Annotated in this window: 44 protein-coding genes (1 of these 44 running past the window's edge); 21 read left to right on the top strand and 23 right to left on the bottom strand. The window is 71.2% G+C overall.

The features are described 5' to 3' along the window. From pulA to A3Q37_RS30010, 7 genes are all read right to left on the bottom strand, one after another. A protein-coding gene (gene pulA / locus A3Q37_RS30040) for a pullulanase-type alpha-1,6-glucosidase (RefSeq protein ID WP_065489325.1) crosses the window boundary here: on the bottom strand, window positions 1-5,149 show its 5' portion. 170 nt of this gene lie to the left of the window's left edge; the window shows 5,149 of its 5,319 coding nt (coding positions 1-5,149); the start codon lies at window positions 5,147-5,149; its stop codon lies off the left edge, out of view. Window positions 5,150-5,235: 86 nt separating this feature from the next. Beyond that, window positions 5,236-6,969: a carbohydrate-binding module family 20 domain-containing protein gene (locus A3Q37_RS30035; protein WP_065489323.1), complete on the bottom strand. Its 1,734-nt coding sequence runs from the start codon at window positions 6,967-6,969 to the stop codon at window positions 5,236-5,238. Between the two features lie 428 nt (window positions 6,970-7,397). Next, window positions 7,398-8,453, bottom strand: coding sequence for a LacI family DNA-binding transcriptional regulator (locus A3Q37_RS30030; protein WP_065489321.1), 1,056 nt, complete (start codon window positions 8,451-8,453; stop codon window positions 7,398-7,400). Further along, window positions 8,438-10,114 carry a glycoside hydrolase family 13 protein gene (locus A3Q37_RS30025; protein ID WP_065489319.1) on the bottom strand — a complete coding sequence of 559 codons (1,677 nt, stop codon included), beginning with the start codon at window positions 10,112-10,114 and terminating at the stop codon, window positions 8,438-8,440. Before A3Q37_RS30025 ends, A3Q37_RS30030 begins: the two co-directional genes overlap by 16 nt. A gap of 112 nt (window positions 10,115-10,226) precedes the next feature. Next, window positions 10,227-11,105 carry a sugar ABC transporter permease gene (locus tag A3Q37_RS30020; protein ID WP_065489316.1) on the bottom strand — a complete coding sequence of 293 codons (879 nt, stop codon included), beginning with the start codon at window positions 11,103-11,105 and terminating at the stop codon, window positions 10,227-10,229. Next, window positions 11,102-12,121 carry a carbohydrate ABC transporter permease gene (locus A3Q37_RS30015; protein WP_065489314.1) on the bottom strand — a complete coding sequence of 340 codons (1,020 nt, stop codon included), beginning with the start codon at window positions 12,119-12,121 and terminating at the stop codon, window positions 11,102-11,104. The genes A3Q37_RS30020 and A3Q37_RS30015 overlap by 4 nt, the downstream gene beginning before the upstream one ends. A gap of 19 nt (window positions 12,122-12,140) precedes the next feature. After that, window positions 12,141-13,409, bottom strand: coding sequence for an extracellular solute-binding protein (locus A3Q37_RS30010; RefSeq protein WP_065489312.1), 1,269 nt, complete (start codon window positions 13,407-13,409; stop codon window positions 12,141-12,143). Between the two features lie 357 nt (window positions 13,410-13,766). Between A3Q37_RS30010 and A3Q37_RS30005 the strand changes: the two genes are divergently transcribed. Next, window positions 13,767-14,810 carry a LacI family DNA-binding transcriptional regulator gene (locus A3Q37_RS30005; protein ID WP_065489311.1) on the top strand — a complete coding sequence of 348 codons (1,044 nt, stop codon included), beginning with the start codon at window positions 13,767-13,769 and terminating at the stop codon, window positions 14,808-14,810. Window positions 14,811-14,886: 76 nt separating this feature from the next. Then, window positions 14,887-15,873 (top strand): phosphatase PAP2 family protein, encoded by a 987-nt coding sequence (locus tag A3Q37_RS30000; protein ID WP_065489309.1) that lies wholly within the window; start codon window positions 14,887-14,889, stop codon window positions 15,871-15,873. Between the two features lie 170 nt (window positions 15,874-16,043). On the opposite strand, the gene A3Q37_RS29995 is transcribed toward A3Q37_RS30000, so the two are convergent. From A3Q37_RS29995 to A3Q37_RS29985, 3 genes are all read right to left on the bottom strand, one after another. Then, entirely contained in the window at window positions 16,044-19,040 is a 2,997-nt protein-coding gene (locus A3Q37_RS29995) for a bifunctional [glutamine synthetase] adenylyltransferase/[glutamine synthetase]-adenylyl-L-tyrosine phosphorylase (RefSeq protein ID WP_065489307.1), read from the bottom strand. 77 nt (window positions 19,041-19,117) lie between these two features. Further along, window positions 19,118-20,056: a putative protein N(5)-glutamine methyltransferase gene (locus A3Q37_RS29990; RefSeq protein ID WP_255311985.1), complete on the bottom strand. Its 939-nt coding sequence runs from the start codon at window positions 20,054-20,056 to the stop codon at window positions 19,118-19,120. Between the two features lie 268 nt (window positions 20,057-20,324). Next, window positions 20,325-21,824, bottom strand: a complete 1,500-nt coding sequence (locus A3Q37_RS29985) for an MFS transporter (protein ID WP_065489350.1) — start codon at window positions 21,822-21,824, stop codon at window positions 20,325-20,327. Between the two features lie 236 nt (window positions 21,825-22,060). Between A3Q37_RS29985 and A3Q37_RS29980 the strand changes: the two genes are divergently transcribed. Further along, a complete protein-coding gene (locus A3Q37_RS29980; RefSeq protein WP_065489305.1) occupies window positions 22,061-22,660 on the top strand; it encodes a TetR family transcriptional regulator in 600 nt (199 codons plus the stop codon). A gap of 97 nt (window positions 22,661-22,757) precedes the next feature. Here the strand turns inward: A3Q37_RS29980 and A3Q37_RS29975 are convergent, their stop codons facing one another. Beyond that, window positions 22,758-23,525, bottom strand: coding sequence for a GntR family transcriptional regulator (locus A3Q37_RS29975; protein ID WP_065489303.1), 768 nt, complete (start codon window positions 23,523-23,525; stop codon window positions 22,758-22,760). Between the two features lie 160 nt (window positions 23,526-23,685). On the opposite strand from A3Q37_RS29975, the gene A3Q37_RS29970 reads away from it, so the two are divergent. The 3 genes from A3Q37_RS29970 to A3Q37_RS29960 all read left to right on the top strand — a co-directional run bounded on the left by A3Q37_RS29970 (window position 23,686) and on the right by A3Q37_RS29960 (window position 24,951). After that, complete coding sequence (locus A3Q37_RS29970; RefSeq protein WP_065489349.1) at window positions 23,686-24,024, top strand: hypothetical protein; 339 nt, start codon at window positions 23,686-23,688, stop codon at window positions 24,022-24,024. Between the two features lie 98 nt (window positions 24,025-24,122). Further along, entirely contained in the window at window positions 24,123-24,419 is a 297-nt protein-coding gene (locus tag A3Q37_RS29965; RefSeq protein ID WP_065489301.1) for a hypothetical protein, read from the top strand. A gap of 238 nt (window positions 24,420-24,657) precedes the next feature. Further along, window positions 24,658-24,951, top strand: a complete 294-nt coding sequence (locus tag A3Q37_RS29960) for a hypothetical protein (protein ID WP_065489299.1) — start codon at window positions 24,658-24,660, stop codon at window positions 24,949-24,951. A gap of 139 nt (window positions 24,952-25,090) precedes the next feature. Here the strand turns inward: A3Q37_RS29960 and A3Q37_RS29955 are convergent, their stop codons facing one another. Then, window positions 25,091-25,990, bottom strand: coding sequence for a MerR family transcriptional regulator (locus A3Q37_RS29955; protein WP_065489297.1), 900 nt, complete (start codon window positions 25,988-25,990; stop codon window positions 25,091-25,093). 252 nt (window positions 25,991-26,242) lie between these two features. Between A3Q37_RS29955 and A3Q37_RS29950 the strand changes: the two genes are divergently transcribed. Beyond that, entirely contained in the window at window positions 26,243-27,517 is a 1,275-nt protein-coding gene (locus tag A3Q37_RS29950) for a GTP pyrophosphokinase family protein (RefSeq protein ID WP_065489295.1), read from the top strand. Between the two features lie 132 nt (window positions 27,518-27,649). On the opposite strand, the gene glnA is transcribed toward A3Q37_RS29950, so the two are convergent. Continuing rightward, window positions 27,650-29,011, bottom strand: a complete 1,362-nt coding sequence (gene glnA, locus A3Q37_RS29945) for a type I glutamate--ammonia ligase (protein WP_065489293.1) — start codon at window positions 29,009-29,011, stop codon at window positions 27,650-27,652. A gap of 361 nt (window positions 29,012-29,372) precedes the next feature. On the opposite strand from glnA, the gene A3Q37_RS29940 reads away from it, so the two are divergent. From A3Q37_RS29940 to A3Q37_RS29915, 6 genes are all read left to right on the top strand, one after another. Then, window positions 29,373-29,954, top strand: a complete 582-nt coding sequence (locus A3Q37_RS29940; protein ID WP_255311983.1) for a DUF3105 domain-containing protein — start codon at window positions 29,373-29,375, stop codon at window positions 29,952-29,954. Window positions 29,955-29,968: 14 nt separating this feature from the next. Then, entirely contained in the window at window positions 29,969-30,697 is a 729-nt protein-coding gene (locus A3Q37_RS29935; RefSeq protein WP_065489346.1) for a DUF305 domain-containing protein, read from the top strand. Window positions 30,698-30,856: 159 nt separating this feature from the next. Continuing rightward, entirely contained in the window at window positions 30,857-31,282 is a 426-nt protein-coding gene (locus A3Q37_RS29930; RefSeq protein WP_065489289.1) for a CBS domain-containing protein, read from the top strand. 110 nt (window positions 31,283-31,392) lie between these two features. Beyond that, on the top strand, window positions 31,393-31,812 hold the full coding sequence (locus A3Q37_RS29925; protein WP_065489287.1) for a DUF6153 family protein: 420 nt from the start codon (window positions 31,393-31,395) through the stop codon (window positions 31,810-31,812). A gap of 62 nt (window positions 31,813-31,874) precedes the next feature. Next, window positions 31,875-33,464, top strand: coding sequence for a multicopper oxidase family protein (locus tag A3Q37_RS29920; RefSeq protein ID WP_065489285.1), 1,590 nt, complete (start codon window positions 31,875-31,877; stop codon window positions 33,462-33,464). A 121-nt stretch (window positions 33,465-33,585) separates the two neighbouring features. Beyond that, on the top strand, window positions 33,586-35,340 hold the full coding sequence (locus tag A3Q37_RS29915; protein WP_065489279.1) for an NAD+ synthase: 1,755 nt from the start codon (window positions 33,586-33,588) through the stop codon (window positions 35,338-35,340). A gap of 190 nt (window positions 35,341-35,530) precedes the next feature. Here A3Q37_RS29915 and A3Q37_RS29910 read toward each other — a convergent pair whose 3' ends face one another. From A3Q37_RS29910 to A3Q37_RS29895, 4 genes are all read right to left on the bottom strand, one after another. Continuing rightward, window positions 35,531-36,832, bottom strand: coding sequence for an MFS transporter (locus A3Q37_RS29910; RefSeq protein WP_065489277.1), 1,302 nt, complete (start codon window positions 36,830-36,832; stop codon window positions 35,531-35,533). A 217-nt stretch (window positions 36,833-37,049) separates the two neighbouring features. After that, entirely contained in the window at window positions 37,050-38,075 is a 1,026-nt protein-coding gene (locus tag A3Q37_RS29905) for an endonuclease/exonuclease/phosphatase family protein (RefSeq protein ID WP_065489275.1), read from the bottom strand. A 230-nt stretch (window positions 38,076-38,305) separates the two neighbouring features. Further along, window positions 38,306-39,205 (bottom strand): TetR/AcrR family transcriptional regulator, encoded by a 900-nt coding sequence (locus tag A3Q37_RS29900; protein ID WP_079138046.1) that lies wholly within the window; start codon window positions 39,203-39,205, stop codon window positions 38,306-38,308. A gap of 131 nt (window positions 39,206-39,336) precedes the next feature. Next, window positions 39,337-40,959, bottom strand: coding sequence for an MFS transporter (locus A3Q37_RS29895; RefSeq protein WP_065489270.1), 1,623 nt, complete (start codon window positions 40,957-40,959; stop codon window positions 39,337-39,339). Between the two features lie 198 nt (window positions 40,960-41,157). On the opposite strand from A3Q37_RS29895, the gene panB reads away from it, so the two are divergent. The 3 genes from panB (at window position 41,158) to A3Q37_RS29880 (ending at window position 44,109) form a co-directional block, all read left to right on the top strand. Next, window positions 41,158-42,045 carry a 3-methyl-2-oxobutanoate hydroxymethyltransferase gene (gene panB, locus A3Q37_RS29890; RefSeq protein WP_065489268.1) on the top strand — a complete coding sequence of 296 codons (888 nt, stop codon included), beginning with the start codon at window positions 41,158-41,160 and terminating at the stop codon, window positions 42,043-42,045. A gap of 187 nt (window positions 42,046-42,232) precedes the next feature. Then, window positions 42,233-43,246: an ATP-binding cassette domain-containing protein gene (locus tag A3Q37_RS29885; RefSeq protein ID WP_065489345.1), complete on the top strand. Its 1,014-nt coding sequence runs from the start codon at window positions 42,233-42,235 to the stop codon at window positions 43,244-43,246. Then, entirely contained in the window at window positions 43,243-44,109 is an 867-nt protein-coding gene (locus tag A3Q37_RS29880) for an ABC transporter permease (RefSeq protein ID WP_065489264.1), read from the top strand. The genes A3Q37_RS29885 and A3Q37_RS29880 overlap by 4 nt, the downstream gene beginning before the upstream one ends. Window positions 44,110-44,133: 24 nt before the next feature. On the opposite strand, the gene A3Q37_RS36075 is transcribed toward A3Q37_RS29880, so the two are convergent. Beyond that, window positions 44,134-48,297 (bottom strand): BTAD domain-containing putative transcriptional regulator, encoded by a 4,164-nt coding sequence (locus tag A3Q37_RS36075; protein ID WP_107471614.1) that lies wholly within the window; start codon window positions 48,295-48,297, stop codon window positions 44,134-44,136. 129 nt (window positions 48,298-48,426) lie between these two features. Between A3Q37_RS36075 and A3Q37_RS29865 the strand changes: the two genes are divergently transcribed. Next, window positions 48,427-49,233: a site-2 protease family protein gene (locus A3Q37_RS29865; RefSeq protein WP_065489254.1), complete on the top strand. Its 807-nt coding sequence runs from the start codon at window positions 48,427-48,429 to the stop codon at window positions 49,231-49,233. Between the two features lie 30 nt (window positions 49,234-49,263). On the opposite strand, the gene A3Q37_RS29860 is transcribed toward A3Q37_RS29865, so the two are convergent. Together A3Q37_RS29860 and npdG are read right to left on the bottom strand one after the other, a co-directional pair. Beyond that, window positions 49,264-49,458 (bottom strand): hypothetical protein, encoded by a 195-nt coding sequence (locus A3Q37_RS29860; protein ID WP_065489253.1) that lies wholly within the window; start codon window positions 49,456-49,458, stop codon window positions 49,264-49,266. A gap of 142 nt (window positions 49,459-49,600) precedes the next feature. Beyond that, window positions 49,601-50,314, bottom strand: coding sequence for an NADPH-dependent F420 reductase (gene npdG / locus A3Q37_RS29855; RefSeq protein ID WP_030707797.1), 714 nt, complete (start codon window positions 50,312-50,314; stop codon window positions 49,601-49,603). Between the two features lie 162 nt (window positions 50,315-50,476). On the opposite strand from npdG, the gene A3Q37_RS29850 reads away from it, so the two are divergent. Together A3Q37_RS29850 and A3Q37_RS29845 are read left to right on the top strand one after the other, a co-directional pair. Continuing rightward, window positions 50,477-51,079, top strand: a complete 603-nt coding sequence (locus A3Q37_RS29850; protein ID WP_065489251.1) for a hypothetical protein — start codon at window positions 50,477-50,479, stop codon at window positions 51,077-51,079. A gap of 495 nt (window positions 51,080-51,574) precedes the next feature. After that, entirely contained in the window at window positions 51,575-52,834 is a 1,260-nt protein-coding gene (locus A3Q37_RS29845) for an MFS transporter (protein WP_065489250.1), read from the top strand. Between the two features lie 100 nt (window positions 52,835-52,934). Here A3Q37_RS29845 and A3Q37_RS29840 read toward each other — a convergent pair whose 3' ends face one another. Next, window positions 52,935-53,171 carry a hypothetical protein gene (locus tag A3Q37_RS29840; protein WP_065489249.1) on the bottom strand — a complete coding sequence of 79 codons (237 nt, stop codon included), beginning with the start codon at window positions 53,169-53,171 and terminating at the stop codon, window positions 52,935-52,937. Window positions 53,172-53,229: 58 nt separating this feature from the next. Between A3Q37_RS29840 and map the strand changes: the two genes are divergently transcribed. Further along, window positions 53,230-54,087, top strand: coding sequence for a type I methionyl aminopeptidase (gene map, locus A3Q37_RS29835; RefSeq protein WP_032761804.1), 858 nt, complete (start codon window positions 53,230-53,232; stop codon window positions 54,085-54,087). A gap of 206 nt (window positions 54,088-54,293) precedes the next feature. Beyond that, window positions 54,294-54,959 (top strand): heme oxygenase (biliverdin-producing), encoded by a 666-nt coding sequence (locus A3Q37_RS29830; RefSeq protein ID WP_065489245.1) that lies wholly within the window; start codon window positions 54,294-54,296, stop codon window positions 54,957-54,959. Between the two features lie 86 nt (window positions 54,960-55,045). Here A3Q37_RS29830 and A3Q37_RS29825 read toward each other — a convergent pair whose 3' ends face one another. Both A3Q37_RS29825 and A3Q37_RS29820 read right to left on the bottom strand, forming a co-directional pair. Further along, window positions 55,046-55,411: a DUF6086 family protein gene (locus A3Q37_RS29825; protein WP_065489244.1), complete on the bottom strand. Its 366-nt coding sequence runs from the start codon at window positions 55,409-55,411 to the stop codon at window positions 55,046-55,048. Further along, window positions 55,408-57,671 (bottom strand): ALF repeat-containing protein (locus A3Q37_RS29820; protein WP_369691476.1); only part of this gene is annotated, 2,264 nt, incomplete at its 5' end. The genes A3Q37_RS29825 and A3Q37_RS29820, both read right to left, overlap by 4 nt.

The following is a 57,671-nucleotide window of genomic DNA, read 5'->3' as shown; positions in this document are numbered from 1 at the left end:
CGGCGTTGAGGACGACGACGAGCTTGCCGAGGCGCATGGTGATCACGCCGGGGGCCTCGTCCTTGCCGGAGAGCGGGAAGGACAGGGCGGACTGCACCTGGCCGGTGGTGGAGAGCGAGAACTCCTTCTCGGTCGTACGGATGGTGAGCAGGTCGCGGTAGGCGGCCGAAGCCCCGTCGATCTGGCCGCAGTTCGGCGCGATGGTGCCGGTGGCGGCCAGGAGCGGCTTGGCGTACGGCCACTTGTCCTGGTTGTCGGCGGCGGGCGGGAGCCCCCGTCCGAAGCCGTTGCCGTCGCGGCAGTCCCAGTGCAGGGCGTTGAACCAGTCGCCGCTGTCGTAGGAGTTGCGGTCCAGGGACTTGGAGCGCAGCAGGTCGCTGCCCGCCTGGGAGAGCGAGGGCCCCTGGGAGAGGACGGAGGCGGCCATGGCGACCACCTGGGCCCTGGCCCGCTCGGCGGCCGTGGAAGCAGCCGGGAGCTTGAAGGCGAGGGCGTCGAAGAGGGTCTCGTTGTCGTGGGCGTCGGAGTAGGCCAGCGCGTCGCCGGGTGCGGCCGCGTATCCGGCGGGCGCCCCGTTGTAGTCGACGTCCGAGCCCTTGACCGTACGCCCGGAGGTGTCGGTGAAGGTGTAGTCGGCGAGGTTGCCGGTGAGGCCGACCTTGATCAGGTCCTGGTAGTGCAGCAGCCGGGCCTTCTGCTCGGCGCGGGTGCCGTTGGCGGGCGAGGAGTTGGGGTCGGTGTAGAGGCCGGAGGCGAAGCCCTGGACGCCGGGGTCCTCGTCGAAGGGGCCGCCGCCGCGCACGGCGTCGCGGGCCCGGTCGGAGAAGGTGGCGATGCCGGTGCCGGCCATGTTCTTCTGGGTGGCCTGGACGAAGCGGGCGTCGTCGGCGATCTCGCCGAAGTTCCAGCCCTCCCCGTACAGGATGATCTTCTTGCCGTCGACGCCGTCCTTGGCGAGGGTGAGGCGGTCCAGCGCCTTGCGGACATCGAGGATGTTGTCCTTGGGGTGGTGGCCCATCAGGTCGAAGCGGAAGCCGTCGACCTTGTACTCCTTGGCCCAGGTGACGATCGAGTCCACGACGAGCTTGCCCATCATGGTGTTCTCGGGCGCGGTGTTGGCGCAGCAGGTGGAGGTGGCGACGGTGCCGTCCTCCAGGAGCCGCTGGTAGTAGCCGGGCACGATGCGGTCGAGGACGGACTTGTCGCCCTGCCCGGAGGCGACGGTGTGGTTGTAGACGACGTCCATGACCGTGCGCAGTCCGGCCCGGTTGAGGCCCTGGACCATCTGCCGGAACTCGACCGTGCGCCGGGTGCCGTCCGGGTCGGAGGCGTAGGAGCCCTCGGGGACGGTGTAGTGGAACGGGTCGTAGCCCCAGTTGAAGCCGTCCTTGGCGGCGGCCTTGCTCACGCACTCCTGCTGCTTCTCGGAGTCGGGTGCGGGGGCGGTCAGATCGCAGCCGGGCGTCGCCTGGTCCTTCTTCTTCTCCGGGATGGTCCCGATGTCGAAGACGGGCAGCAGGTGGACGTAGCTCGTGCCGGAGTCGGCGAGCTTCTTCAGGTGCCGCATGCCCTTGGAGCGGGTGTCGGTGAAGGCGAGGTATTCACCGGGGTGTTTCGCCGTGCGGTCCGTGATGGAGAAGTCCCGGACGTGCAGCTCCTGGATCTGGGCGTCCCGCAACGGGGTGGCGGCGGGCTTCTTCAGGCCGGACCAGCCGCTGGGCGCGAGCTTCGGGTCGGTGAGGTCGACGACGAGGCTGCGGGCGGAGTCGGCGGTCAGGGCGGTGGAGTAGGGGTCGGTGACCTTGTTGGTGACGAGCTTCTGGACGGTGGGGGCCCAGACGGTGACCACGTACCGGTAGGGCTTGCCGCGCCAGTCCTTCTTGCCGGTGACGGACCAGACGCCGGTGCGGTCGTCGCGCTTCATCGGAACGGTACGGCCGTCGAGTTCGAGCGAGACGGTATGCGCGGTGGGGGCCCAGACGGAGAGCGTGGGCGTGGACTTGGCGAAGACCGGGCCGAGTTCGGCGGAGGCGGCCTTCTTGCCGTACAGGTCGTCCAGGATTCCGGCCGTCTGTACGCCGGTGGCGGCGAGCAGCGCCCCGTTGGCGGCACGCTGGGTCGCGATCAGCTGGCCCCGCAGGGACTCGCGGACCCGGTCGCGGTCGCGGGTGTCGACGGTGAACGCCGGATAGTCCTTCAGGTGGGGGAACTTGGCCTTCTGGGCGTCGCTCAGCTCGCCCTGCTGGAGCCGCAGCCACTGCCCCTCGTCGGACAGCGCCCCGTCGACGACGGAGATGCCGCCCTTCTTCGCGTACACGAGCTGCTGGCTGGTGGCGTCGGTGCTCTTCACCTTCCAGACGACGGTGTTCGCGTCGATCCACTGCGCCTCGGCCTTCGACAGGTCGGGGGCCGCGCCGCCGCCGGTCTGCGGGAGGAGGTAGCCGGGCTTGCCGCCGAGCATCCAGACCTCGTGGCCGTAGGTGGCGAGATCGAGGGACTGGTCGCTGGGGAGGTCCTTCTCGTCGCCCTTGTGGAGGATGTAGCTGAGGCTGGTGGCGCCGTCCACGAGTGGCACCTCGAAGGTGACCCCGTAGGCGTCCGTCGTCACCGGCATCAGCGGCTTGGCCCAGTCGGTGGGCTCCTTGGCGCCGGCCCAGGTGTGCAGCCCCCAGCCGTCGTAATCACCGTCGGGACGGTGGTAGTTGAGGACGGCCTTGGTGGTGTCCTGCGGCGGGGTCTCGGGGGCTTCGGCCGTCTGCTCGTCCTTGCCCTGCTCGATCCAGACCTGTCCGGTCACGCCGAGGTCGATGGTCCGCTGCGGTCCGTCGGCCGTGCCGTTCTTCTCGACGGTGTACGCGACGGAGTCGGTGCCCTTCTCCAGGTCGAGCCAGGCGAACGCGCCGTACGCGTCGCGCCCGATGAACTCGGCGGTCTTGTCACCGGACTTGAGCTGCCAGCCGTCGTAGTCGCCGTCGGGGCGCTGGTAGTGGACGACGGCCCGGTCGCGCTCGACGGCGACGGGCTTGCCGGGCGGCGGGGCCTGACCGGCGGTGGTGGAGGCGAGAGAGCTGGAGGTGCGGCCGGTGCGGTCGACGACGACGGCCTTGTAGCGCAGGGGCGTTCCCGCCTTGACGGTCTCGTCCAGGTGCTGGGTGACCTGGTACGGGGCGTGGTCGGCCGAACCGAGCGTCCGCCACTTCCCGTTGCCGACCTGGGCGGCGAAGACGACGCGGTTGAGCTGTCCGCCGTCCACGTCGGCGGCGATCTCGACGGTGCCGGTGGCGCCGGCGGCCGGAGCCTTCAGCGAGATCGCGGGCTTGGCGGCGGGCGCGCCGACGGCCCTGTCCGCCTTCAGCACGACGCTGGACAGGGCGGGGACGGTGACGGTGACCTTCTTGTCCTTGCCGCTGCGGACCGTGCCGGAACCGCCGTACAGCGTACGGAAGTTCATGTCGGCCGACTCGGTGGCGAGCTGGACCTTCTTCGGGCTCGGGCCGTTGTTGGAGGCGACGAGGTATTCGTACGGCCGCTTCGTCTCGATGCGCGAGGTGGCGTACACCGAGCCGTCCGCGAGCCGCTCGATCTGGGTGCCGTCCCGCAGCGCCGGGTGCTCCTTGGTGAGCTTCGAGAGGGCGGCGATGGAGCGGTAGACGGGGTGCTTGGTGTCGTACGCGTCCGAGGCGTGCGTGCGGTCGGTGCCGAGCTGGTCGTCGTCGAGGTAGTCGGGGGTCTTCGAGGCGAAGAGGGTCTGGCGGGAGTCCTTGTCGCCGCCCGCGCCGGTGAAGCCCTGCTCGTCGCCGTAGTAGATCACCGGGTTGCCGCGCCCGAAGAACATCAGCTCGTTGGCGAGCCGGGCCCGCTTGAGCAGTTCGGCGTCATCGGCCTCCGGGTTGTCCTGCTTGAGGAAGGTCCCGATGCGGCCCATGTCGTGGTTGCCGAGGAAGGTGACCTGCTCGTAGGCGTTGGCCTTGTCGGTGGTGTAGCGGAAGTCGTTGCCGTACACCGAGGCGAGCCTGTCGGCGGGCGCGCCCTGGGAGGCGAACTGCCGGGCGGCGTCCTGGAACGGGAAGTCCAGCGTGGAGTCCAGGCGGCCCCGGGTGACGTACGGGGATGTGACCTCGGTGTCGGCGGAGTAGACCTCGCCGAACATGAAGAAGTCCTTACGGCCCCGCTTGGCCGCGTAGGCGTCGAGCGCGGTGGCCCACTGGGTCCAGAAGTCCAGGTCGACGTGTTTGACGGTGTCGATGCGGAACCCGTCGATGTCGAAGTCGCGGACCCACTTCTCGTAGATCTTCTCCATGCCCTTCACGACCTCGGGACGCTCGGTCCACAGGTCGTCGAGCCCGGAGAAGTCGCCGTACTCGTTGGACTCGCCGGCCCACGTCGAGTCGCCCCGGTTGTGGTACATGGTGGGGTCGTTGAGCCAGGACGGCACCTTCTTCTCCGTGCCGGGGGCCTGGACCGGGGTGTACGGGAAGGAGTTCCGGTCCACCTTCTCGACGCCCTCGCGGTCGTCGAAGGGGCGGCCGGTCCGGTCGAGGTAGGGGAAGGCTCCCTTGGGCTTGTAGCCGTAGGCCTTCTCCGCGTAGTCGACGGTGTCGGCGGTGTGGTTGGTGATGACGTCGAAGAAGACCTTCATGCCCTTGGCGTGGGCCTTGTCGATCAGCTTCTCCAGGTCGGCGTTGGTGCCGAAGTGCGGGTCGACCTGGGTGAAGTCGGTGATCCAGTAGCCGTGGTAGCCCGCCGAGGCGTCCTTGCCGGTGCCCTGGACGGGCCGGTTCTTGAAGATCGGGGCCATCCAGATGGCGGTGGTGCCGAGGCCCTTGATGTAGTCGAGCTTCTGGGTCAGACCCTTGAGGTCGCCGCCCTGGTAGAACCCCTTGTCGGTGGGGTCGTAGCCGTGGTCGAGACGTGAACCGGTCAGCCCGCCCCGGTCGTTGGAGGCGTCGCCGTTGGCGAAGCGGTCGGGCAGCACGAAGTAGAACTGCTCGCGGGTGAGGTCGTGCCGGGCCGCCTCCTTCGCCAGTTTCGCGTCGGAGGGCGGGGCCGGCGGTCGGGGTGACGCGGCGGCGGTGGCCGCCGGGACGACGGGCAGCAGCGCCACGCACAGGGCGGCCACCGCCCCTCGTCTCAGGGTGGTTCGGGACACGGAGGGTGCTCCTCGGCTGGTGTCAGGAGGGTGGGCCGCGGGCCGGTGGCAGTGCCACCGGCCCGCGGAAGAGGGGGAATTACGGGTCAGCTGCGCCAGACGTCGGCGGTCAGCGTGACCTTCCCGGAGGCCGGGACGGTGGCGGTACGGTTGGCGCCGCTCTCCCAGGTGACGTTGCCGGCCGCATCCTTGCGGACGTACTTGTAGGCGAACGCGGTCCCGGCGGGCAGGGCGACGTCCAGCTTCCACACGGGGTACGTGGCCGGGTCGAGCTGGGGGGCGTTGGCCGGGTTCCAGTTGCCGAGGGCGGCCTGGTCGCCGGTGACGTGGATGTTCTGGCCGAGCTGGGTGGTGGCGTTGACCCCGAAGGAGGCGCCGGAGGAGCCGTTGCCGGGGCCCGGGTCGGGGTTGGTGCCGCCGCCCGAGGAGCACGTACGGGCGTTCACGTGCAGGGCGACGGCGGTGCCGGCCGGGACGGTGGCGGTGAACTGGCCGGAGCCGTTGACGGTGACGCCGTTGCCGGACTGGACGTCGCAGTAGTCACCGGCGGGCAGCGAGGTCTGGAAGGTCCGGTTCAGCGCGGAGCCCTCGTGGTTGATGGCGACGTACGCCTTGGCGCCCCGGCCGAAGGCGATCTGGTCGCCTCCGTTGTCCCACCAGTCGGTGACGCCCTGGCCGCGTGCGGCGTTGCGGAAGCCGACCATGGAGGAGATCTCGCGCCAGGCGTGCTGGCACTTCCAGCCGTCGCTGTAGCAGGCGTTGACCTGGCCGCCGTTCGGCGGTCCGGCGTCGTGGTCGCTGAACTCGTAGCCGGAGTGGACGTCCGGGGAGCCGTAGGGGTAGGCCAGCATGAAGACGTTGGCGAGGGTGTAGGCGGAGCCGTTCTTGTAGTTGAGGGTGTCGCCGCCGCGCTCGGTGTCGTGGTTGTCGACGAAGACGCCGGACTTCCCGGACTCCATGAAGCCCCAGCCCTCGCCGAAGTTCTTCAGGTGGGCGAGGTTCTCGTTGAGGAAGACCTGCTTGAGGCTCCGCCCGTAACGGAACTCCTGGACGTCCCCGGTGCCGAGGTATTCGGAGGGCGAGACGGCCTCCCCGGCCCCGTAGATCGCCTCTTGTTTCCAGTAGACGTTCGGGTTGGTCAGCCGGGACTTGATGTTGGCCAGGTCGGCGGCGGGCATGTGCTTGGCGGCGTCGATGCGGAAGCCGTCCACGCCGAGCGAGAGCAGGTCGTTGAGGTATCCGGCGATCTTGCCGCGTACGTAGTCCTCGCCGGTGTCCAGGTCGGCGAGGCCGACCAGTTCGCAGTTCTGGACGTTGGCGCGGTCGTTGTAGTTGGAGATCTCGGCCCGGCAGTCGTCCATGTCGGCGCCGGAGTAGAGGCCCGGGTAGTCGTACTTGGTGTACGCGGAGCCGCCGGTGCCGGTGCCGTTGCCCGCCGCCATGTGGTTGATGACGGAGTCCGCGACGACCTTCACGCCCGCCGAGTGACACGTGTTGACCATGGCGGAGAAGGCGGCCCGGTCGCCGAGCCGGCCGGCGATCTTATAGCTGACGGGCTGGTAGGAGGTCCACCACTGGCCGCCCTGGATGTGCTCCTGGGGCGGCGAGACCTGGACGTAGCCGTAGCCCGCCGGACCGAGGGTGTCCGTGCAGGCCTTGGCTATGGAGGCGAACTTCCACTCGAACATCACGGCGGTGACGTCCTTGTCGCCCGGAGCGGCGGCCTGCGCGGGGGACGCGGCGCCGAATCCGGTGGGGACGACGAGGGCGGCGGCGCCGGCCACGAGGCCGAGCGCGGCAGACAGTGGTCTGCGTGCCATGTCTTTCCTCCTGCGGGTGGGGGAAACGCGGGTGACGGTGCAGCCTCAGTCGGCAACGCGCCATGCCCTCAAGGCTCCTGAAGGTTCTTGCTGCAAGAATGCAAACCTTGCCGCGGACCAGACCGTACGAGGCCTCCCTTTGCCGGTCAACCCTTTGGACACACGCTGCTCACATCCACGAAATGAAGCAGTTTTCTCGCTGCAAGGTCTTTCGCAAGATATTGCGGGCCTGTTACGTTGCCTTCGACTCCGGTCCGGTCGGCCGAGGGTTCCGGTCCCGTCCGCAACGGTTCCGGACTCCACGCGCCCGGCCGGCCGGGCCGGTCACGACAAGAGAGGCACCCGGAGTCGCTGAAACTCCCCGCCGGCCCTTCCTGGGCCGACTCCTGGTGCCTCTCCTGTACGTGTGCCTCTCGGCCGGAGACGCCCTACGCGCGGACCGCCGCCGTCGAGCCCCGTACGACCAGCTCCGGCTGGAAGACGTACTCCGTGCGCTGCACCGGGCTCCCGCCGATCTCCTCCAGCAGCGCCCCCACCGCGGCCGCCGCCATCGCCTGCACGGGCTGGCGCACGGTGGTCAGCGGCGGGTCGGTGAACGCGATGAGCTGCGAGTCGTCGAACCCGACGACCGAGACGTCGCGCGGCACGTCGAGCCCCCTCCCCCGGGCGGCGCGGACCACGCCCAGCGCCATCAGGTCGCTGCCGCAGACGATGCCGGTGCACCCCGCGTCCAGCAGGGCGCCCGCCGCCACCTGGCCGCCCTCGACACTGAACAGCGTTGAGCAGACGAGCGTTTCGGCCTCGGCGCGGTCCATGCCGAGCACCGAGACGGCCGCCTCCACGAACCCGTCCCGCTTGCGGCGGGAGGGGACGTAGCGCTGCGGCCCGATGGCCAGGCCGATCCGGCGGTGGCCGAGGTCGGCGAGGTGCTGGAGGGCCATCCGTACGGCAGCGTTGTCATCGGGCGAGACGAACGGGGCGCTGATGCGCTCGTTGTAGCCGTTGATCAGGACGAACGGCACGCCGCGCTCGGTGAGCGCGGCATACCGGCCCGGGTCGGCGGAGGTGTCCGCGTGCAGCCCGGACAGGAAGACGATGCCGCCGACGCCGCGCTCGACGAGCTGCTCGACGAGTTCGTCCTCCGTCGCCCCGCCCGGGAGCTGGGTGCAGAGCACGGGCGTGTAGCCGTGCCCGGCCAGCACCTGTTCGACGGACTGCGCGAACGCCGGGAAGATCGGGTTGGTGAGTTCGGGCGTCACCAGGCCGATCAGTCCGGCGCTGCGCTGCCGCAGCCGTACGGGGCGTTCGTAGCCCAGGATGTCGAGCGCCGCGAGCACCCGCTGACGCGTGGAGTCCGCGACGCCCTGCTTCCCGTTCAGGACCCGGCTGACCGTCGCCTCGCTGACCGCCGCCTGTCCGGCGATGTCGGAGAGGCGCGGCGCTGCCGTGGCCCTGGGCGCGGGGAGTGTCACACCGTCCACCACACCGTGGTGTCGGCGGGCAGCTCGGCCTCGGCGCCGTCCACGGTGACCGGGGAGCTGGCGAGCAGCACCCGGCCGCGGGCGGCGATCCGGACGGGGGCGCCGGTGGTGTTGACGGTGCAGACGAAGCCGGGGCGGGCGAAGACGAGGACGCCTTCGGGGCCGTCCAGCCACTCGACGTCCGTGCCCGCGCCGAGGCCCGGGTGGTCGCGGCGGGCGGCGATGGCGGCCCGGTACAGCTCCAGGGTGGAGCCCTCCACACCGGTCTGCGCCTCGACGGACAGCTCGCCCCAGCCGGCGGGCTGCGGGAGCCAGCTGCCGCCGTCGCCGAAGCCGTAACTGGAGCCCTCGCGGGTCCAGGGGATCGGGACGCGGCAGCCGTCGCGGAAGCCGTCCTGGCCCTCAGCACGGAAGAACGACGGGTCCTGGCGGGCCTCGTCGGGCAGGTCGGTGACGTCGGGCAGGCCGAGCTCCTCGCCCTGGTAGACGTAGGCGGAGCCGGGCAGGGCGAGCATCAGCAGGGAGGCGGCGCGGGCGCGGCGCAGGCCCAGCTCGCGGTCGCCGGGGGTGCGGATCTGGGTGCCGAGGCCGGCCGGGTTGGCGTACCGGGTGGCGTGCCGGGTGACGTCGTGGTTGGAGAGCACCCAGGTGGTGGGGGCGCCGACCGGGCGCATGGCGTCGAGGGAGGTGTCGATGACCTTGCGGAGCTCGGCGGCGTCCCAGGCGGTGGAGAGGTACTGGAAGTTGAACGCCTGGTGCATCTCGTCGGGGCGCACGTAGTTGGCGGTGCGCTCGACGGTCGGGGTCCACGCCTCGGCGACCGCGATCCGCTCGCCGGGGTACTCGTCGAGGATGGTGCGCCAGCTGCGGTAGATCGCGTGCACGCCGTCCTGGTCGAAGAAGGGCATGACGTCGTTGCCGAGCAGCTTGAGCTGGTCGTGGGTGCCGAGGTCGGGCAGGCCCTCGGCCTTGACGAGGCCGTGGGCGACGTCGACGCGGAAGCCGTCGACGCCCATGTCGAGCCAGAAGCGCAGGATGGAGCGGAACTCGTCGGCGACGGCCGGGTGTTCCCAGTTGAAGTCGGGCTGCTCGGGGGCGAAGAGGTGGAGGTACCAGTCGCCGGGGGTGCCGTCGGGGTTCTCCGTACGGGTCCAGGCGGGGCCGCCGAAGATGGACTCCCAGTCGTTGGGCGGGAGTTCGCCGTTCGCGCCCTTTCCGGGGCGGAAGTGGTAGCGCTCACGCAGGGCGGAGCCGGGGCCTTCGGCCAGGGCGCGCTTGAACCACTCGTGCTGGTCGGAGGAGTGGTTGGGGACCAGGTCGACGATGACGCGCAGGTCCAGGGCGTGCGCCTCGCGGATCAGCGCGTCGGCGTCCAGCAGATTGCCGAACATGGGGTCGATGGCCCGGTAGTCGGAGACGTCGTAGCCCGCGTCGGCCTGCGGGGAGGCGTAGAAGGGGGAGAGCCACACCGCGTCGACGCCCAGGTCCTTGAGGTGGGGCAGGCGGGCGGTGACGCCGGGGAGGTCGCCCATCCCGTCGCCGTTGCCGTCGGCGAAGCTCCGCGGATAGACCTGGTAGATCACCGCGTCCTGCCACCAGCCGGTGCGGTGGCCCGGGGCGTCGTCGGACGTGCCGGTGGAGGGGGCAGCGAGGTGCTGGGTCATGTCATCCCTGGGGTGTCTGGGTGGGGAGCGGCGCCGGGGACCGGGTCGGGGGTTTCCGGCGCCGCCGTGACGGGTGCGGTGATGCGTGCGGGTGCTGGCGTCGTGGCGGTGGTCAGCCCTTGACGGCTCCGGCGGACATGCCGGTGACCAGGTGCTTCTGGGCGAACAGGAACACCAGGGCGGCCGGGATGGCGATGAGGACGGAGGCGGCGGTCATGGGGCCCCACTGGGCTCCGTACTGGTTGACGAACTTCTGGAGTCCGCCGGCCAGCGTGAGGTTCTCGTCGCCGACCAGGAAGGCGGAGGCGTAGGCGACTTCGCCCCAGGCGGTGATGAAGGAGTAGAACGCGGTGACAGCGAGGCCCGGCTTGGCCAGCGGCAGGATCAGCCGGAAGAACGTGCCGAACGGGGTGAGGCCGTCGACCTCGCCCGACTCGTCGATCTCGCGCGGGATGGTGTCGAAGAAGCCCTTCATCATCCAGGCGCAGAACGGCACCGAGATGGTGAGGTAGGTGATGACGAGACCGGTCGGCTGGTTGAGCAGCCCGAGGGTCGACATGATGTTGTAGATCGGCACGATGAGGACGGCGACCGGAAACATCTGGGTGATCAGCAGCGTCCACATCAGGCCGCGCTTGCCGGGGAAGCGGAAGCGGCTGACGGCGTATCCGGTGGTGGCGGCGACGAAGACGCCGATCACGGTGGACAGCGCGGAGATGATGACGGAGTTGGCGAACCAGTTGAGGAACTCGGTGTCGCGGATGAGGTTCGTGTAGTTGACGAGCGTCGTCTCGCGGAAGAAGTCCGTCGTGGTCGCGTACTTGGCGGGCTTGAGCGAGGTCAGCAGGACCCACAGCACCGGGAAGACCGCGATCACCGAGGCGACGATCAGGGTGAGGTGCAGGGCCACGGAGGCGAGCGGGGAGCGCTCGCCGCGCAGGCGGACCTTGCGCACGGCGTGCCGGGCGGGGGTGTCGGTCGCGGTGGTCACCAGTTGTCTCCCTGGGAGCGCAGGACCCGCCGGTAGATCACGGCGAAGAGCATCAGGAGTACGAGGATCAGCACGCCCCACGTGGAGGACTGCGCGTAGTCGCGGGGGCTGATCTCGAAGGAGAACTTGTACGCCTGGGTCACCAGGATCTGGGTCGCCTCACCGGGTCCGCCGCGGGTCAGCAGGAAGATCACCGGGAACATGTTGAAGGTCCAGATGGTGGAGAGCAGGACCACCGTCGTGGAGACCGGGCGCAGTCCGGGAAGGGTGATGTGCCGGAAGCGCTGCCAGGCGGTCGCGCCGTCCATCTCGGCCGCCTCGTACTGCTCGGAGGGGATGGACTGGAGTCCGCCGAGGAGGGCGACCATCATGAACGGGACGCCGAGCCAGACGTTGACGGCGATGACGGAGAACTTCGCCCAGGTGGGGTCGTTCAGCCACGGGACGCCGTCGAGGCCCGATCCGGTCAGGATCTTGTTGAGCAGCCCGCGGTCCTCGTTGTAGAGGAAGCGCCAGGCGAAGACCGAGACGAAGCCGGGGATGGCCCAGGGCAGGATGAGGGCCATGCGGTAGGCGGAGCGTCCGGCGATACGGCGGTTGAGGATGTTCGCCAGGGCCATGCCGAGGACGAACGTGATGCTCACGCAGGAGACCGTCCACACCAGTGTCCAGCCGAGCGTGCCGAGGAACTGCGAGCCGGTCAGCGCGTCGACGTAGTTGTCGACGCCGATGAACTCGTAGGTGGCGGGGATCTCGTTGACCCCGATGGAGCGGGCGACGTTGCGCTCGTCGGCGTCGGTCATCGAGAGGTAGATGCCGCGGACCAGCGGGTAGCCGATGATCACGCCGATCACGAGGACGACCGGGGCGACCATGGCCCAGGCGTACCAGTGGACCGACAGGGCGCGCCGGAGGCGGCCGGGGGTCGGCGGTGGGGTGCCAGTACCGCGGCTCCGGCCGCGGGCGGTGTTCCCGCCCGCGGCCTTCACCACCGACTGGCTGGTGTGGACAGCCATCAGTCGGCCAACCTTCCTGTTACTTCCAGTCCTTCAGGAGCTTGCGGTAGGAGTCGCCGGTGGCCTTGGCGGCCTTCTCCGGCGTGGTCTGACCGGTGAGGACCTTGGTGTACTCGACGCGCAGCGGCTCGAAGAGGCTGCCGCCCTCGGGGATCCAGGGGCGCTCGACGGCGGTCTCGACGACCGGCTTGAAGAAGCCGACGATCTCGCTGTCGACCGCTTCCTTCTTGGCGTACGCGGAGGTGCGGGTGGGCAGCAGGTTCAGCTCGCCGGCGGCGGTGGCCTGGCTGTCCACGGACGTCATGTACTCGACGAAGGCGTAGGAGGCGTCGAGGTTCTTGGAGCCGGCGTAGACGGCGAGGTTGTGGCCGCCCTGCGGGGCGCCCTGGGCGGCGGAGCCGGCCGGGACCGGGGCGACGCCCAGGTTGTCCTTGTCGGTGAACTCCTTGCCGGTCAGGGTGTCGGCGACGGCCCAGGGGCCGTTGATCATCATCGCGACGTCGCCGTTCTTGAACGCCTGCATCATGTTCTCCCAGCCGTCCGAGGCGTCCGTCTTCGCGGTGCCGTCGTCGACCAGGGCCTTGACCGCCTTGAAGGCCTTGACGCCTTCGGGCTTGTCGATGGTGACGCTCTTGGAGCCGGCGTCGACCATGTCGCCGCCCTCGCCGTACAGGAAGGAGAGGAAGTAGTACGGGTCGTCGCCGCGGAGGTAGAGGCCGGTCTTGCCGGTCTTGTCCTTGATCTTCCGGGCGACGGTCTTGAGGTCGGCCAGGTTGGCGGGCGCCTCGACACCGGCCTCCTTGAACATCTTCTTGTTGTAGAAGATGCCCATGGAGTCGATGACCTGCGGCACGGCGTAGGTCTTGTCCTCGTACTTGGTGGACGCGACGGCCTGCTTGAGGAAGTCGTCCTGGTTCTTCAGGGCGGCGGTGCCGTCCAGCGGGGCCAGGTAGCCGAGGTTGGCGAAGTCCGGCGTCCAGGCGACCTCGGAGCGGATCACGTCGGGCGCGCCGTCGCCGGCCTGGGCGGCGTTCTTGAACTTGTTCTGCGCCTCGCCGAAGGGCACGTTGACGTACTTGACGTCGACCTTCGGGTGCTCCTTCTCGAAGCCTTCGGCCAGCTTCTTGAAGACCTTGTCCTCGCTGCCGACGCTGGAGGTGTCCCACCAGGTCACGGTGCCCGAGAGCTCGCCCGAGCTCTTGCTGCCGGTCTCGTCGTCGCTGCCGCAGGCGGTCGCCGCGAGCGCCAGGGCCGCGACCAGGGCGGTGGCCGTTATGCCACGTCGCATCTGAACTCCTTCAACTGCCGTACCGCTCCGTCGCGGCGCCGGGTCGACGTGAACGTAACAAGGATGAAAGACGACCGAAAGACCTTGCGGAAGATTTCTGCAAGCCCTGGTGATCGTTACATTCGCGTGTCCTCAAGGTTGCCGTCAAGCCCCTTGACGATCGCCGCGCACCCCTGGCAGGGGCGGGCAGGCCTGCCCATATCCGCAGGGCGACGATCCGACCGCGGTCCGCGATCCGGGCCCGCAAGTCCTTGCAAGGCGTTGCCGGAGGCGCACCCGAAAGCCCTTCCCGCTCCCCTCCCGTACAGCCCCACACACAGTGGGCAATCCGACACGGGCCCGGTACAGTCGCATCCCATGACCGCACGGCTTGCCGATATCGCAACTCAGGCGGGGGTCAGTGAAGCGACGGTCAGCCGAGTCCTGAACGGCAAGCCCGGAGTCGCGGCGGCCACCCGCGAATCCGTCCTCGCGGCGCTCGACGTCCTCGGCTACGAACGCCCGGTGCGGCTGCGCAGGCGCAGCGCGGGGCTGGTCGGCCTGATCACCCCGGAGCTGGAGAACCCGATCTTCCCGGCACTGGCCCAGGTCATCGGCCAGGCGCTGACCCGGCAGGGCTACACCCCGGTGCTGGCCACCCAGACCCCTGGCGGCTCCACCGAGGACGAACTCACCGAAATGCTGGTGGACCGGGGCGTCTCGGGCATCATCTTCGTCTCCGGGCTGCACGCGGACACCTCGGCCGATATGCAGCGCTACGAGCAACTGCGCGGCCAGGGGGTCCCCTTCGTCCTGGTCAACGGCTTCTCCGCGAAGGTGCAGGCGCCGTTCATCTCCCCGGACGACCGGGCGGCGATGCGGCTGGCGGTGACGCACCTGGTGGCGCTCGGCCACACCCGTATCGGCCTGGCGGTCGGCCCCAAGCGCTTCGTACCGGTGCTCCGCAAGATCGAGGGCTTCCACGCGACGATGCGGGAGCAGCTGGGTCTGGCCGAGGAGGAGATCGAGGAGCTGATCCAGCACTCCCTGTACACCCTGGAGGGCGGCCAGGCCGCCGCCACCGCCCTGATGGAGCGCGGCTGCACGGCGGTCGTGTGCGCGAGCGACATGATGGCGCTCGGGGCGATCCGGGCGGCCCGCCGGGAGTCCCGGGAAGTGCCCCGGGACCTCTCCGTGGTCGGCTACGACGACTCGCCCCTCATAGCGTTCACGGACCCGCCGCTGACGACGATCCGGCAGCCGGTGACGGCGATGGGCCAGGCCGCGGTCCGTACGCTCCTGGAGGAGATCGGCGGGACCCCGGCGCCGCACAGCGAGTTCGTCTTCATGCCCGAGCTGGTGGTACGCGGCTCGACGGCCGCCGGACCCGCAGGCGGCTCAGGGTCGGTCCCTCGTCCTTGAGTCCCAGGACGTGCGACCGGAACCCGACCGGAGGATGATCGTAGGCAGAGGAAGCTCTATGGAAGACTCTCTGCCTATGGGTGAAACACAGGTGACAGCACAGGAAGGCCGGTCGACGGCCGGTCCTTCACCCATCGCGGCCGAAGCGGCCTCGGATACCGCTGCCGCGCCGTCGTCCACCCCTCCCCCGGCCTCCGGACCGTCCGGTTGGCACTCCCGGCTCCGCTCGCTGCGGACGCCCGGCCGCCCCCGGCTCTGGTTCGAGATCCTGCTCATCGCGGTCAGTTACTGGCTGTACTCGCTCGTGCGCAATGCCGTCCCCGAGCAGAAGGCGGCGGCCCTGAGCAACGCGGACTGGATCTGGTCGGCGGAGAAGTCCCTGGGTCTGGCCTTCGAGGAATCGGTCAATCACGCGGTCAATTCCGTGACATGGCTGATCGTGTCGATGAACTATTACTACGCGACGCTGCATTTCGTCGTGACCATCGGCGTCCTCGTCTGGCTGTTCCGCCGCCACCCCGGCCGCTACGCCGCGACCCGGCTGGTCCTCTTCGCGACGACGGCCGTGGCCCTGCTCGGCTACTACCTGTACCCACTGGCGCCACCCCGTCTGATGAACGGCGCGAACTTCATCGACACGGTGCTGGTGCACGAGACGTGGGGCTCGATGGCCTCGGGCAACTTCAAGAACATGTCGAACCAGTACGCGGCGATGCCGTCGATGCACATCGGCTGGTCGCTCTGGTGCGGCCTGACGATCTTCGCCCTGGCCTCGGTGCCGTGGGTCCGCGTCCTGGGCCTGCTCTACCCGACGGTCACCCTGATCGTCATCGTGGCCACCGCCAACCACTTCTGGCTGGACGCGGTGGGCGGCATGGCCTGCCTGGCCTTCGGCTACGCGGTCTCCCGCGCCTGGTACGGCGCACTGCCGCACCGGCTGCCGAAGCGGGTACCGGGGGCGACGAAGACCCGCCTGACGGGGGTACGGGCGGCGGCCCGTCTGCCACACCCGGCACCCGAACCGAAGCCGGAGACGGAGCCGGCGGGCGCACGCGGGCAGTAGCGGCCCGCCTTTCCAGCTCCTCCGGGCACACATCCAGCCCGTCCGGCGTTTGAGGACATCGTTCAGCCCGTCCGGCGCTTGAGGACGTCTTTCCAGCCCCTCCGGCGCTTGAGGAGCGGGGTCCGGGGCGGAGCCCCGAGGGGCCCCCGGGGCCGGGCCCCGGGAACACCTCAGGCCGTCGCCCCGTAGAACCGCTCCTCCACCACCGCCCGAGCCCGCCGAGTGATCCGCCGGTAGTCGTCCAGCATGTCCCCGACATGCCCCGGCTCGTACCCCAGGTACCGCCCCACCGCCGCCAGCTCCCGCGCGTCCGACGGGAACGTGTCGCCCGGCCGCCCCCGCACCAGCATCACCGCGTTGCGCACCCGCGCCGCCAGCACCCACGCCTCGTCCAGCGTCTGCGCGTCCTCCGCCGGGATCAGGCCGGCCGCGCACGCGGCGGCCAGCGCCTCGCGCGTGCGGGTCGTGCGCAGGCCGGGCTCCGCCCACCCGTGCCGCATCTGGATCAGCTGCACGGTCCACTCGACATCGCTCAGCCCGCCCCGCCCCAGCTTCGCGTGGAGCGTGGGGTCCGCGCCGCGCGGCATCCGCTCGGACTCCATCCGCGCCTTGAGCCGGCGGATCTCGCGTACGGCGTCCTCACCGAGCCCCTCCATCGGATACCGCAGCGGATCGATCAGCTCGACGAAGGCGCGCCCCAGCTCCTCGTCGCCCGCCATGTACTCGGCCCGCAGCAGCGCCTGGCTCTCCCAGACCAGCGACCAGCGCCGGTAGTAGGCCTCGTACGACTTCAGCGTGCGCACCATCGGCCCGGTCCTGCCCTCCGGGCGCAGATCGGCGTCGATGAGCAGCGGCGGGTCGGCGGTGGGCAGCTGGAGCAGCCGCCGCATCTCGCCCACGACCGCGTTGGCCGCCCGCCCCGCCTCCTCGTCGCTCACGCCCTCGCGCGGCTGATGGACGAAGAGGACGTCGGCGTCGGAGCCGTAACTCAGCTCGTGTCCGCCGAAGCGGCCCATGCCGATGACGGCGAACCGGGTCGGCAGGGTGTCGCCCCACCGCTCGCGTACGGCGGCCCGCAGCGCGCCCGCGACGGTGGCGGCGTTGAGGTCGGTGACGGCGGAGCCGACGCGGTCGACGAGCGCCCCGTGGTCCTGCTCGGCGGGGCTGTCCTCGGTGCCGTACGAGCCGATGAGGTCGGCGGCCGCCGTACGGAACAGCTCCCGCCGCCGCACCCCGCGCACCACCGCGACGGCCGACTCCGCATCGCCCGCGCGCCCCACCGCGGCCAGCACCTCCTGCTCCAGGTGCTCCCGGGTGCGCGGCCTCAGCCCCTCCGGATCGCCGAGGATCGCCACCGCCTCCGGGGCCCGCATGAGCAGGTCGGGGGCGAGGCGGCCGGCGGAGAGGACCCGGGCGAGGTTCTCCGCGGCGGCGCCCTCGTCGCGCAGGAGCCGCAGATACCACGGGGTCTTGCCGAGCGCGTCGGACACCTTGCGGAAGCCGAGGAGCCCCGCGTCCGGGTCGGCGGAGTCCGCGAACCAGCCCAGCAGCACCGGCAGCAGCGTGCGCTGGATGGCGGCCTTCCGGGACACCCCGGAGGAGAGGGCTTCCAGATGCCGCAGGGCGGCCGCCGGGTCGGCGTAACCGAGCGCCTCCAGGCGGATCGCGGCGGCCTTCGCGCTGAGCCGGGACTCGCCGGGGGCCAGCTGGGCGACGGCGTCCAGCAGCGGCCGGTAGAAGATCTTCTCGTGCAGCCGCCGTACGACGGAGGCGTGCCGCTTCCACGCCTTGTTCAGCTCGGCCACCGGATCGGTGCGCATCCCGAGCGACCGGCCGAGCCGCCGCAGATCCGCCTCGTCCTCGGGGACCAGGTGGGTGCGGCGCAGCCGGTAGAGCTGGATGCGGTGTTCCATGGCGCGCAGGAAGCGGTAGGCCTCGTCCAGCTGGGCGGCGTCCGCGCGGCCGACGTACCCGCCCTCGGCGAGCGCCCGCAGCGCCTCCAGGGTGGAGCCGCTGTGCAGCGAGGCGTCGCTGCGCCCGTGCACCAACTGGAGGAGCTGGACGGCGAATTCGACGTCCCGCAGCCCGCCGGGCCCGAGCTTCAGCTCGCGCTCGATCCGGTCGGCGGGGATGTTGTCGACGACCCGGCGGCGCATCTTCTGCACGTCGGGGACGAAGTTCTCCCGGTCGGCGGCCCCCCAGACGAGCGGCGACACCGCCTCGACGTACTCGGCGCCCAGCTCGGGGTCGCCGGCCACCGCCCGGGCCTTCAACAGGGCCTGGAACTCCCAGGTCTTGGCCCAGCGCTGGTAGTAGGCGAGATGGGAGCTGAGGGTGCGCACGAGGGGCCCGTTGCGGCCCTCGGGGCGGAGGTTGGCGTCGACCTCCCAGATGGTGCCCTCGACGGTGGTGTCGGAGCAGATCCGCATCATGTGCGCGGCCAGCCGGGTCGCGGCCTGCATGGCCTTGGTCTCGTCGACCCCGTCGCGCGCCTCCCCGACGAAGATCACGTCGACGTCGGAGACGTAGTTCAGCTCCCGCCCGCCGCACTTGCCCATCGCCACGACGGCGAGCCGGCACTGCGCGGCGTCCTCGGGCGCTGCGGTACGGGCGATGGCGAGCGCGGCGCGCAGGGTGGCGGTGGCGAGGTCGGCCAGTTCGGCGGCGGTCTGGGCGAGGCCGGTCGTCCCGCAGACGTCCCGGGCGGCGAGGGTGAGCAGGCACCGGCGGTAGGCGATGCGCAGCGAGTCCGGGTCGACGGCGTCGGCGAGCCCCTGCTCGAACTCGGCGACGCCGGGGTGCAGGTCGGCCGACTCGTACGTGACGAGCGCCTGCCAGTCGCGCGGGTGCCGGGCCAGATGGTCCCCGAGCGCCTCGGAGGCGCCGAGGACCCCGAGGAGCCGGTCGCGCAGGGGTTTGGCGGTGACGAGGGTGTCGAGCAGCACCTGCCGCTCGCTCTCCTCCCCCGCCTCCACGATCCGGACCAGTCCGCGCAGGGCCAGATCGGGGTCGGCGGTGGCCCCGAGCGCCTCCAGGAGAACCGGATCGGACCGTACGGAGGCGAGCGCGTCCAGGTCGAGAAGCTGCTCGGCGGCGGACGGGTCGGTGAATCCGTGCCGCAGCAGCCTGGTGAACGTACTGCTTCTGCGCCCCGGCGCGGTCGTCATCCCGTGCTCTCCTGCCAGCCGAACCGATCTGCGTAACTGCTCGGCCGCTTCCCTGCCGGCGTCACAGCTCTTCGAGCCTAGTCCTGTACGGAGGAGTTCGGGACGGTGGCGGGGTCGGCGGTTCCGCCGGTCCGGGCGGCGGCGGTCCCCGCGGTCCGGGCGAGGGTTTCCGCGACACCGGCGGGGGCGGTCTCCGTGCCCCGGACAGGCGTTTCCGCGACACCGGCGGGGCCGGTCTCCAGGGTCCCGACGAGGACAGTGGCGTACAGCTCCTCGGAGACCCGGACCCGCGGGGTGAGCCCGGCGGCGCGCAGGATCTCCACCGCCACGTCGCGCTGCCGCTCACTGGCCTCCACCAGCAGGCTGCCGCCCGGGGCGAGCCACGCGGGCGCCTCGGCCGCGACCCGGCGCATCACGTCGAGGCCGTCGCCGCCCCCGTCGAGCGCGACGCGCGGTTCGTGGACGCGGGCCTCGGCGGGAAGCAGCTCGACATCGGCGGTCGGAACGTACGGAACGTTGGCGAGGAGCACGTCGACGCGGCCGCGCAGGCGGGCGGGAAGGGGGTCGAAGAGATCACCCTCGTACACCTCCCCCAGCTCGCCGACGTTGCGCCGGGCGCAGCGTACGGCGGCGGGTTCGACGTCGCAGGCGTGCAGGTCGACCCGGTCCAGGGCGGTGGCGAGGGCGACACCGAGCGCGCCCGAACCACAGCAGAGGTCGACGACGACGGCCCGGCGGGGTGCGAGGGCGGCGGCCTGCGCCACGAGGAACTCCGTACGCCGCCGGGGCACGAAGACGCCGGTGTCCACGGCGATGCGGCGACCGTGGAACTCCGCCCAGCCCAGGACGTGTTCGAGCGGGAGCCCGGCGGCGCGGCGCTCGACGAGGAGGGACAGTTCGTCCGGGGAGGCGGCGGCCTCAAGGAGGAGGGACGCCTCGTCCTCGGCGAAGACGCAGCCGGCGCGGCGGAGGGTGGCGACGGTGACAGAGAAGGAACTCACGGGGTGAACCGACATGCGGGGCCATGCCTTTCGGGAAATCCGATGGGCGCTCCGCGATCGGTTCGGGCCGTCCGGCCGGCTTGCCTACGCCGGTCGTGCGACGCGATCGTGCGAGGTGAGCACCCAGCCTGATCCAGCGGTAATGGGTCTCACCTCCTCGGTCCGTCCCCGTGCCGGCGCACGGGGGGTCGTAACACTACAACAGCCCGCGCAGGTGGGCGCGGGCTGTTGTCCGACCGTCGGCCGTCGTTCGGCCGTTGGCCGTCGTCCGACCGTCGGCCGTCTACAGGTCGACGCTGTCGCGCAGCTTCGTCGGCGTGAGGAACAGCGACGCGATGACACCGACCACCGCGATACCGGCCGAGATGAGGAAGATGTGGCCGGTGGCGTCCCCGTACGCGGCCCGGACGACTTCCTGGACCTGGGGCGGCATGGCGGCGACGTTGAGGGTGGAGCCGCCGGAGCCGGAGGCGGCGGGATCGATGCCGAGCGCGGCGAGCCCGTCGGTGATCTTGACGGACACCTGATGGGCGAGGACCGCACCGAGGACGGAGACGCCCATGGTGCCGCCGAGGGAGCGGAAGAAGGTGATGGCCCCGCTGGCCGCGCCGATCTCGCTGAGCGGCACGGTGTTCTGGAGGACGAGCACCAGGTTCTGCATCGACATACCGACGCCGACGCCCACGCCGAGCATCCCCAGCGACACCATCACGAGGGAGGTCTCGTGGTCGATGAAGGACAGCCCGAGGAAGCCGAGGGCGAGGACGACGACACCGGCGACGATGAACGGCTTGACCTTGCCGGTCCTGGAGACCAGGCGTCCGGCGACGGTGGAGGAGACGAGGACGCCCGCCATGAGCGGAATGGTGAGGAGCCCCGCCTCGGTCGGCGAGTAGCCGCGTCCGATCTGGAAGTACTGCCCGAGGAAGACCGCGCCCCCGAACATGGCCATGCCGACCGCGAGGCTGGCGACGATGGCGAGGGCGGGGTCGCGGCGGCGGACGACGTGCAGCGGGACGACGGGCTCCTTGACCCGCCCCTCGACGAGGACGGCCGCCCCGAGAATGACGGCACTCCCGCCGACCATCAGCCCGCTCTGCCAGGAGATCCAGTCGAAGTCGTCGCCGACGAAGGTGACCCAGAGGAGCAGCAGGCTGACCCCGGCGGCGATGAGCGACGCACCCAGGTAGTCGACCTTGGTGTCGGGCCGGCGGACCTCGACGAGGTGCAGGGTGCGGGCGAGCATCACGGAGGCGAGGAGGGTGAAGGGCACGGCGATGAAGAAGCACCAGCGCCAGCCGAGCCAGGAGGCGTCGGTGATGAACCCGCCGAGCAGCGGCCCGCCGACGGTGGCGACGGCCATGACGCCGCCGAGGTAGCCGTTGTAGCGGCCGCGCTCCTTCGGGCTGATCATCGCGGCGATGATCACCTGCACGAGCACCTGGAGCGCGCCCATCCCGAGCCCCTGAACGGCACGGAAGGCGATCAGCTGCTCGGTGGACTGGGCGAACCCGCAGGCGACGGACGAGACGACGAAGATCCCGATGGCTGTCTGGAGCAGGAGCTTCTTGCTGAACAGGTCGGCGAGCTTGCCCCAGATCGGGGTGGAGGCCGTGGAGGCGAGCAGGGTCGCGGTGACGACCCAGGTGTACTGCGACTGCGTGCCGTCGAGGGACCCGATGATCTGCGGCAGCGCGACCGAGACGACGGTGCTGCTGATCATCGCCACGAACAGCACGATGAGCAGCCCGCTGAGGGCCCGCAGGATGTGGCGGTGGTCCATGGGTGCGGCGGCGGGGGCCCCGGCCGGGGCGGCGGCGGTGTCTGCTGCGCTCACGCGCAACCTCCGGAAAAGTTCGTACGAGAGGCCCGTACGAGGTGTCGGCACCGGGTCGGTCCGAAGCCGTGCGCGACCTCGTACGGGAGGGAGAAGGCTTCACCATACATGCGCACTGAGCAATTTTGCCCACTGAGCAAGAATCTCACACCCGAGGGATGCGCCCGAGGGATAATGCGCCCATGGACAGCAGCACCGCGGGCCCGGGACTCCGGGAACGCAAGAAGGAAGCCACCCGCCAGGCGGTGCACGAGGCGACCCTGCGCCTGACGGTGGAGCACGGTTTCGACCAGGTGACGGTCGAGGCGGTGGCGGACGCGGCCGGAATCTCCCGCAGAACGTTCTCGAACTACTTCACCAGCAAGGAGGACGCTCTCCTCTACGGCGAGGAGCAGCAGATCAGGGCCCTGGTCCGCACGGTCCGCGACCGCCCCGCCGACGAACCCGCCTGGCCGGCCCTGCGCGCGGCGGTGGCCCAGTTCGCGGACCGCGTGGCACCCCCGGAACGCGAATGGGCGATCCGCACCCGCCTGGCGATGCGTCACCCCTCGCTCCTGGCCCGCCAGTTGGCCAACCACGCGACCCTGGAACGCGACCTGGCCGAAGCGGTGGCAACCCGCCCCGGCCCGCCATCCGCCCCCGTCCGCCCGATCGTCCTGGCGGCGGCCTTCCTGGCCTCGCTCCGGATCGCGATGCGCATGTGGATCGAGGAGGATCTCGCGCGGGAGCCGGCGGCGGTGATCGACGAGGTTTTGGACGAGATGGGGCGGGGGTTTGTGTGAGGGGCTCTCCTCCCGCGCGACCTAGCGGTCGGCCAGCACCCGACGGCGCCCCGCCTCAGGAATCCGGCTGACCGGACTCGGGCCGGCCGGAGTCGGGCTAGTCGGAGTCGGGCTGGTCGATGCGGATCTCGTAGGCGATCTCCCAGCGGATGTCCGGTACGACGACGTCGGCCGTCTCCACGGGGCGGCCCTCGCGGTCGAAGTACGTGCGCTCGATCTGGATGACCAGGTCGCCGATGGAGATCCCGAGCAGGTTGGCCTGTTCACGCGTCGCGCGGGCCGGGCGGGGCAGTTCGATGCCGGTGGCGATGTTCACGCCGATGGACCGCATGCGCTCGACGACGCCGATCTTGCCGTGCGGGCCCATCTCCGGGAGCAGGACCGGAGTTCCGTCCGTGATGGCCATCGGCTCCCAGCTCTTGGCGAGCTGTACGGGCAGGCCGTCGGCGAGGAATTCGTAGTCGGTCACGACGCAGAGGTCGCCGGGCTCGATCGCCAGGCGTTCCGCGATGTTCTCGGGGGCGGGGATGCGGGCCTCGCTGGTGCACTCCCAGTCCGCCTCGTGATCGAGCTCGTTCATGTCCGAGGCGAACGGACTCATAATCCGCTGCTCGCGGTGGCGTGAACGAACCATGCGCCGGCGCTCGCGGGCCCGACGGACGTACGTACCGGAACCGGCGCGGCCTTCGAGGATCCCCTCGATGATCAGGCGCTCCATGGCCCGCTGCGCCACGGACTGACCGACGCCGTACTCCTCCGCGAACCGCGCCCGGGACGGCAGCTTGTCGCCGACGGCCCATTCACCGGCTCGGATGCGAGCCCGCAGCTTGTCCGCCACCTGCAAGTACGGCGTATCACGTGGCATTTGAGCAGCTCCGTGTGTTCGGCGTCGATATGGGCGTCGCTGTTGACAAAGCTAACCCATCAGGTTGAAGCTGAATATTCAGCATTACATGGAGTGACATTCGGTTCACCAGGGGAGAAGTGTGCGCTCTGCACAAGCGCGGGTCGCGGCGCTGACCGGCATGCTCGGCGCCGCCACAGGCACCGAACCGCGCGTGGCCACCGACCTGGACGCCTTCCGCGTCGAGGCCGATCTCCCGCCCGAGTTGAGCGCGACCGCCCACGCGGCCGTCCTCGCCGCCCTGGCCACGGCGGACCGCTACGGGCACACCCGCACCCGTGCCGCCGAATACGTCTGGGCCGAGATCAGCAGAGAGGCGAACGTGACCACGACCGAATCCCCCGACACGGCCTACCGCGCCCTGCTCGGCCACACGACGACCTGCACCGCCTGCCGGACCGGGGCGGTCTGCCCCGACGCGGCGAAGCTCGTCCGCGTCTGGCGGGAGACCCGCCGATGAGGGCCCCGGCCCCACCATCCCCACCATCCCCACCAGCGACGGAGGCACCTGATGCGCAGCACCCGCCAGGCGTTACCGGCACCACCCGGGAGGCCCGGATGATCACCCTCTCCCCGACGGACGTCGTCGACTGCGAGGCCTGCTGGAACGCCCCGGTCACCGCCGCCCGGCAGACCCCCGCCGGCCGCGACCTGCTCTGCGAGGAGTGCGCGGAGGGCGACTACCCGCGCCGCGTCGACCTCTTCCCGCCGTTCGGTATCTACGGCCTGACGACCCGCAAGCTGCTGAACGACGGCCGGCACGGCAGCGGCCCCCCGAAGCTCCCGCCCGACCCGGGCCCGCCCCTGCCCAACCCTCCCCCGGCCCCGTCACCGCCGGGAACGCCACCGGTGTAGGGCCCGGCGCTCCCGCCCTGCCCGCGCCCCTCTTCGGATCAGCCGCCGAAGAGTTCGGGGTACGGGCAGGGCTCCGGGGGTACGCGGGCGGGGGACGGCGGACGTCACGTCGCACCCCCAGGCGACGGCGTCACCGCAGGTCGGCTTCCCGTCCATGCTCCCGTCGCCATGAACCGCTACCGTCTGCCACATGAAGTCCACGGCTCTGCCGGACAGTTGACTGGAGGGCGAAGAAGTCATGCGGATCAGCCATCCCACGCGGGACGAACTCCTGGACACGTTCCACCACATGCTGGCCTCCGTACTCGCAGGCGGCGGCATCCACTCCTGCTCCGGCCTCGACATGGAGACCGAGAACGCGCTCTGGGACGTGGCCAAAGCCCACCCGGACGTCTCCGACCAACTGATAGCCCAGGCACTGCGCGCCTTCGCGGACCAGCTGGACGGCTCCACGGCGGCCCGGCGGAAGGCGGCCCTGGAGCAGCGGTTCGCGGAGCATCTGGCGGAGCGACAACGCCAGGATCCCCGCTGAGGGCGGTAGCGGCACCTGCCGTGGTCGGGCCATTGTCAGTGCCACTCGCTAGAGTGCGCGGTGGTTGAAGACCGGTCAGACCTTCGAGGTACGCGGTCAAGGGGGGTGGGCACAAAGGTCCCCGGGAGCCACCTCGGGACTATGTTGGAAGCCGTGGATCCCCACCCCCCTCATCCTCCACAAGCGCGGACAGTTCCTCGGCCAGTTCCATACAGCGCAGGCGGGCCGGGGAGAAGTCGTAGGGCATCTTGCCGGTGGCTTCGAGCACGCCCATGTGGTCGGGCTCCCTCCTGCCCGAACCGGCCTCAGGGTGCGCAGTGTCCCAGGCATCGAAAAGGGCGTCGTCGTCCTCGTCGAGGCCGGACTCCTCGATGACGGCGTGCAGGGCGGTTTCGAAGGCATGCCGTTCGGCGGCGACTTGAGCGACTCGTGGGTCGTCGACGGCAACGCTGTCGTCGAGTGCCTCTTCGGCGGCGTCGATGCGATCGGATTCCTCCCGCAGAGCCGGATGCGTGGCCAGGGCGACGAACCGCGTCGCCTGGACGGCTGCTCCGAGCGGGCCGAAGATCCGCTCGGTGACGAGCAAGGTGTCCAGGTCGGCCTGGCGCAGGGAGCCTTCCGGCAGGCCCTTGAGGCGTTCGGTGACGAGGTCGGAGAGCAGGCCCACCCGGCTGCCCTCGACGCGCATCCGCTGCACGGCGGTCCGTTGACGCCGCAGTTCTGTCTCTTGCGCGGCGAGGGATTCCTCCACGCGCTCCAGCACGGCCTCGATGCCGTCTCCGTCCTGCGCGTCGGCGGGGTCCTCGGCGAAGGCGTCGCGAATATCCTCCAGCGCGATCCCGGCATCGGCCATCCTGCGGATCCACAGCAGGCGGATCATGTCCTCGTACCCGTAGCGGCGGCGGTCATCGCCACCCCGCTCGGGCTCGGGGAGCAGGCCGATCTCGTGGTAGTGGCGGATCGCCCGTGGCGTACAGCCGGCGAAGGCCGCCGCGTCACCGATCTTGACCTGACGGGGTGGCATGAAAGACGCGGGCATGGGCGGGGACCTTCTCTCAAGGGATCGGGGCGTACGTCCACCGGACCACATGACGCTACGGAAGGTGCAACCCTCTCCCTGGCGGGCATAGCTGTCAATTCTGAACGAACTGCCCAATAACTGCGCCCTTGTCGGCGCCATCGTCAACAAGGCAACTTCCTTGAAAGCGCAATCTTCTCCGGCCCTCTGGGGCATCCTGTTACCTGACGCATAGTGCAGCACTACTCAGTAGACACGACGACGGGTCCGAGGATGCACCTGGTAGAGGAATTTATTTCCAGATACATCAGAGAGTACGACTTCTACAGTCAAGCTGCCCGACTGGCAGCCGAAACGCTGGAAAGTAACCTCCACCGGTCAGGAATCCGCTGCATCGTCACCCATCGCGCCAAGGACATATCCCGGCTTGCCGAGAAATGCGAGAAGCGCAACGCGGAAGATCCCTACAGAGAAATTCAGGACATCTACAGCGACATTGTCGACCTGGCAGGCGTGCGCGTTGCCCTCTACTTCCCCGGAGACCGGGAGCGCGTGGACAGAATCATCAACAGGTTCTTCCACCTCCTGGAGGAGAGGCGAGATTTCCCGGATCCCGGAAAAGCCAACCCCTCCAAGAAATTCTCCGGTTACTCCGCCGCGCACTACAGAGCCCAGCTGTCCGAACGCAGCCTGGGGGACAGCGACAAGAGGTATGCCAAAGCGCGCGTCGAGATTCAGGTCGCCTCGGTCTTGATGCACTCGTGGTCCGAGGTCGAACACGACCTCATATACAAGCCGCTCGAAGGAGGCCTCTCCGAGGAGGAGCTCCATATCCTGGACCAACTCAACGGGCTGGTCCTGGCCGGCGAAATCGCCCTGGAAATGCTACAGAAGGCAGGAGAGGTTCGCGTCGCCAGCACCGACCGCACCTTCCTCAACCATTATGAACTCGCCGCCCATATACTCGCCCACGCGAACAAGGAACGCAAGAGCCCGGTCGGAGAGTCGGGGCTCGGCCGTGTCGACCTCCTCTTTCAGCTTCTCACCGATCTGGAGTTCAACACACCCAACTCGCTGGCACCCTTCATTTCATCCCTCCACGAGAATCTGGAAGAGCGCCCACTGGCCGATCAAGTCATCGATGCGATCATCTCCGAGGATCCTGAGCGGTACCGAAGGTTCGAGGAAATCCAATTCCAGATGAGCTTCTCGTCCATGAAGCCCCCTTCTTCCGACCAGCCCACGGTGTCCGATGAAATCGTTGGCCGATTCTGGTCCAAGTGGACAGCGCTGGAGAAAACCCTGCGCGGGCTCGCCGTCGTGGACCCCGAGGACACGCGCTTCGTGGGCGTGGGGGCTCTCATCAACAGGATTCCGAACCTCACCGAACCCCTCAAGCGTGAACTCGACTACCTGCGGCGGATCAGGAATGACCTGGTCCACAGCGGCGAGATACCCGGGGCGGCTTTCCTTCAGGAAGCGATCGAGAGGATCGTCGCCGTCACGGCTCGGCTGTCCAAGCTGAAGGAGCCTCCGCAGACCGGGTGAGCGGCCGACCGCCTCGGTAATCCCGCGACGGCCCGCAGACCGGCCCGGCACCCACCGGAACGCCCCGGGCCGGAGACTCATCGCCTCCGGCCCGGGACCACGCGTCGACGGCCCCAGCCGTCCGAACCACCGCTACAGCACCGGCAGCAGCGCCTTCAGCTCGAAGGCCGTGACCTCGCTGCGGTACTCCTCCCACTCCTGCTTCTTGTTGCGGAGGAAGAAGTCGAAGACGTGCTCGCCCAGGGTCTCGGCGACCAGTTCGCTCTTCTCCATCAGCGCGATCGCCTCGCCCAGGTTCTGCGGGAGCGGTTCGATGCCCATCGCCCGGCGTTCGGCGTCGGAGAGGGCCCAGACGTCGTCGTCGGCGCCGGCCGGGAGTTCGTAGCCCTCCTCGATGCCCTTGAGTCCTGCGGCGAGGAGGACCGCGTAGGTCAGGTACGGGTTGGCGCCGGAGTCGATGGAGCGGACCTCGACGCGGGCCGAGCCGGTCTTGCCGGGCTTGTACATCGGGACGCGGATGAGGGCGGAGCGGTTGTTGTGGCCCCAGCAGATGTACGAGGGGGCCTCGCCGCCCGCGCCGGCCGCGCGGGAGGAGCCGCCCCAGATGCGCTTGTAGGAGTTGACCCACTGGTTGGTGACGGCCGAGATCTCCGCCGCGTGCTTCAGCAGGCCCGCGATGAAGGAGCGGCCCACCTTGGAGAGCTGGTACTCCGCGCCCGACTCGTAGAACGCGTTGCGGTCGCCCTCGAAGAGGGAGAGATGGGTGTGCATGCCCGAACCCGGGTACTCCGAGAACGGCTTCGGCATGAACGTCGCCTGCACGCCCTGCTCCAGCGCCACCTGCTTCATCACCAGACGGAACGTCATGATGTTGTCCGCCGTCGACAGCGCGTCCGCGTAGCGCAGGTCGATCTCCTGCTGGCCCGGCGCGCCCTCGTGGTGACTGAACTCCACCGAGATGCCCATCGATTCGAGCATCGTGATCGCCTGGCGGCGGAAGTCCATGCCGACGTTCTGCGGCGTGTGGTCGAAGTAGCCCGAGCTGTCCGCCGGCGTCGGGCGGGTGCCGTCGACCGGCTTGTTCTTCAGCAGGAAGAACTCGATCTCCGGGTGGGTGTAGAAGGTGAAGCCCAGGTCGGACGTCTTGGCCAGGATCCGCTTCAGGACATAGCGCGGGTCCGCGAAGGACGGCGAGCCGTCCGGCATCAGGATGTCGCAGAACATCCGCGCCGTACCGGGAGCCTCCGCGCGCCAGGGCAGGATCTGGAAGGTGCCCGGGTCCGGCTTGGCGATCATGTCCGACTCGTAGACCCGTGCGAAGCCCTCGATCGCCGAGCCGTCGAAGCCGATGCCCTCGTCGAAGGCCTGCTCCAGCTCGGCCGGGGCCACGGCGACGGACTTGAGGAACCCGAGGACGTCGGTGAACCACAGCCGCACGAAGCGGATGTCGCGCTCCTCAAGGGTCCTGAGGACGAATTCCTGCTGCTTGTCCATTGCCACATCCTTGCAGTTCAGACGGTCCGTGCACCACCGCCCGGGGTAGGGGGACACTTCAGTATCGCGACCCGGGATTTCCCCCAGATTACGCACACGGTGTGAGAGAGAGCACTCGGCCACCCACTACGATCGGCGACCGAGCCACGGACGGCTCCGGGGCCCCCTCCCCCACCGGCTTCCCGCCCGTCCGCGCACCCCGGTCCACGGACCGTTCCCTCACCTCCCGGCCCTTCGCAGAAGGACTCCACACACATGAGCTTCGACCCCCGGTACCCCCAGCCCCCGGCCCCCGGCCCCCCACCCTGACGCGCGCTCCACCCGCAACCGGGCCATCGCCATAGGGCTGAGCGCCGCCGTCGTGGCCGGTCTCGTCGCTTTCGGGTCGTTCCTGCTGCTGGAGAACTCCGCGGCCGACGAGAAGTCCGACAACGCCTCGGCGGCCCACGACGGCAAGCACCCGGGCGGGCACGGCGACGCCACGGGCGGGGCCGTCGCGGGGCTGAAGTCCTGGGACGCGGCACAGCTCGGCCGCGACCACGTGGCGGGGGCGGTCGACTATCCGATGAAGCCTCCGGTCGGCGGCAACCACAACCCGTCCTGGATGAACTGCGACGGCGACGTATACGAAAACGCCGTTCCGGACGTCAACGCCGTCCACGCCCTGGAGCACGGCGCGGTCTGGGTCACGTACAACGACAAGGCCGCCGACAGCGATGTGGCCGCGCTCGCCGAGCGCGTCAGGAAGACCCCGTTCACCCTGATGAGCCCGTACGCCGGCCAGGAAGGCGCGATCATGCTCAGCGCCTGGGGCAAGCAGGTCACCGTGGACTCCGCCGACGACCGGCGGGTGGACCAGTTCCTCGCCCGGTACGTCCAGGGCGCCCAGACGCCCGAGCCCGGCGCCCCCTGCACCGGCGGGCTGGAAACGGCACCGCAGTGACCGGTGTGACCGGCATGACAGACACGACGGATACGACGGATACGACGGATACGACAGCCGGTGCCGAACGGCTCAAGACCGCGCGCGTCCGGTGGGCGGCCGGGGTCGCCGTGGCCCTCGCCCTGCTCTTCGCCGGGGCCGCCGCCGTCGCCGCCGCCCGCGAGGACGGTTCGGCGCCCCGCGCGGCCGGCGCCCCCGCCTCGGACTCCGTCGACGCCGGGTTCGCCCGGGACATGGCCGTCCACCATCAGCAGGCCGTCGAGATGTCGTTCATCGTCCGCGACCGTACGGACGACGAGGACGTACGCCGTCTCGCGTACGACATCGCCAACACCCAGGCCAACCAGCGCGGCATGCTCCTCGGCCGGCTCGACCTCTGGGGGCTGCCCAAGGTCGCGGGCGGCGACGTTCCCCCGATGGCCTGGATGGGCGGGGACGGCGGGCATGAGCACGGTGGGCACCATCCCGGCGGTGGCGGCGACGGTGTGCTCATGGCGGGGATGGCTTCCCGCGCCGAGCTGGAGCGGCTCGCGCGCCTCGACGGCCAGCAGGCCGAGGTCTTCTACCTCCAGCTCATGACGGACCACCACAAGGGCGGCGTCGTCATGGCCGAGGCCTGCGCCTCCCGGTGCACCGTCCCGGTGGAGCAGCGGCTCGCCCAGGGCATGGTCGAGGGGCAGCAGTCCGAGCTGGGGCTCATGCGCGACATGCTCACCGAGCGGAAGGCCCGCCCCCGGTCCTGAGCCCGGGAGGCCACAGCCCGGACGACGCGCGTCAGCTTGCAGCCCCTCGTCCGCGCACCCGAACGGGTGATTGCGGTCGCGCGTGCCCGCCCCGCCGATGACGATGGGTGCGCTCGGGGCCGTACGGCAGTGCCATCGGCACGCAGGAGGAAATCCCCCATGACGACCGCCAAAGACATCATGCACAGCGGGGCCCGCTGGATCCCGGCCCACGAGACCCTCGACCGTGCGGCGCAGTTGATGCGCGAGCACAACGTGGGCGCCCTGCCCGTCTCCGCCGAAGGCGACTCGGACCGGATGATCGGCATCATCACCGACCGCGACATCGTCGTCGGCTGTGTGGCCAAGGGGCACGATCCGTCGAAGGTCACGGCGGGCGATCTCGCGCAGGGCACGCCCCGCTGGATCGAGGCGGAGGCCGATGTGGACGCGGTCCTGGAGGAGATGCAGACCCACCGCATCCGCCGGCTCCCCGTCGTCGAGAACAAGAGGCTGGTCGGCATGATCAGCGAGGCCGACCTCGCCCAGCACCTCACCGAGGAGCAGATCGCGGGCTGGGCGGAGAAGGTCTACTCCCGCAGCTGAAGGTCTACTCCCGCAGCTGACAGAGCGAGCCCGGCGCCCCCGCTCCGCTTCGGCGGAGAGGCGTCGGGCCGCCGTCCGTCGGTATACCCGCCGGGGGTAGGGTGGCCCGCATGGCGGGCAGAGCGCGGAGCAGGAGCGTGACGTACGGGCAGCTGATGCTGTTCGCCGCGCTGCTGTTCGGCATCGTCACCATGCATACGGTCGGGCATCCGGTCGGCCATCCGGCCGAGCACAGCGGATCGGCCGCGATGCCGACGGCCTCCGCGCCGTCGGCCGCCATGGGCGAGCATCCCCCGCCGCACGACTCCCCCGGCACCGACGCCCCCATGAGCGGCATGGATCCGCTCTCCGTCTGCCTCGCCGTCCTCGGCGCCTGGAGCCTCGCCCTCGTCGGTTCCTGGCTGCTCGGCCTGCGCGCCGACGGGCGGCCTCTCGGTACGCCGACGATTTCCGGGCTCCTGCGTGTGCTGCGGCCGAATCCGCCTCCCCCGATATCGGTGCTCGCAAGCGTCTCGGTGCTGCGTATTTAGGAGTGGGCGTCTCACCTCCGCCCCTTCTCGAAACCACCAAGTTCTTCAGAGGTGTCTTCAGCATGCCCATGCACCGACCCACCCGACGCGCCGTGCTCGGCGCCGCTCTCGCCGTCGCCGGTACGGGAGCCCTCGCCGCCTGTTCCGACGGCGGCGGCGGTCACGGCGGCGCCCACTCCCCCGGCGGCGGGGCCCAGGACTCCGGTACGTACGTCTCGCCCGGCGGCAAGGAGGTCGAGGCGGCAGAGGCGGCGCGCGGCTCCGGGCCCGTACGGAAGGTCTCCCTCACCGCCACCCGGACCCGGCTCGATCTGGGCGGCGGCACCACCGTCGCCTCCTGGGCCTACGGGGACCGGCTGCCCGGGCGCGAGGTGCGGGTGACGGCTGGGGACACCCTCGCCCTCACCCTCGCCAACCACCTCCCGCAGCCCACCTCCCTGCACTGGCACGGGCTCGCGCTGCGCAACGACATGGACGGGGTCCCCGGGCTGACCCAGCGGAACATCGCCCCGGGGGCCGCGTTCGCCTACCGGTTCGCCGTACCGCATCCGGGGACGTACTGGTTCCACCCGCACTCCGGCGTCCAGCAGGACCGGGGGCTGTACGCGCCGCTGATCGTCGAGGACCCGAAGGAGCCGTTGGCGTACGACAAGGAGTGGGTCGTCGTCCTCGACGACTGGGTCGACGGGGTGGACGGTTCGACGCCCGACGCCGTGCTCAAGGAGCTGTCCGGGGGGATGGGGCATGGCAGCGGCGGGATGGATCATGGTGCGCACACCATGGCCGGTTCCGGTGAGGACGATCCGGAGGGCGGTGGTCCCTCTCGGATGATGATGGGGGCCCGTAGTGAGGCGCTCGGTGGCGATGCCGGTGATGTCGCCTATCCGCACTACCTCGTCAACGGGCGAATCGCGGACGATCCGGAGACGTTCGAGGCGCGGCCCGGTGACCGTATCCGGCTGCGGATCATCAACGCCGGCGGCGACACCGCCTTCCGCGTCGCGCTCGGCGGGCACCGGATGACCGTGACGCACACCGACGGGTTCCCGGTCCGGCACACCCCGGGGGACGCGCTGCTGCTGGGGATGGGCGAGCGGTACGACGTCCTCGTCACCGCCGGGGACGGGGTCTTCCCGCTGACCGCCCTGGCCGAGGGGAAGAAGGCCGCCGCCCTCGCCGTCCTGCGGACCGGGAGCGGGGCCGCGCCCGCCGCCTCCGTACGTCCCAGGGAGCTGGAGGGGGAGGTGGTGCAGGCGGGGCGGCTGGTTCCGGATCCGTCCGTCGCGCTGCCCGTCCGGCTGCCGGACCGGACGATCCGGATGCGGCTCACCGGCGGGATGGCGACGTACGACTGGGCCTTCGACGGGCAGCCGTACGACGCGGAGCGGCGGCGGCCGGTGGAGGCGGGCGAGCGGGTGCGGCTCGTCTTCGACAACGGGACGGCCATGTGGCATCCGCTGCATCTGCACGGGCACACCTTCGCGCTCGGCGGGAGCGCGGCCGGGGCCCGTAAGGACACCGCGATCGTGCTACCGCACCGGTCGCTGACCGTGGACTTCGACGCCGACAACCCGGGGCTGTGGATGGTCCACTGCCACAACGTCTACCACGCGGAGGCGGGGATGATGGCGGTCCTCGGGTACCGGGGCTGAGTCCTCGGGGACTCTGCGGGTCGGTGCGCACAACCGTCCCACCTGCGGTTTCGGTGGGCCGGGGCAGATTTTGCCCGGCCCGCCGGGACATCGCGTCAGAAAGACGATTACACTGGCGGACGTGCCTCAACTACGCCTCGCACTGAATCAGATCGACTCGACCGTCGGCGACCTCGCCGGCAACTCCGAGGCGATCGTCCACTGGACCCGGCACGCCGCCGAACAGGGCGCCCACCTCGTGGCGTTCCCCGAGATGGTGCTGACCGGATACCCCGTCGAGGACCTGGCCCTGCGGTCGTCCTTCGTCGAGGCCTCGCGGCAGGCGCTCCGCGCGCTGGCCGCCCGGCTCGACGCGGAGGGCTTCGGCGAACTGCCGGTCGTCGTCGGTTACCTGGACCGCTCCGAGCACGCCGCGGCGCGCTACGGACAGCCGGCCGGCTCCCCGCGCAACGCCGCCGCGGTGCTGCACCGCGGTGGGATCGCACTCAACTTCGCCAAGCACCACCTGCCGAACTACGGCGTCTTCGACGAGTTCCGGTACTTCGTGCCGGGCGACTCGATGCCCGTCGTCCGGGTCCACGGCATCGACGTGGCCCTCGCGATCTGCGAGGACCTGTGGCAGGACGGCGGGCGCGTCCCGGCCGCCCGGTCCGCCGGGGCCGGGCTGCTGCTCTCCATCAACGCCTCGCCGTACGAGCGGGACAAGGACGACACCCGGCTGGAGCTGGTCCGCAAGCGGGCCCAGGAGGCCGGGTGCACCACGGCCTATCTGGCGATGATCGGCGGTCAGGACGAGCTCGTCTTCGACGGTGACTCGATCGTCGTCGACAAGGAGGGCGAGGTCATCGCCCGCGCCCCGCAGTTCTCCGAGGGCAGCGTGATCCTCGATCTGGAGCTGCCGGCGGCGGCGACCGTGGCGCCCTCGGGCGTCGTGGACGACGGGCTGCGGATCGACCATGTCGTGCTGTCGGACCGGCCCGTGGACGCGTACGAGCCGGAGCTCGCGGGCGGGTACGCGGAGCGGCTGGAGGACGAGGAGGAGATCTACTCGGCGCTGGTCGTGGGGCTCCGCGCGTACGCTGCGAAGAACGGTTTCAGCAGCGTGCTGATCGGGCTCTCCGGCGGCATCGACTCGGCGATCTGCGCGGCCATCGCGTGCGATGCGCTCGGTGCGCAGAACGTGTACGGGGTGTCCATGCCGTCGAAGTACTCCTCGGAGCACTCCAAGGACGACGCGGCCGAGCTGGCGCGGCGTACCGGGCTCAACTTCCGTACGGTGCCGATCGCGCCGATGTTCGACGCGTACATGGAGTCGTTGCAGCTCACGGGGCTGGCCGAGGAGAACCTCCAGGCGCGGCTGCGCGGTACGACGCTGATGGCCATCTCCAACCAGGAGGGGCAGATCGTGCTGGCGCCCGGCAACAAGTCGGAGCTGGCGGTCGGTTACTCCACGCTGTACGGGGACGCGGTCGGGGCGTACGGGCCGATCAAGGACGTGTACAAGTCGGCCGTGTTCCGGCTGGCGAAGTGGCGCAACCGGGCTGCGGAGGAGCGGGGGCAGACCCCGCCGATTCCCGAGGCCTCGATCACCAAGCCGCCGAGTGCGGAGCTGCGGCCGGGGCAGGTCGACACGGATTCGCTGCCGGACTACGAGGTCCTGGACGCGATCCTGGAGCTGTACGTCGACCGGGACCAGGGGATGGAGGCGATTGTCGCGGCCGGGTTCGATGCGGAGCTGGTGGCGAAGACGTTGCGGATGGTGGATACGGCGGAGTACAAGCGGCGGCAGTATCCGCCGGGGACGAAGATTTCGCCGAAGGGGTTCGGGAAGGATCGGCGGTTGCCGATTACGAATCGGTGGCGCGAGTCGTCTTAGCGGGGTGGGTGGTTGCCGGGGGCGTCCGGCGGCCGCCTTTGTCCTCAAGCGCCGGACGGGCTGGGTTCCACGTGAGGGGCCGGTCCGTCCGGCGTGCCGGTTCCGTCCTCAAGCGCCGGACGGGCTGGGGTTGCCGGGCGGGCCCGGGGTCGATGTTGCCTCGGGCCCGCCCGGCGTTTCGGTTCCGTCCTCAAACGCCGGACGGGCTGGATGGGGCGCCGGGCGGGCTGGGTTCCACGTGGGTGGCCGGCCCGCCCGGAGCAACGGTTCCGTCCTCAAACGCCGGACGGGCTGGACTGGGTGCCGGGCGGGCTGAATTCGCCGCCACCACTCGGGAGCGGGGCTTGCCCCCGTTCCGGTCCAAGTAGCCCGCCGTTGCTGCTATCGCCAAGCCCGCCACCGCCAGCACCGCGCCCACGAACGCCGGGGACGTCCAGCCCCAGCCCGCCGCGATCGCCACGCCGCCCAGCCAGGCGCCGCCCGCGTTGGCCAGGTTGAAGGCGGAGTGGTTGGAGGCGGAGGCCAGGGTCGGGGCGTCCTTTGCCTTGTTCATGACCAGCATCTGGAGCGGAGTCGTCGTCATGAAGCCGACGGCGCCGAGCAGCACCACCATCGCCAGCGCCGCCCACTGCACGTGCACCGTGAACGGGAACGCCACCAGGACCACCGCGAGGGCGCCGAGCGATCCGTACAGCGTCGGGCGCAGGGCGCGGTCCGTGAGGGGGCCCGCGGCGAGGGCGCCCAGGGTCATGCCGATGCCGAAGAGGGCCAGGACCAGGGTGACGGACGACTCGCCGAAGCCCATCGCCTTCGTGGTCATGGCCGAGAGGTACGAGTACACCGCGAAGACCCCGGCGAAGCCGAAGACCGCGGTGAGCAGGCCGAGGAGCACCTGACGGTTGCCGAGGGCGCGCAGTTCGCGGCGTACGTCCTGGTGAGCCTCGACCGGGATACGGGGCACCAGGCGGGCCAGGGCCGCCATCGCCGCGAGGCCGATCGCCGCGACGACCAGGAAGGTGGCCCGCCAGCCGAGGTGCTGGCCGAGGAGGGTGGCGGCGGGGACGCCGACGATGTTCGCCACCGTCAGGCCGAGGAACATCGTCGCCACCGCCCGCGCCTGGCGGCCCTCGGAGACCAGCCGGGCGGCGACCACCGCGCCGACGCCGAAGAACGCGCCGTGCGGGAGACCGGCGAGGAAGCGGCCCGCGACCAGCCAGCCGAAGTCCGGTGCGAGCGCGGAGGCCAGGTTGCCGACGGTGAACAGCGCCATCAGGAGCAGCAGCATCTTCTTGCGCGGGACGCGGGAACCCAGGCCGGTGAGCAGCGGTGCGCCGAGGACGACGCCGATCGCGTACGCCGAGACGAGGTATCCGGCGGTGGGCACGGACGTGCCGAGGTCGTCCGCCACGTTGGGCAGCAGGCCCATCATGACGAACTCCGTCGTGCCTATGCCGAAGGCGCTCACGGCCAGGGCGAGGAGGGCCAGGGGCATGGGGAGGGGACCTTTCACAATGCGGTGGTGCTGAGCGGGGCGGGGGCGCGCGCACGGCAGGAAGCCGTTGCCGGGGCACTCGGGGTGCCTGGCAACGGCTCACGCCAGCCATATGTAAGTTACTGGAACAAATTGTCGCAGACGTTTGTGCCGGGTCGCCCACCGCCAGGTGAACGGCTCGTTGCGGCCGTCCCCCCGGCTGTCTCCCCGGGCGTTCTCACAGCTCCACGCGGGCCGCGATCGGGAGGTGGTCGCTGTCGGTCGCCGCGAGGGTCCAGGAGGCCATCGGCTCGACGCCCTTGACCATGATCTGGTCGATCCGGGCCATCGGGAACGAGGCGGGCCAGCTGAAGCCGAAGCCGTCGCCCGCCGCGCCCTGGGTGGAGCGCATCTGCGCGGTGACCGCGTTGAGCGAGCGGTCGTTCATCGTGCCGTTCAGGTCGCCGAGGAGGACGACCCGCTTCACGCGCTCGTCGGCGATGGCCTCGCCGAGCGCGTCGGCGCTGTTGTCGCGCTGGTTGGCGGTGAACCCGGCGTGCAGCTTCACGCGCACGGACGGCAGGTGGGCCACGTACACCGCGACCTCGCCCTGCGGGGTCTTCACCGTCGAGCGCATCGCCCGGGTCCAGCCCATCTTGATGTCGACGGGCTTGGTGTCGGCCATCGGGTACTTGCTCCACAGGCCCACGGTGCCCTGGACCGAGTGGTACGGGTAGCGGCCGGCCAGCGACTTCTCGTACGTGGAGACCTGCCGGCCCGGGAGTTCCTGGAGCGCCACGATGTCCGCCCCGGATCCGGCGACCTGCTGCGCGGTGCCCTCGGGGTCGGGGTTGCCCGCGTTGACGTTGTGGGTGGCGACGGTCAGGTCACCGCCGCCGCCGGACTTGTCGGTGAGCAGGCCGCCGAACACGTTGAGCCAGACCACGACGGGCAGCAGGAGCGCGATCAGGGCGGTCGCGGAGCGCCGCAGCAGGCCCAGGACCAGCAGCACCGGGATGAAGAGCGCGACCCACGGCAGGAACGTCTCGATGAGGCTGCCGAGGTTGCCGAGGCGGTTGGGGATCTGCGCGTGGACGACCATCAGCAGGGTCAGCAGCACCGAGCAGAGGGCCAGGAGGATGCCGCGCCGCCAGATGCCCGGGTCGGACGTCAGTCTGTCCCGCAGGCCCCGGAAGCGGGATCCGCGGGCCCCGGGCTGCTCCGCGCTGCCGTTGTCCGTGTCCGCTCCGTACGCCTGCACCATCGCGCTGTCCTCACTGCCTTGCCCTGCACATCGCCGCGCCCTCGACCCTAGGTGATGGGCGGCGTCTTTCCCGCCGTCGACCTACCGGCCCGCCGGGCTGCCGGCCTGGCGGCCCGCCCGGTGTTCCGTGTCCGACGGCCGTACGGAGATCCCGTACGGAGACCAGGACGACGAAGTCGGGAGGACGGGTTCCGGCCCGGGGCCCGCCGGGGCGGCTTGTGACAGAACGATCACACTCGTGCCGCGGGGGCGAGCCCCTGGAGCAGGGCGGCGATGATGCGGTCCGCGAGGTCGTCGGGCAGCGGCGCGTCGGGGCGGTGCACCGTGCGGACGAGCATGGGGCCGACGAAGAGGTCGTCGATCAGCTCCACGTCGAGGTCGTCGCGGAGTTCCCCGGCGGCGACCGCGCGCCGCACCGCCTCCAGCATCGCGACGCGGCGGGGGGCGATGACCGTGTCGTGGTACTCGTTCCACAGCTTCGGGTGGCTCTTCATCTGGGCGAAGATGTTGACCAGGAGCACCGAGGAGCGCTGGGCGAGGCCCCGGGTACGCAGCGACTCCAGCATCACGCGCAGGTCGGCGAGGCCCGCCGTGCCGGAGACGGGCGGGTCGGTGGGCTCCATGTCGCGTACGACGTCGACGAACAGCTCCTCCTTGCCCGACCAGCGGCGGTAGATCGTGGCCTTGCCGACGCCCGCCGTACGCGCGATGCGCTCGATGGAGAGGGCCGCGAGCGGTTCGCCCGCCTCCAGGAGGGCGATGACGGCGTCCAGGATCGCCCGCTCGGCGGCGGCGGAACGGGGCCGTCCGCGCCGGGGCTCCGGATCGGGGGCTCCGGGCGATGCCCCGGTCGGCGTACCGGCTGATGCCCCAGGCGGAGCCCCGGTCGGTGTACCGGCTGATGCCCCGGCCGGAGTACCGGTCGGAGCCCCGGCGGGAACAGCGGACGACGTCCCGGCTGACGCCTCAACCGGAACCTCGGCCGACGCCCCGGTCGGCGTACCAGCTGCTGGTGCCCCGGCCGAAGCCTCGGTCGGCGTACCGGCCGGGGTGCCGGCCGACGCCCCGGCCAGCGGCTCGCCCCCGTCCCGTGCCCCGTGCCGGTTCCGCTCGCCGTCCTGGCCTTGCACCGTGAAGCCGCCTCTCGCCGCGCCGTCGTCGTTCCTCGTACGTTCGTTCGCCGTACGTTCCGCGTACGTCCGTCGCCTCGATTCTCGCCGACCCGGGGCGCCCCGATCGACGGGCCTCGTCGGGGCAGCGGTCAGCTGGTCAGCTGGTCCGCCGGAGGGCGGGCTTCCTCGGGGGCCCCGGGGGTCTCCGTCGCCGCCGGAGGGCGGCCCGGCAGGAACAGGCCGACGACCACGGCGCCGATCAGCGCCACGGCCGCCGAGCCGAGCGCCGTCACGTGCATGGCGCTGATGAACGCGTCGTTGGCAGCGGCGACCAGAGGCTTTCCGGCCACCGGGCCGAGCTTCTCCGCGACGCCGAGCGTGGCCTCGATGGACTCGCCGGCCACGTCCCTGACCCCGGCCGGGACCGCGCCGAGGTGGCCCTCGATGTCACCCCGGTAGACCGTGGAGAGCACCGAGCCGAGGACCGCGATCCCGAGCGCCCCGCCGACCTGGCGGAACGTGTTGTTGACGGCCGAACCGGAACCGGCCTTCTCCCGGGGCAGCGCCTGCATCACGGCCACGGTGACCGGCGGCATGATGTGCGCCATCCCGGTGCCCTGGACGAAGAAGACGAGGCACATCACCCACACCGGCGTACCGGCGTCGAACAGGGCGAAGCACGCGAGTCCCGCCGCGACCAGCAGCATGCCGGCCGTGCAGACCGCGCGGGCGCCGAAGCGGTCGACGACCAGCCGGGCCCGGGGCGCGAAGATCATCTGGGCGGCGGCGAGCGGAAGGATCAGCAGGCCCGACTGGAGGGCGCTGTACCCGCGCACGCTCTGGAGGTAGAAGGCGGAGAAGAACGTCACGCCCATGAGCGCGAAGAAGACCAGCGCTATCGCGGCGACGGCGGCGGAGAACGCGGGCTTCCGGAAGTACGTGATGTCGATCGCCGGGTGGCTGCTGCGCTTCTCGTGCCAGACGAATCCGGCCAGCACGAGCAGCCCGCCGGCGATGGCGAGGAGGACGGTGGTGTCGGTGAAGTCGGCCAGTTCGCCGCCCCGGATGATCCCGTACACCAGCAGGACCAGGCCCACGATGGAGAGCGCGACGCCCAGCGGGTCGACCTTGCCGGGCTTCGGGTCGCGGGAGTCGGGGACCAGGATCGCCATGGCGATCACGGCGAGGACCACCACGGGGACGTTCACCAGGAAGATCGAGCCCCACCAGAAGTGCTCCAGGAGCAGCCCGCCGGTGATCGGGCCGATGGCGATGCCGAGGCCGACGCTGCCCGCCCAGATGCCGATGGCCTTGGGCTGCTCGTCGCGCTCGAAGACGTTCATCAGGACGGCGAGGGTGGCGGGCATCACGAAGGCGGCGCCGAAGCCCATCAGCGCCCGCCAGGTGATGAGCTCACCGGGCGAGGCGGAGAACGCGGCCAGGGCGGAGCCGAGGCCGAAGACCAGGGTTCCCGCGAGGAGGACCTTCTTGCGGCCGATCCGGTCGCCGAGGAGGCCCGCGGTGAACAGCAGTCCGGCGAAGACGAGCGTGTAGGAGTTGATCGCCCACTCCAGCTCGCTCTGGGTGGCGCCGATGCCGGTGGGGGCGGGGCTGGCGATCGTCTTGACCGCGACGTTCAGGATCGAGTTGTCCAGCACCACGATGAGCAGGCTGAACATGAGCACGGCGAGGATCCACCAGCGGCGGCGGTGGATCGCCTCGGGAACACGGGGCACGGCGGGCGCGGCGGGCGCGCCGGACGATATGGGCATGGGGAAGAGCCTAACCCCATTTCGATACGAGACCGTCTCGTATTGTTAAAGCTTTCCCCAACGGTCCCGGGACGGTGCCCGCGGGCCCGCTTCCCGAGTGGGCGGGCCCACTTCCCGAGTGGTGGGGCGGGATGCCACCATGGAAGGGATCCGGGGACGCCGTCAGGGCGCCTCGAGATGACGAAGGAGCCGTTGGCCATGTCGCTTCAGGCTGCACAGAAACAGAGTTCGACCTCCCCCGCGGGCCCGTCCGCCGACAGCAGCAAGGCGCTGTACGGAGGGACGTCCACCCGCCGCATCACCGTCCACGACATCGCCGCCGCCACCGAGCGCGGCGAGAAGTGGCCCATGCTCACCGCCTACGACGCGATGACCGCGTCCGTCTTCGACGAGGCCGGGATCCCGGTCATGCTCGTCGGGGACTCGATGGGCAACTGTCACCTCGGCTACGAGACCACCGTGCCCGTCACGATGGACGAGATCGCCATGCTGTCCGCCGCCGTCGTCCGGGGCACCAAGCGCGCCCTGATCGTCGGCGACCTGCCCTTCGGCTCGTACCAGGAGGGCCCCGTCCAGGCGCTGCGCAACGCCACCCGGCTGATCAAGGAGTCGGGCGTCGGCGCGGTCAAGCTGGAGGGCGGCGAGCGGTCCCACGAGCAGATCCGGCTGCTGGTCGAGGCCGGTATCCCGGTCATGGGCCACATCGGCCTGACCCCGCAGTCCGTCAACGCGATGGGCTATCGGGTCCAGGGCCGCGGCGAGGAGGCCGCCCAGCAGCTGCTGCGGGACGCCAAGGCCGTCCAGGACGCGGGCGCGTTCGCCGTCGTGCTGGAGCTGGTCCCCGCCGAGCTGGCCGCCGAGGTCACCCGTACGCTGCACATCCCGACCGTCGGCATCGGCGCCGGTTCCGGGACCGACGCGCAGGTGCTCGTCTACACGGACATGGTCGGGCTGACCGGCGGCAAGGTACCGCGCTTCACCAAGCAGTACGCCAACATGCGCCAGGTGCTCGGTGACGCGGCGAAGGAGTTCGCGGACGAGGTCGTCGGGGGCACGTTCCCGGCGCCGGAGCACACCTTCCACTGATTCCCCTCTGATCCCCGTCTCCCCCGGCCGCCGCCGCTCCGCAGCTTGCCGGCGGCGGCGCCCATCAGCCATTTCCCGCACCACCGACAGCCCGCCGACATCCCCCATCGGCGGGCTGTCGCACGTCTGGAGCCCGTATCGGCGGTCTGTCGGTGAGCTGTCGGTGGGCGCTGGTCTGCTGGTGGACATGGAACGAATCGACAAGAACCCCGGCAGCGGCCGGAACGCCGTCGAGGTGCGGGGGCTGGTCAAGCACTACGGCGAGACCAAGGCTCTGGACGGCGTGGACCTCGATGTGCGCGAGGGCACCGTCCTCGGTGTGCTCGGCCCCAACGGCGCCGGCAAGACCACCCTCGTACGCTGCCTGTCCACCCTGATCACCCCCGACGCCGGCCACGCGGTCGTCGCGGGCTACGACGTGGTGAAGCAGCCCCGGCAGCTCCGCCGCACCATCGGCCTGACCGGGCAGTACGCCTCGGTCGACGAGAAGCTCTCCGGCTGGGAGAACCTGTACATGATCGGGCGGCTGCTCGATCTGCCCCGCAAGCAGGCCCGGGCCCGCGCCGACGAGCTGCTGGAGCGGTTCTCGCTCACCGAGGCCGCCAGGCGGGCGTGCATGGAGTACTCCGGCGGGATGCGCCGCCGCCTCGACCTGGCCGCCTCGATGATCGGCAACCCGTCCGTGCTGTATCTGGACGAGCCGACGACCGGGCTCGACCCCCGGACCCGTAACGAGGTCTGGGACGAGGTGCAGCGGATGGTCGCCGAGGGCGCCACCGTCCTGCTGACCACGCAGTACATGGAGGAGGCCGAGCAGCTCGCCAAGGAGCTGACGGTCATCGACCGGGGGAAGATCATCGCCCGGGGCGGGGTCGACGAGCTGAAGGCCAAGGTCGGCGGCCGCACCCTGCACATCCGGCCCTCGGACCCGGCGGAGCTGCCCGCGATGGCCCAGGCGATCCGGGAGGCCGGACTCGACGGTGTCGCCGGGGCGCAGGCCGTGCCGGACGAGGGGCTGCTGTACGTCCCCATCCTCAGCGACGAGCAGCTGACCGCCGTCATCGGGCTGCTGGGCGTGCGCGGGTTCTCGCTCGCCCATGTCTCCACCGCCCTGCCCAGCCTGGACGAGGTGTTCCTCGCGATCACCGGCGACAAGGCCTCCCCTCTCTCCGACCCGGCTCCCCAGGAGGTCGCCGCATGAGCACCACCACCACGACACTGACCCCCGCGCCCGCCGGGTCCCCGGGCCCCGCGCCCGCGAAGGCGGCCGTGGCGGCGGAGGGCCGGATCGGTCTCCGGGCCAACCTCCGGCACATCGGGGCCCTGGCGCGGCGCAATCTGCTCCAGATCAAGAAGGACCCGGAGTCGATGTTCGACGTCCTTCTGATGCCGGTCATCTTCACGCTGCTGTTCGTGTACGTCTTCGGCGGCTCGGTCGGCGGCAGCCTCGGCGGAAACCGGCAGGACTATCTGAACTACCTGGTGCCGGGGTTGATGGCGATGATGGGCATGAACATCGCCATGGCCGTCGGGAGCGGCGTCAACGACGACTTCCGCAAGGGCGTCATGGACCGGTTCCGGACGATGCCGATCTCGCGCTCCTCGGTCCTCATCGCGAAGATCGTCGTCGAGCTGGGCCGGATGATGGTCGCCATCGTCATCCTGCTCGCGATGGGCTTCGCGCTCGGCATGACCCTGGGCACGTCGGTGCTCGGCCTGCTGGGGGCCGTGGCCCTGTCGGCGGTGTTCGGCGCCGCCATCATGTGGATCTTCATCGTGCTCGGGCTGGCCATGAAGACGGCCCAGGCGGTCCAGGGGATGGGCATGCTGGTGCTGATGCCGCTCCAGTTCGGGTCGTCGATCTTCGCGCCGCCGACGACCATGCCGGGCTGGCTCCAGACCTTCACCGACTACAACCCGCTGTCGAACCTGGCGGACGCGGTGCGCGGCCTGATGATGGGCGGCCCGGTCGCGAACTCCGTCTGGGTCACGCTCGCCTGGACCGCCGGCATCACGCTGGTGATGGCTCCGCTGGCGGTGTCCAAGTTCCGCAAGAAGGCCTGAACTGCGGATCCCTATGACGGATCGCTACGTGGGGGGAGGCGTCGGCCGGTGCGCCTCCGCCAGGGCGGTGGCCTCGTCGAGAGTGAGGCTGCCGCCCTCTTCGTACGCCGCCGTGTACGCCGCTTCGTCGCCGAGCCGGTCCCGGGCGGCCTGCTCGGCGAGCTCCAGGTTGCGGCGCTCCATCACCGTACGCACGTGTCCCTTCGGCAGAAGCGTCTCCTGGAACCCCAGCAGCCGGGCGGCGTCCCGGGCCGCGTCGGCGTCGCCGAACCCGGCGAACGCGTGGGCGATGGCCGTGAGATGGGCCGACGGCATCTGCGGGGCCACCATCATCGACAGCGGTTCCCGCGCGCTCTCCAGCGCGGTCAGCGCGTTGTCCAGGGCGGCGAAGTGGTCTCCGTCGAGGTTGTCGAGCCAGGCCAGCACGCCGTGGACGAAGCCGCCGAAGATGGCGACATCGCGGGTGCCGAAGTCCTCGCGGACCAGGTGGGCCTGCTCGCGGGCCTCGTCCACCCGCCCCTGGAGACCGAGTACGAACCCCAGGTGCATCCGCGCCATCGGGGTCGCGTCGTGGCCCGACTCCAGCCGGTTCTCGGTGACTTCGCGCAGAATGGCCTCGGCCTCCGGGAGCCGTTCGAGCTCGATGAGGGCTCCGGCGTACCGGGCCCGCAGCAGGGCCGCCTGGCTCTGGGCGCCGATCTTCCGCGCGTACTCCACGGCGGCCCGGTAGTCGTCCAGCGCCGCCGCGAAGTCGCCGCCCCGCTCGTTGGCCTCGCCCCGCGCGGAGAGCGCCTCGGCGGCGCCCCAGTCGTCGCCGAGCCGGGTGTAGATCTCCAGGCTCTCGTCGGCGTCGGCGCGCGCGTCGGCCACCCGCTCGGGGCTGTTGGCCAGCAGGTTGGCGCGGGTGTGGAGCGCGGAGCCCAGTTCCCATTCGCCGCCGTGGACCCGCGAGGCCCGGACCGTCTCGTCGAGGACCGTGTGCGTCCGGTTCTCGTCGCCGGTGAGCATGATCGCGAACAGCCACAGAGTGCCGGGCAGTCGGCAGGTCTGCGGCATGCCGGGCAGATAGGTGTCCGCGATGATCCGCAGGCGCGCCTTGCCCTCCGGGCTCGACCAGGCGCTGATCGCGTGGTCCACACCGGCGAGTTGGAGCAGGGCCACTCCGCGCCGCGCCTCCGCGAGCTGCTCGTCGTCCATGGGCGGCGGCCGGTCGGTGGGCCGCTCCGGAAGCGCGGGGGCCCGGACGCCGGGCGCGGCGAAGGGGTCGGGGCCGAGCGCGGAGACGGACGCGCTCCACTGGCCGGCGTCCGAGCGCAGGTCGCGGAGCATCCAGTACCAGGCCATCGACAGCACGATGATCAGCGCCTCGTGCTCGTCCCGGGCGGCGACGGCGTGGCGGAGCGCGGTGCGCAGGTTCTCGTACTCGCGCTGGAAGACGGCGATCGCCCGCTGCTGTCCGCCGCCGCGCACCTTCGGTCCGGTGATCCGGGCCAGCTCCCGGTAGTGGATCAGATGGCGGCGCGCGACGGCGTCCCGTTCGGCGGCCTCCGCCAGCCGCTCGGCGGCGTACTCGCCGACCGTCTCCAGCAGCCGGTAGCGCATCTCCTCGTCGTCGCCGGGCGCGGCGACGACGAGGGATTTGTCGACGAGCGAGCCGAGCAGGGACGCGACGTCCAGGGAGTCCACGACGACGCCGTCGGCCGGTTCGGGCAGGGCGCAGACCTCCTCGGCGGCGGCCAGCGAGCAGCCTCCGGCGAAGACGGAGAGGCGGCGCAGCACGGCGCGTTCGGCGGCGTCCAGCAGGTCCCAGGACCAGTCGACGACGGCGCGCAGGGTCTGCTGACGGGGCAGCACGGTGCGGCTGCCGTTGCTGAGGAGGCGGAAGCGGTCGTCGAGGCGGTCGGCGATCTGGCGCGGGGTGAGCATCCGCAGCCGGGCGGCGGCGAGTTCGATGGCGAGCGGCAGCCCGTCGAGCCGCCGGCAAATCTCGGCGCAGGCGGCGGCGGTCGCCTCGTCGGCGTCGGTACGGAAGCCGGGCCGGGCCGCCGCGCCGCGTTCGGCGAGCAGGCGCAGGGCCATCGGGTCGGGCAGCGGGTCGACGGGCCGGACGAACTCGCCCGGTACGCCGAGGGGTTCGCGGCTGGTCGCGAGGACGGTCAGCCGCGGGCAGCGGGCGAGGAGGTGATCGGCGAGCGCGGCGGCCGCGTCGACGACGTGCTCGCAGTTGTCCAGCAGGAGCAGCATCCGGCGCGGGGCGCAGTGCTCGGTGAGCCGTACGAGGGGGTCGGCGGCGGTGCGGTCGGTGGCGCGCAACTCCTCGGCCCCGGCGCCGCGCAGCACGGTCTCGCGGGCGCCGAGCGCGGTCAGGACGGCCTCGGGCACGGCGTCGGGGTCGTCGACCGGGGCGAGTTCGGCGAGCCAGACCCCGTCGGGCCAGGCCTCGGCGGCGGCCTCCGCGGTCTCCTGCGACAGCCGCGTCTTGCCCGCGCCGCCAGGCCCGAGCAGAGTGACGAGCCGGGCCCGGCCGAGATCCTCACGCAGGGCGGCCATGTCGGTGCCGCGCCCGACGAAGCTGGTGAGGCGGGCGCGGAGGTTGCCGGGGGTGGGTGGGGCGCTGGTGGTTGCTTGGCCGCTGGGGGCGGGCGGGCTGGCGGGGGTGGCTTGGCCGACGGGGGACGCCAGGCTGCCGGGGGAGGCTTGGCCGACGGGGGACGCCGGGCTGCCGGGGGAGGCTTGGCCGACGGGGGGAGCTGGATCACCGGCGGAAGCCAGGCGACCGGGGGCAGGCCGGTCATCGGAAGACGCCGGACCGCCAGAGGCAGCCGGGCCACCGGGGGCGGCCTGTCCATGGGAGGCGGCCCCACCACCGGGGCCAGCCGGGCCCTCGGCTCCGGGCGTGGGCTGCGCGGCCGCTTCCGTCACCGCGTCCGGGGCGGCCGGCCGTACCGAGGGGGCCGATGGCCCGGGCCCGGGCCTGGGCGCGGGCTCCGGCGCGGGCGAGCCCGGGGGCGGGGGCGGGGCGAAAGAATCCGGCGCGGGCTCCCCCGAAGACCCGCCGGAAGGCCCCGGCCCCAGCGCACCCGAGGAACCGGCGGAAGGCCCCGCCCCGGGCACGCCCGCAGAGCGGGCGAAAGAGTCCGGCGCGGACGCCCCCGAAGACCCGGCGGAAGGTCCCGGCCCCAGCGCGCCCGAGGACCCGTCGGAAGACCCCGTCCCCAGCGCGCCCGAGGAACTGGGGAAGGGAGCCCGCGCGCCCGGGGACCGGGCGAAAGGCGTCGCTCCGGGCGCCCCCGAGGGCGGGGCGAAAGGATCCGGCGCGTGCTCGCCCGAAGGCCTGGCGGAAGGCCCCGGCTCAGGCGCGCCCGAGGGCCGGGCGAAAGGGGTCGCTCCGGGCACCCCTGAGGGCCCGGCGAAAGGATCCGGCGCAGGGGCGCCCGGGGTCCGGGGGAACGGTTCCACCCCCGCCGGGTCCGGATGCAGCAGTTCGGTGTGCAAGGCGCGCAGGCCCGGGCCCGGGGCCGTGCCGAGGCGGTCGTCGAGCAGGGTGCGGACCTCCTCGTACGCGGCCAGTGCCTCGGCGGGGCGGCCCGCGTCCCGCAGGGCCCTGATGCGCAGGGCCTGGAGCGGTTCGTCCAGCGGGTGGGCGTCGCAGAGCACGGCCAGTTCCGGCAGCGCCTCCCCCGGCCTGCCCAGGGCGAGGAGCGCCCCGAGCGCGGCCCGCCGGGCGTCGAGCCTGCGGGCCTCCCAGCGGGACGCGGCCGCCGTACGGTCGGGCAGATCGGCGAGGGCGGGCCCGCTCCACAGGGCGAGGGCGTCCCCGAGGGCGGCGAGGGCACCGGCCGCGTCGCCGTTCTCCAGGGCCCGGCTCCCCTCCCCCGTAAGCCGTTCGAAGCGGTGCAGGTCCACGGCGTCCGGCGGGGCGGCGAGCCGGTAGCCGCCCGCCACGGACTCGACGGCGCCGCGGCCGAGCGCCCGCCGCAACCGTCCGACCAGGGCCTGGAGCGCACCGGGCGCGTCGGCGGGCGGGTCGCCGTCCCACACCTCGTCGACGAGGACCCCGGCCGGGACGGTCCGTCCGGGGCTCAGTGCGAGGACGGTGAGCAGGGCACGCAGCCGCGCCCCGCCGAGGGCGACGGCCGTGCCGTCGTCGCGGAGTGCCCGGGTGGTGCCGAGGACGCAGTAGTGCACGGGGCCTATTGTCCGTGACGGACGACGGACCGGCGTTGACCGGGTGGAACTCCACAAGCGGTCGCCGACGTTCCAGTCCTGCCGGACCGTACGATCACCCCGTCCACCACCCGAGGGAGTCGAACGCCGATGACCACCGCAGCCACCCGCGGCGACCGCAGGATCAGCCCGGTCTTCCTCGGCATCGCCGCCGTCACCGCGGTCGCGGGCTGGGCGGTGTGGACGGGCTTCGCGGACGCCACCGGCTTCGCGGTCTTCCTGTTCGTCACCGGGGCCTGGATCGTCTCGCTCTGCCTCCACGAGTACGCGCACGCCCGCACCGCGCTGCACAGCGGGGACCTGTCGGTGGGGGCGAAGGGCTATCTGACGCTCAACCCGCTGAAGTACACGCACGCGCTGCTGAGCATCGTGCTGCCGGTGCTCTTCGTGATCATGGGCGGGATCGGGCTGCCCGGCGGTGCGGTCTACATCGAGCGCGGCCGGATCCGCGGCCGGTGGAGGCACAGCCTGATCTCGGCGGCGGGCCCCCTGACGAACGTGGCGTTCGCGATTGTCTGCACGGCCCCCTTCTGGCTGGACGCGCTGGACGGGGTGCCGCGCGCCTTCCAGTACGCGCTGGCGTTCCTGGCGATGCTCCAGGTGACGGCGGCGATCCTGAACTCCCTGCCGATCCCGGGTCTGGACGGGTACGGCGTGATCGAGCCCTGGCTCTCGTACCGGATTCGCCGCCAGGTGGAGCCGATCGCGCCGTTCGGGCTGATCGCCGTGTTCGCGATCCTGTGGATCCCCGAGGTGAACATCGCCTTCTTCGACGCGATCCACGCGCTGCTGCGCGGCCTGGGCGTCGAGGAGTACCAGCGGTACTGCGGCTACGACCTGTACCGCTTCTGGCGGGGGCTCTTCGACGAGCAGGACCCGGGCTGCGCGGTCGGCTGACCGGGGCCGGAGCCGGGGCCGGTGGGTGGTTCAGCCGGCGTCGGAGGCGGTCGCGGTGGTGGCGGCCAGGCGGTGCCTGCGCACGTAGAACCAGGTCATGTTGGACGAGAGACCCGCGATGAGCACCCAGACGATCCCGAGCAGGCTGCCCCGGGCGAAGGAGACCACGGCCGCCACGACGGCGAGGACGCAGACGACGAGGGCGTAGAGGGCGATGCGGGGCATGGGGGTCGGCTCCTGTCGGGAACGGGTCCCGCTCCCTGTCGGGAACGGTCGCGGTCCCGTCCAGTGTCCCCCATGCCCCGTTGTGCCCCGTCCCGGGGAGCGCCCGGACCCGTTGCCGGAGCGCCCGCCGGGGCCGGCCCGGTCAGACGTCGGTGGTACGCAGTCCGGCGTGGGCCTTGTAGCGGCGGTTGACCGAGATCAGGTTGGCGACCAGCGACTCGACCTGGTGGGCGTTGCGCAGCCGGCCGGCGAAGATGCCGCGCATGCCGGGGATCCGCCCGGCCAGCGCCTGCACGAGGTCCGTGTCGGCGCGCGCCTCGCCGAGGACCAGCACATCGGTGTCGATCTCCTCGATGGACTCGTCCTGGAGCAGCACGGCCGAGAGGTGGTGGAAGGCGGCGGTGACCCGGGAGTCCGGCAGCAGGGCGGCGGCCTGTTCGGCGGCGCTGCCCTCCTCGGGCTTGAGGGCGTAGGCGCCCTTCTTGTCGAAGCCGAGCGGGTTGACGCAGTCGATGACGAGCTTGCCCGCGAGCTCCTCGCGCAGGGACTGGAGCGTCTTGGCGTGACCGTCCCACGGCACGGCGACGATCACGATGTCGCTGCGCCGGGCGCACTCGGCGTTGTCCGCGCCCTCGACGCCGAAGCCCAGCTCGGCCGCCGCCTGCTCGGCGCGGGCCGCGTCGCGGGAGCCGAGGGTGACCTTCTGCCCGGCGCGGGCGAGCCGGTAGGCGAGGCCGCGCCCCTGCGGCCCGGTCCCGCCGAGCACGCCGACGCTCAGGCCGGATACGTCGGGGAGGTCCCAGGGGTCCTTGGCGGGGGGCTTGGGCGCGCTGCCGCTGCTGTCCTGTGTAGTCATGGGCCGACCCTACTGCCAGGTAGGACGCGGGGAGGCGGCCCGTGGGGATGCGCCCGTCCCGGTTCCGCTCGCCGGTTCCGCTCCCCGCCCGGTCCTCCGTTCGGGTGAGGGGACGGCCGACGGGGCCGGCCGGGGCAACGGGCCGGGGCAGGATGCCGGGCCATGGATGCCGTACGCGTCGCCCTGCTCCGCGATGTGCTGGCCGGGACCCGGTGGCCGCAGGACGCCCGCCGGTTCGCGCTGGCCCTGCGCGCCTCCGTCGTCCCGCGCGGCGGCGGGCTGCTGCTGGCGGGGACCGAGGCGTACGAGCCGTGGCATCTGGCGGCCCATCTCTCCGACGAGTCCGCCTGGTCCGGGCTGCCGGAGCTGGCTCCCACGCTCGTACGGCACCGGGTGGCGGCGGGCGACCCGGCGCACCTGGCGGTCGGGCTCGGCCGGATCGCGGCGGCGGGGCGGGGCGAGACGGTGCTGCTGGTCGCACCGGAGCGGCCGGGCGAAGGCCTGCTGGAGCGGGTCCACGACGCCCGGCGGGCCGGGGCGCGGGTGCTCACCCTGGACGGCGGCGACCCCGAGGTCGGCGGCCTGGCGCACGAGTCGCTGGTGGTCGGCGGGGACGACGAGGTTGACCTGGACATCGTGCAGCACCTGGTGAGCGCGGCCGCCGGGGAGAACGGAAGGCCTCCGGCGGGCGGCCGGCACACGTTCCGGGACCGGCTGTCCCGGCTGGCCGACCGCCTGACCCAGCCGCCACCGGCCCGCTGGTAGCGCGAGCGGGGAGGGCCGGGCGCCGACCGGCGGGACGACGCCGGTGTCGCGGCGGAAGGGCGGACATCGGAAGCCGGAGCCGCGCCGGTCAGCACGGCGGGGAGCGCAAGCGTCGGTAGCCGGGACAGCGCCGGTCAGCACGGCGGGGAGCGCAAGCGTCGGTAGCCGGGACAGCGCCGGTCAGCACGGCGGGGAACGCAGGCGCCGGAAGCCGGGACAGAGCCGGTCAGCACGGCCGGGAGCGCAGGCGCCGGAAGCCGGAGCCGCGTCGGTCAGCCCGGCGGGGAACGCAAGAGCCGGAAGCCGGGACAACGCCGGACAGCCCGGCCGGAAGCGCAAGCGCCGGAAGCCGGGGCCCCGCAGGGCAGTCCTGCGGGAAACCCGCTTGCCCGGTGCACCCCGTTGTACGGATCATGGCCCTTCGTGACCTCTGCGCCTCCCCCACCCTCACCGTCTCCCTCGCCCCCTCCCGCGTCCCCGCCTCAGCCGGGCCGGTTGCGCGCTCTGCTGCCGGACCTCGCGCCGTGGCGTTCCTCGCCGGACTTCCGGCTGCTGTGGGTGCAGGGCCTGATCACGTACTTCGGCAGCTTCATGGCGCTCATCGCGCTGCCGCTCCAGATCAAGCACCTCACGGGGTCCCCGCTCGCGGTCGGGGCGATGGGCGCGGTGGAGCTGGTGCCGCTCGTGGTTTTCGGGCTGTACGGCGGGGCGCTCGCGGACTCGGTGGACCGCCGCCGGGTCATCCTGCTCACCGAGGCGGGGCTCGGGGTGCTCGCCGGGATCCTGCTGGTGAACGCCCTGCTCCCGGAGCCGCTGCTGTGGCCGCTGTACGTGGTGGCCGGCGGGGTCTCCGCGCTCGCCGGGCTCCAGCGGCCCGCGCTGGACTCCCTGATGGCCCGGATCGTGCCGCACGCCCAGCAGACGGCGGCGGCCGCGCTGAACTCGCTGCGCTGGCAGATCGGGGCGATCGCGGGACCGGCGCTGGCCGGTCTGGTGGTGGCGTACGCCGGTCACGGCACGGCGTACGCGGTGACGGTGTGCACGTTCGCCGTCTCCGTCGTGCTCTGTCTGCGGCTCTCCCCCGCGCCGCCCGCCAAGGAGGCGGCGCGGCCGTCGCTGCGCGGGATCGTGGAGGGCGCGCGGTACGCCTGGAGCCGGCCGGTGCTGCTGGGGACGTACGCGATCGACCTGGCGGCGATGTTCTTCGCCTTCCCGAACACGATCTTCCCGTTCCTGGCGGACGAGCTGGACGCGGAGTGGTCGCTGGGGCTGATGTACGCGGCGGGCTCGGTGGGCTCCCTCGCCCTGGGGCTGACCAGCGGCTGGACGTCCCGGGTGCGCCGGCACGGGCTGTTCGTGGTGTTCGGTGCGGCGGCGTGGGGGCTGGCGATCGCGGCGGCGGGCTGGTTCTCCAGCGTGTGGGTGGTGCTGGTCTGCCTGGCGGTGGCGGGGGCGGGCGACATGCTGAGCGGGCTGGGGCGGTCGACGATCTGGAACCAGACGATCCCGGAGGAGCTGCGGGGGCGGCTGGCGGGCATCGAGGTGCTGTCGTACAGCGTGGGGCCGCAGCTGGGTCAGGTGCGGGCCGGGGCGATGGCGGGGTGGACCGGGACCCGGTCGGCGATCTGGACGGGCGGGGTGGCGTGCGTGGCGTCGGTGGCGCTGCTGACGGCGGCGTTGCCGAAGTTGGTGCGGTACGACTCGGAGACGGATGAGGATGCGGTGCGGAGGCGGGAGGCCCGGGTGGAGGGGTGACCCGGTCCGGGGCTCCGCCCCGCGCCCCGCTCCTCAAACGCCGGAGGGGCTGGATTCTGCGGCCTCACACGCCCGAGGGGCTGAAGACGAAGAGATGTCCTCAATCGCCGGACGGGCTTGGTTTGCCCTTGTCCTCGTCGTGCCACTTCGGGTCCGTGTCCCACTCCAGGTTGCGGTCGCGCGCGGTGTCCATCGCGTGCTGGGCCGCCTCGCGGGAGGTGTAGGGGCCGAAACGGTTCAGCGCCGGGCACTCCGGGCCTTCCTCGACCTTCTTGTGCTCCAGGCAGTAGTACCACTCGCCCGGCTTGCCGACCGTGCGCTTCTTGAACAGGGCCATCGACAGCTCCTTTCCCTAACCCCATGGTGCCCCGGGGCCGCTGGTTAGACTCGCTGGCATGTCTGGCCAGTCGCTTCTCGTACCAGGGGAGATCACTCCCGTCCGTTCCGTACCCGGAAACATCCGGCGCCCCGAGTACGTGGGGAAGCCGGCTCCGACGCCGTACACCGGCCCGGAGGTCCAGGACGCCGACACCATCGAGCGGATGCGCATCGCGGGCCGTATCGCCGCGCAGGCGATGGAGGAGGCCGCCAAGCACATCGCCCCGGGTGTCACCACCGACCAGCTCGACAAGGTCGCCCACGACTTCATGGTCGACCACGGCGCGTACCCCTCCACCCTCGGCTACCGGGGCTTCCCCAAGTCCCTGTGCAGTTCGCTCAACGAGGTCATCTGCCACGGCATCCCCGACTCCACCGTGCTGCGCGACGGCGACATCGTGAACCTGGACGTCACCGCGTACATCAACGGGGTGCACGGAGACAACAACGCCACCTACTTCTGCGGTGACGTGGACGAGGAGTCCCGGCTGCTCGTCGAGCGCACCCGGGAGTCGCTGAACCGGGCCATCAAGGCGGTCAAGCCGGGGCGGCAGATCAACGTCATCGGCCGGGTCATCGAGTCGTACGCCAAGCGGTTCGGCTACGGGGTCGTGCGCGACTTCACCGGGCACGGGATCAACACCTCGTTCCACTCCGGGCTGATCATCCCGCACTACGACAGCCCGCACGCCACCACGGTGATGCAGCCGGGGATGACGTTCACCATCGAGCCGATGCTGACGCTGGGCACCCACGAGTACGACCTGTGGGAGGACGGCTGGACCGTGGTGACGAAGGACCGGAAGCGGACGGCCCAGTTCGAGCACACGCTGGTCGTCACGGAGACCGGAGCGGAGATCCTCACCCTTCCGTAATCACCCCGAACTGTCCGATATCGGGCCCTCCGCTCCCTCGTGGCGTAGTTTTTTACCGACAAGCAGTCGGGAACCAGTTGACTTAGGTAAACCTAAGTAGGAGGATCGGCATACCGGCGAGCGCCGCCGCACCGTCGCGGCGGTCGCCTGCCGATATTTCCGTCTCTTTCTGGACTTCCCGTCCCCTCGGTCCCCGGAGGCCCGCCTTGGACGCAACCGCCACCGTCACTCCCTTCTCGACGCTCATCCGCACCGCGTCGCACGAGCAGCACACCGAGGCCGAGACCTCGACCTTCATGAGTGACCTCCTCGGCGGGCGGCTGGGAGTGGACGCGTACACGCGCTACACCGAGCAGCTGTGGTTCGTGTACCGGGCGCTGGAGGAGGCCGCGGAGGCCCTGCGGAACGACCCGGTCGCGGGCCCGTTCATACAGCCCGAGCTGATGCGCTCCGCCGAGCTGGAGCGCGACCTGGCGCATCTGCGCGGGGCCGACTGGCGCGAGGGTCTTGAGCCGCTGCCCGCCACCGCGGCGTACGCGGCCCGGGTCACGGAGTGCGCGCGCACCTGGCCGGCCGGGTACATCGCCCACCACTACACGCGCTACCTGGGCGACCTGTCGGGCGGTCAGATCATCCGCGACAAGGCGGAGAAGACCTGGGGCTTCGAGCGCAAGGGCGACGGCGTCCGGTTCTACGTCTTCGAGCAGATCACCAACCCGGCCGCCTTCAAGCGGGGTTACCGCGAGCTGCTGGACGGTGTGAACGCGGACGACCTGGAGAAGCAGCGCATCATCGAGGAGTGCAAGCGCGCCTTCGCCCTGAACACCGCGGTCTTCCGCGAGCTGGGCGAGGTCTTCCCGCTCAGCGCGTAAGGGCCCGTCCGGCCTCGTACGCGTACCGCGAGGGTACGGAAAACGGCTCCACCGCGTTGCGCGGTGGAGCCGTCCTGTTGCTGCCGTCAGTCCTCGGTCCCCATGGACCGCGCGGCCGTCGCCCGCTCGGCCCGCAGCGCTTCCTCGTCCGCGGGCCGCAGGACCAGTTCGCCACCGGTCCTCTCCAGCAGGACCAGGGAGGGGACCAGCACCGCTCTCAGCATCCCGGACAGCACCGGGTTGCCCGCGCGGGCGTACAGATCGTAGAGACCGGTGGCGAACCGCTGGAAGGCCACCGGATCCACATCGCATCCGCCCTGGTCGTTCGCCAGGAGACCGCTGGCGAGGCCGAGGGAGTCAGCCGCCGCGCGCGCCATGTCCTCGTACAGCCGGCCGCTGCTGCTGCCCGCGTCCCAGACCGTACGGCCGTCGACGTCGAAGGGGTGACTCAATCCGAGATCTCCAGTCTGAGGTCGAGGTCGGGGTGCTGTCGCCGCAGCTGCTCGAACCGTTCCTCCAGCGCGGCCCGGAAGCGGGAGTCCACACCCGACTTGGTGAAGCGGAATCCGATGGGCGCGCTCCGGTAGGACTCGGGAAGCTCGGCCCGAGCACGGAGGTACGCCGCGAGCTTCTTGTTCACATGCTTGTCGAGCCAGCTCGTGTCACCGTAGATGGCGGTCTTCTCCTCCCACAGGACGCCCTTCTCGAACCGGTCGATATCGGTGATCCTATTGCCGGTCACGGGGTCGTACACGTCATGGTCGACCGCCCCTTCGAGGCATCCGAAGTTGTCCGCTGCCGCCGCGGCCGCCGAGAAGCCCGCGGAGCGGGTGGCCTTTCCGGCGGCCTTGCAGCCGCGCTTGAGGAGTTTCAGGGCGTCGAAGGCCTTGTCGAGTGCTTTGAGCTTGGCGCCGATGAGGACGTCGGTGCCGAGTTCCCAGCAGTTCTCGAAGTTCTTGTTCTCCATGCACTTTTCGAGGTTCCCGAGCCCGGCGATCTCCTTCCCCATGTTGAGGAGGTCCTCCATGGCGGCGCCGAACTCGTCGCCGTGGGCCAGGATGGAGCAGTAGATCTCGTTGTGCTGGCACCAGCGGGCGAAGCCCTGCGGGTCGCAGGGGATGTAGGCCTGGCCGCAGCGGTACATCTCCCGGGCGCGGGCCCCCGCGTCGTTCTTGGCCTTCTCCTTGGCCTCGACCGCCGCCTTCCGGCGGGCCTCGGCCTCTTCCTTGTGCTTCTTGACCGCGATGGTGAAGGCCTCCGTGGCCGCCTTCAGCGCGGCCTCGGCGTCCTTGCCCGCGGCGATCGCCGAGGCACGGGCCTGATCCGCCGCGTACCAGGCACCGGCCGCTTCGGCCTGCGCGGATTCGGAGGACAGGGTGGCGTCGGTGGCGGAGCGCGCGGCGTCCGACGCCGCGAGGTCGGCGTTGTTCGCGGCGTTGCGGGCGGTCTTGGCGGAGGCGGCGGCCGAAGCGGCTGAGGACGCGGCGTCCTTGGCGTGCTGGGCGGCCTGGTCGGCGTAGCCCTGGGCCTTCGTCGCGGACTCGCCGGCCTTCTTGGCCCACTGGTCGGCCTCGGCGGCCGCCTTCCGGGCGATCGCCGCGACCTTCTGCGCGGTCGCCGCGTTCTGCTGCGCGGTCGCCGCGACCTTCGCCGCGTCCGCGATCAGCTTCTGGACCTGCGCCACGTGTGTGGCGTTGAGGTGATCCTTGCGCTGGGCATTGAACTGACCCGAGGCGATGAAGGCGTGCAGGGTCTGCGGGGAGCCCTCCAGGGCGACCCGGGCCGCGGACTTCACCTCCGGGGTCCCGGAATCCACCAGCTGCGCCGCCCGGACCCGCTCGTCCTGGGTACGGGCGGTGGGCTGGGCGGTGAGCAGGAACTCGCTGTACTTCTTGGGGTCGTCGGTGGCCAGAGCCTGCTGCCCGGCCTCCTTCAGGATCGGCCCCGCCCCGGAGATGATCTGAGCGATCGCGACCCGCATGCCCTGCGCGCCCGCCCGGTACTGACCGTCGTTCACGAACGCGGTGATCGCGGCGGCGTCGCCCTTCAGCGCTGCCTCCGCGGCATCGCGGACCTCCTCCGTCTCGCTCTCCTCGGCGAGGCGCTCCACATAGGAGCGGTCGTCCTGCTCCCGGGCGGTGTCCCACCCGTTGCGCAGGTAGTCGATCACCACATCGTCCGGGCCGGCCAGGACGGCCTCCGCCGCCGCCCGCCCCCACGCGGTGCCGTTCTTCATCACCAGAACAGCGAGGTCACGGCCCTGCTCGGCCATGTGCGCCAGGTCGGCGCCGGGCGTGTCCGCCAGGGCCAGCAGCCGGTTCCGCTCCGTCTCCCGGTCCCGTACCCCCTGCTCAAGGGCGGCCTGCGCCTTGGTGCGGTCGGTGGCGGCCTGCTGCTGATCACGGGCCAGCTCGATACCCGCGTTCGTCCGCGCGAGGAGTTCTCCGGCCTCGACCTCGCGGGCGATGGTGTAGATCTGCTGGGCCTTGGTGACCGCCGCGGTCGCCGCGTTCGCCGCTTCGGTCGCCGCGTTCGCGTGCGCCGTCGACCGGGTGGCCGCCTGCGCGGCGTCCCCCGCGTGATCGGCCGCGTCGTCAGCGGCCTTCGCCGCGTTCCGGGCGTGCGTCGCGGCCGCCCGGGCCGCGTCGCGTGCCTCCCGCGCCGCCTTCGCCGCCTTCCGCGCCAGAGCCTCCGCGGCGGCCGCGGCCCGGT

The organism is Streptomyces sp. PTY087I2 (assembly GCF_001687325.1).
Classification (GTDB): domain Bacteria; phylum Actinomycetota; class Actinomycetes; order Streptomycetales; family Streptomycetaceae; genus Streptomyces.
This window is presented reverse-complemented; position numbering and strand designations above follow the sequence as displayed.

What these genes read in the sequence shown, in the direction of transcription:
- A3Q37_RS30035 (WP_065489323.1), bottom strand. Translation starts at nt 6,969, where the DNA reads ATGGCACGCAGACCACTGTCTGCCGCGCTCGGCCTCGTGGCCGGCGCC.
- A3Q37_RS30025 (WP_065489319.1), bottom strand. Translation starts at nt 10,114, where the DNA reads ATGACCCAGCACCTCGCTGCCCCCTCCACCGGCACGTCCGACGACGCC.
- A3Q37_RS30015 (WP_065489314.1), bottom strand. Translation starts at nt 12,121, where the DNA reads ATGGCTGTCCACACCAGCCAGTCGGTGGTGAAGGCCGCGGGCGGGAAC.
- A3Q37_RS30010 (WP_065489312.1), bottom strand. Translation starts at nt 13,409, where the DNA reads ATGCGACGTGGCATAACGGCCACCGCCCTGGTCGCGGCCCTGGCGCTC.
- A3Q37_RS30005 (WP_065489311.1), top strand. Translation starts at nt 13,767, where the DNA reads ATGACCGCACGGCTTGCCGATATCGCAACTCAGGCGGGGGTCAGTGAA.
- A3Q37_RS30000 (WP_065489309.1), top strand. Translation starts at nt 14,887, where the DNA reads ATGGGTGAAACACAGGTGACAGCACAGGAAGGCCGGTCGACGGCCGGT.
- A3Q37_RS29995 (WP_065489307.1), bottom strand. Translation starts at nt 19,040, where the DNA reads ATGACGACCGCGCCGGGGCGCAGAAGCAGTACGTTCACCAGGCTGCTG.
- A3Q37_RS29990 (WP_255311985.1), bottom strand. Translation starts at nt 20,056, where the DNA reads ATGTCGGTTCACCCCGTGAGTTCCTTCTCTGTCACCGTCGCCACCCTC.
- A3Q37_RS29985 (WP_065489350.1), bottom strand. Translation starts at nt 21,824, where the DNA reads ATGGACCACCGCCACATCCTGCGGGCCCTCAGCGGGCTGCTCATCGTG.
- A3Q37_RS29980 (WP_065489305.1), top strand. Translation starts at nt 22,061, where the DNA reads ATGGACAGCAGCACCGCGGGCCCGGGACTCCGGGAACGCAAGAAGGAA.
- A3Q37_RS29975 (WP_065489303.1), bottom strand. Translation starts at nt 23,525, where the DNA reads ATGCCACGTGATACGCCGTACTTGCAGGTGGCGGACAAGCTGCGGGCT.
- A3Q37_RS29970 (WP_065489349.1), top strand. Translation starts at nt 23,686, where the DNA reads ATGCTCGGCGCCGCCACAGGCACCGAACCGCGCGTGGCCACCGACCTG.
- A3Q37_RS29965 (WP_065489301.1), top strand. Translation starts at nt 24,123, where the DNA reads ATGATCACCCTCTCCCCGACGGACGTCGTCGACTGCGAGGCCTGCTGG.
- A3Q37_RS29960 (WP_065489299.1), top strand. Translation starts at nt 24,658, where the DNA reads ATGCGGATCAGCCATCCCACGCGGGACGAACTCCTGGACACGTTCCAC.
- A3Q37_RS29955 (WP_065489297.1), bottom strand. Translation starts at nt 25,990, where the DNA reads ATGCCCGCGTCTTTCATGCCACCCCGTCAGGTCAAGATCGGTGACGCG.
- A3Q37_RS29950 (WP_065489295.1), top strand. Translation starts at nt 26,243, where the DNA reads ATGCACCTGGTAGAGGAATTTATTTCCAGATACATCAGAGAGTACGAC.
- glnA (WP_065489293.1), bottom strand. Translation starts at nt 29,011, where the DNA reads ATGGACAAGCAGCAGGAATTCGTCCTCAGGACCCTTGAGGAGCGCGAC.
- A3Q37_RS29935 (WP_065489346.1), top strand. Translation starts at nt 29,969, where the DNA reads ATGACAGACACGACGGATACGACGGATACGACGGATACGACAGCCGGT.
- A3Q37_RS29930 (WP_065489289.1), top strand. Translation starts at nt 30,857, where the DNA reads ATGACGACCGCCAAAGACATCATGCACAGCGGGGCCCGCTGGATCCCG.
- A3Q37_RS29925 (WP_065489287.1), top strand. Translation starts at nt 31,393, where the DNA reads ATGGCGGGCAGAGCGCGGAGCAGGAGCGTGACGTACGGGCAGCTGATG.
- A3Q37_RS29920 (WP_065489285.1), top strand. Translation starts at nt 31,875, where the DNA reads ATGCCCATGCACCGACCCACCCGACGCGCCGTGCTCGGCGCCGCTCTC.
- A3Q37_RS29910 (WP_065489277.1), bottom strand. Translation starts at nt 36,832, where the DNA reads ATGCCCCTGGCCCTCCTCGCCCTGGCCGTGAGCGCCTTCGGCATAGGC.
- A3Q37_RS29905 (WP_065489275.1), bottom strand. Translation starts at nt 38,075, where the DNA reads ATGGTGCAGGCGTACGGAGCGGACACGGACAACGGCAGCGCGGAGCAG.
- A3Q37_RS29895 (WP_065489270.1), bottom strand. Translation starts at nt 40,959, where the DNA reads ATGCCCATATCGTCCGGCGCGCCCGCCGCGCCCGCCGTGCCCCGTGTT.
- panB (WP_065489268.1), top strand. Translation starts at nt 41,158, where the DNA reads ATGTCGCTTCAGGCTGCACAGAAACAGAGTTCGACCTCCCCCGCGGGC.
- A3Q37_RS29885 (WP_065489345.1), top strand. Translation starts at nt 42,233, where the DNA reads ATGGAACGAATCGACAAGAACCCCGGCAGCGGCCGGAACGCCGTCGAG.
- A3Q37_RS29880 (WP_065489264.1), top strand. Translation starts at nt 43,243, where the DNA reads ATGAGCACCACCACCACGACACTGACCCCCGCGCCCGCCGGGTCCCCG.
- A3Q37_RS29865 (WP_065489254.1), top strand. Translation starts at nt 48,427, where the DNA reads ATGACCACCGCAGCCACCCGCGGCGACCGCAGGATCAGCCCGGTCTTC.
- A3Q37_RS29860 (WP_065489253.1), bottom strand. Translation starts at nt 49,458, where the DNA reads ATGCCCCGCATCGCCCTCTACGCCCTCGTCGTCTGCGTCCTCGCCGTC.
- npdG (WP_030707797.1), bottom strand. Translation starts at nt 50,314, where the DNA reads ATGACTACACAGGACAGCAGCGGCAGCGCGCCCAAGCCCCCCGCCAAG.
- A3Q37_RS29850 (WP_065489251.1), top strand. Translation starts at nt 50,477, where the DNA reads ATGGATGCCGTACGCGTCGCCCTGCTCCGCGATGTGCTGGCCGGGACC.
- A3Q37_RS29840 (WP_065489249.1), bottom strand. Translation starts at nt 53,171, where the DNA reads ATGGCCCTGTTCAAGAAGCGCACGGTCGGCAAGCCGGGCGAGTGGTAC.
- map (WP_032761804.1), top strand. Translation starts at nt 53,230, where the DNA reads ATGTCTGGCCAGTCGCTTCTCGTACCAGGGGAGATCACTCCCGTCCGT.